General features: G+C 53.9%; 55 protein-coding genes, 1 tRNA gene and 2 riboswitches (2 of these 58 running past the window's edge). Of the genes, 31 read left to right on the forward strand and 25 right to left on the reverse strand.

Features of this window, described 5'->3' with window-relative positions:
* Together LKH74_RS07195 and LKH74_RS07200 are read right to left on the reverse strand one after the other, a co-directional pair.
* A protein-coding gene (locus LKH74_RS07195) for a hypothetical protein (RefSeq protein WP_287708096.1) crosses the window boundary here: on the reverse strand, positions 1-494 show its 5' portion. The gene continues 199 nt to the left of window position 1, outside the view; only the first 494 of its 693 coding nucleotides appear in the window; its start codon is at positions 492-494; the stop codon falls past the left edge of the window.
* Positions 491-2,857, reverse strand: coding sequence for an ATP-dependent DNA helicase (locus LKH74_RS07200; protein WP_287708097.1), 2,367 nt, complete (start codon positions 2,855-2,857; stop codon positions 491-493). The genes LKH74_RS07195 and LKH74_RS07200 overlap by 4 nt, the downstream gene beginning before the upstream one ends.
* Positions 2,858-3,009: 152 nt before the next feature.
* Here LKH74_RS07200 and LKH74_RS07205 point away from each other — a divergent pair, with 152 nt between their 5' ends.
* Positions 3,010-3,279: a PTS sugar transporter gene (locus tag LKH74_RS07205; RefSeq protein WP_135366833.1), complete on the forward strand. Its 270-nt coding sequence runs from the start codon at positions 3,010-3,012 to the stop codon at positions 3,277-3,279.
* A 293-nt stretch (positions 3,280-3,572) separates the two neighbouring features.
* Positions 3,573-3,776: a hypothetical protein gene (locus LKH74_RS07210; RefSeq protein ID WP_135366832.1), complete on the forward strand. Its 204-nt coding sequence runs from the start codon at positions 3,573-3,575 to the stop codon at positions 3,774-3,776.
* A 50-nt stretch (positions 3,777-3,826) separates the two neighbouring features.
* Here the strand turns inward: LKH74_RS07210 and LKH74_RS07215 are convergent, their stop codons facing one another.
* The gene (locus LKH74_RS07215) at positions 3,827-4,177 is read right to left on the reverse strand and encodes a hypothetical protein (RefSeq protein ID WP_135366831.1); all 351 of its coding nucleotides are present in this window, start codon (positions 4,175-4,177) and stop codon (positions 3,827-3,829) included.
* Between the two features lie 285 nt (positions 4,178-4,462).
* Between LKH74_RS07215 and LKH74_RS07220 the strand changes: the two genes are divergently transcribed.
* From LKH74_RS07220 to LKH74_RS07240, 5 genes are all read left to right on the forward strand, one after another.
* Positions 4,463-5,356 (forward strand): phosphate ABC transporter substrate-binding protein PstS family protein, encoded by an 894-nt coding sequence (locus LKH74_RS07220; RefSeq protein WP_135366830.1) that lies wholly within the window; start codon positions 4,463-4,465, stop codon positions 5,354-5,356.
* An 81-nt stretch (positions 5,357-5,437) separates the two neighbouring features.
* Positions 5,438-6,391 (forward strand): phosphate ABC transporter permease subunit PstC, encoded by a 954-nt coding sequence (pstC, locus tag LKH74_RS07225; RefSeq protein ID WP_287708098.1) that lies wholly within the window; start codon positions 5,438-5,440, stop codon positions 6,389-6,391.
* On the forward strand, positions 6,381-7,268 hold the full coding sequence (gene pstA, locus LKH74_RS07230) for a phosphate ABC transporter permease PstA (RefSeq protein WP_135366828.1): 888 nt from the start codon (positions 6,381-6,383) through the stop codon (positions 7,266-7,268). The genes pstC and pstA overlap by 11 nt, the downstream gene beginning before the upstream one ends.
* A gap of 12 nt (positions 7,269-7,280) precedes the next feature.
* Positions 7,281-8,084: a phosphate ABC transporter ATP-binding protein PstB gene (gene pstB, locus LKH74_RS07235; RefSeq protein ID WP_287708099.1), complete on the forward strand. Its 804-nt coding sequence runs from the start codon at positions 7,281-7,283 to the stop codon at positions 8,082-8,084.
* Positions 8,085-8,193: 109 nt separating this feature from the next.
* Positions 8,194-9,024: a hypothetical protein gene (locus tag LKH74_RS07240; RefSeq protein WP_287708100.1), complete on the forward strand. Its 831-nt coding sequence runs from the start codon at positions 8,194-8,196 to the stop codon at positions 9,022-9,024.
* Between the two features lie 472 nt (positions 9,025-9,496).
* On the opposite strand, the gene LKH74_RS07245 is transcribed toward LKH74_RS07240, so the two are convergent.
* From LKH74_RS07245 to LKH74_RS07260, 4 genes are read right to left on the reverse strand one after another with little or no spacing between them, the layout of a single operon-like run.
* Positions 9,497-10,567 carry an ABC transporter substrate-binding protein gene (locus LKH74_RS07245; protein ID WP_135366825.1) on the reverse strand — a complete coding sequence of 357 codons (1,071 nt, stop codon included), beginning with the start codon at positions 10,565-10,567 and terminating at the stop codon, positions 9,497-9,499.
* Complete coding sequence (locus LKH74_RS07250; protein ID WP_135366824.1) at positions 10,564-11,367, reverse strand: ABC transporter permease; 804 nt, start codon at positions 11,365-11,367, stop codon at positions 10,564-10,566. Before LKH74_RS07250 ends, LKH74_RS07245 begins: the two co-directional genes overlap by 4 nt.
* Complete coding sequence (locus LKH74_RS07255; RefSeq protein ID WP_287708101.1) at positions 11,364-12,188, reverse strand: ABC transporter permease; 825 nt, start codon at positions 12,186-12,188, stop codon at positions 11,364-11,366. The genes LKH74_RS07250 and LKH74_RS07255 overlap by 4 nt, the downstream gene beginning before the upstream one ends.
* Positions 12,166-13,275 (reverse strand): ABC transporter ATP-binding protein, encoded by a 1,110-nt coding sequence (locus LKH74_RS07260; RefSeq protein ID WP_287708102.1) that lies wholly within the window; start codon positions 13,273-13,275, stop codon positions 12,166-12,168. Before LKH74_RS07260 ends, LKH74_RS07255 begins: the two co-directional genes overlap by 23 nt.
* A 447-nt stretch (positions 13,276-13,722) precedes the next feature.
* Here LKH74_RS07260 and LKH74_RS11950 point away from each other — a divergent pair, with 447 nt between their 5' ends.
* A complete protein-coding gene (locus tag LKH74_RS11950; RefSeq protein ID WP_125575124.1) occupies positions 13,723-13,809 on the forward strand; it encodes a type I toxin-antitoxin system Fst family toxin in 87 nt (28 codons plus the stop codon).
* A 397-nt stretch (positions 13,810-14,206) separates the two neighbouring features.
* Here LKH74_RS11950 and LKH74_RS07265 read toward each other — a convergent pair.
* The 5 genes from LKH74_RS07265 to LKH74_RS07285 all read right to left on the reverse strand — a co-directional run bounded on the left by LKH74_RS07265 (position 14,207) and on the right by LKH74_RS07285 (position 18,584).
* Positions 14,207-14,279: transfer RNA gene (locus LKH74_RS07265), tRNA-Ala, on the reverse strand.
* 74 nt (positions 14,280-14,353) lie between these two features.
* Complete coding sequence (locus LKH74_RS07270) at positions 14,354-15,571, reverse strand: ABC transporter permease (protein WP_287708103.1); 1,218 nt, start codon at positions 15,569-15,571, stop codon at positions 14,354-14,356.
* A complete protein-coding gene (locus LKH74_RS07275; RefSeq protein WP_287708104.1) occupies positions 15,564-16,460 on the reverse strand; it encodes an ABC transporter ATP-binding protein in 897 nt (298 codons plus the stop codon). Before LKH74_RS07275 ends, LKH74_RS07270 begins: the two co-directional genes overlap by 8 nt.
* A gap of 327 nt (positions 16,461-16,787) precedes the next feature.
* Positions 16,788-18,158, reverse strand: coding sequence for a nucleobase:cation symporter-2 family protein (locus tag LKH74_RS07280; RefSeq protein ID WP_179951116.1), 1,371 nt, complete (start codon positions 18,156-18,158; stop codon positions 16,788-16,790).
* A 120-nt stretch (positions 18,159-18,278) separates the two neighbouring features.
* Positions 18,279-18,377, reverse strand: a riboswitch (purine riboswitch).
* Between the two features lie 51 nt (positions 18,378-18,428).
* Positions 18,429-18,584 (reverse strand): hypothetical protein, encoded by a 156-nt coding sequence (locus LKH74_RS07285; RefSeq protein WP_167850100.1) that lies wholly within the window; start codon positions 18,582-18,584, stop codon positions 18,429-18,431.
* Positions 18,585-18,714: 130 nt separating this feature from the next.
* Here LKH74_RS07285 and LKH74_RS07290 point away from each other — a divergent pair, with 130 nt between their 5' ends.
* From LKH74_RS07290 to LKH74_RS07305, 4 genes are all read left to right on the forward strand, one after another.
* Positions 18,715-19,698, forward strand: coding sequence for an asparaginase (locus LKH74_RS07290; protein WP_287708291.1), 984 nt, complete (start codon positions 18,715-18,717; stop codon positions 19,696-19,698).
* Between the two features lie 80 nt (positions 19,699-19,778).
* The gene (locus LKH74_RS07295; protein WP_287708105.1) at positions 19,779-20,942 is read left to right on the forward strand and encodes a hypothetical protein; all 1,164 of its coding nucleotides are present in this window, start codon (positions 19,779-19,781) and stop codon (positions 20,940-20,942) included.
* 281 nt (positions 20,943-21,223) lie between these two features.
* Positions 21,224-21,568, forward strand: a complete 345-nt coding sequence (locus tag LKH74_RS07300) for a hypothetical protein (RefSeq protein WP_135366817.1) — start codon at positions 21,224-21,226, stop codon at positions 21,566-21,568.
* 273 nt (positions 21,569-21,841) lie between these two features.
* Positions 21,842-22,357 (forward strand): O-acetyl-ADP-ribose deacetylase, encoded by a 516-nt coding sequence (locus LKH74_RS07305; RefSeq protein WP_135366815.1) that lies wholly within the window; start codon positions 21,842-21,844, stop codon positions 22,355-22,357.
* Between the two features lie 75 nt (positions 22,358-22,432).
* On the opposite strand, the gene LKH74_RS07310 is transcribed toward LKH74_RS07305, so the two are convergent.
* On the reverse strand, positions 22,433-22,627 hold the full coding sequence (locus LKH74_RS07310; protein ID WP_125577738.1) for an LBP_cg2779 family protein: 195 nt from the start codon (positions 22,625-22,627) through the stop codon (positions 22,433-22,435).
* 291 nt (positions 22,628-22,918) lie between these two features.
* Between LKH74_RS07310 and LKH74_RS07315 the strand changes: the two genes are divergently transcribed.
* On the forward strand, positions 22,919-23,101 hold the full coding sequence (locus LKH74_RS07315) for a hypothetical protein (protein ID WP_135366814.1): 183 nt from the start codon (positions 22,919-22,921) through the stop codon (positions 23,099-23,101).
* 660 nt (positions 23,102-23,761) lie between these two features.
* On the opposite strand, the gene LKH74_RS07320 is transcribed toward LKH74_RS07315, so the two are convergent.
* The 5 genes from LKH74_RS07320 to LKH74_RS07340 all read right to left on the reverse strand — a co-directional run bounded on the left by LKH74_RS07320 (position 23,762) and on the right by LKH74_RS07340 (position 27,939).
* Positions 23,762-24,133, reverse strand: a complete 372-nt coding sequence (locus LKH74_RS07320) for a hypothetical protein (RefSeq protein ID WP_287708106.1) — start codon at positions 24,131-24,133, stop codon at positions 23,762-23,764.
* A 39-nt stretch (positions 24,134-24,172) separates the two neighbouring features.
* Entirely contained in the window at positions 24,173-24,859 is a 687-nt protein-coding gene (gene tenA / locus LKH74_RS07325; RefSeq protein ID WP_287708107.1) for a thiaminase II, read from the reverse strand.
* A gap of 13 nt (positions 24,860-24,872) precedes the next feature.
* On the reverse strand, positions 24,873-25,526 hold the full coding sequence (locus LKH74_RS07330; protein WP_287708108.1) for an energy-coupling factor transporter transmembrane component T family protein: 654 nt from the start codon (positions 25,524-25,526) through the stop codon (positions 24,873-24,875).
* Positions 25,523-26,935 (reverse strand): ABC transporter ATP-binding protein, encoded by a 1,413-nt coding sequence (locus LKH74_RS07335; protein ID WP_287708109.1) that lies wholly within the window; start codon positions 26,933-26,935, stop codon positions 25,523-25,525. Before LKH74_RS07335 ends, LKH74_RS07330 begins: the two co-directional genes overlap by 4 nt.
* Before the next feature lie 437 nt (positions 26,936-27,372).
* Entirely contained in the window at positions 27,373-27,939 is a 567-nt protein-coding gene (locus tag LKH74_RS07340) for an ECF transporter S component (protein ID WP_135366810.1), read from the reverse strand.
* 84 nt (positions 27,940-28,023) lie between these two features.
* Positions 28,024-28,114, reverse strand: a riboswitch (TPP riboswitch).
* Between the two features lie 221 nt (positions 28,115-28,335).
* Between LKH74_RS07340 and LKH74_RS07345 the strand changes: the two genes are divergently transcribed.
* The 7 genes from LKH74_RS07345 (at position 28,336) to LKH74_RS07375 (ending at position 36,068) form a co-directional block, all read left to right on the forward strand.
* On the forward strand, positions 28,336-29,505 hold the full coding sequence (locus LKH74_RS07345) for a D-alanyl-D-alanine carboxypeptidase family protein (RefSeq protein ID WP_287708110.1): 1,170 nt from the start codon (positions 28,336-28,338) through the stop codon (positions 29,503-29,505).
* Between the two features lie 463 nt (positions 29,506-29,968).
* Positions 29,969-31,135 (forward strand): D-alanyl-D-alanine carboxypeptidase family protein, encoded by a 1,167-nt coding sequence (locus LKH74_RS07350; RefSeq protein ID WP_287708111.1) that lies wholly within the window; start codon positions 29,969-29,971, stop codon positions 31,133-31,135.
* A 261-nt stretch (positions 31,136-31,396) separates the two neighbouring features.
* Complete coding sequence (locus LKH74_RS07355; RefSeq protein ID WP_287708112.1) at positions 31,397-32,212, forward strand: HAD-IIB family hydrolase; 816 nt, start codon at positions 31,397-31,399, stop codon at positions 32,210-32,212.
* Between the two features lie 80 nt (positions 32,213-32,292).
* The gene (locus LKH74_RS07360; RefSeq protein ID WP_287708113.1) at positions 32,293-33,579 is read left to right on the forward strand and encodes a PTS transporter subunit EIIC; all 1,287 of its coding nucleotides are present in this window, start codon (positions 32,293-32,295) and stop codon (positions 33,577-33,579) included.
* Positions 33,569-34,369, forward strand: coding sequence for an alpha/beta hydrolase (locus tag LKH74_RS07365; protein WP_287708114.1), 801 nt, complete (start codon positions 33,569-33,571; stop codon positions 34,367-34,369). The genes LKH74_RS07360 and LKH74_RS07365 overlap by 11 nt, the downstream gene beginning before the upstream one ends.
* 141 nt (positions 34,370-34,510) lie before the next feature.
* Positions 34,511-35,326 (forward strand): Cof-type HAD-IIB family hydrolase, encoded by an 816-nt coding sequence (locus LKH74_RS07370; protein ID WP_135366804.1) that lies wholly within the window; start codon positions 34,511-34,513, stop codon positions 35,324-35,326.
* A 79-nt stretch (positions 35,327-35,405) separates the two neighbouring features.
* A complete protein-coding gene (locus tag LKH74_RS07375) occupies positions 35,406-36,068 on the forward strand; it encodes a hypothetical protein (RefSeq protein ID WP_287708115.1) in 663 nt (220 codons plus the stop codon).
* 142 nt (positions 36,069-36,210) lie between these two features.
* Here the strand turns inward: LKH74_RS07375 and LKH74_RS07380 are convergent, their stop codons facing one another.
* Complete coding sequence (locus LKH74_RS07380; RefSeq protein WP_135366802.1) at positions 36,211-37,170, reverse strand: nucleoside hydrolase; 960 nt, start codon at positions 37,168-37,170, stop codon at positions 36,211-36,213.
* A gap of 333 nt (positions 37,171-37,503) precedes the next feature.
* On the opposite strand from LKH74_RS07380, the gene LKH74_RS07385 reads away from it, so the two are divergent.
* Positions 37,504-38,544: a PrsW family intramembrane metalloprotease gene (locus LKH74_RS07385; protein ID WP_135366801.1), complete on the forward strand. Its 1,041-nt coding sequence runs from the start codon at positions 37,504-37,506 to the stop codon at positions 38,542-38,544.
* Here the strand turns inward: LKH74_RS07385 and LKH74_RS07390 are convergent.
* Complete coding sequence (locus LKH74_RS07390; RefSeq protein WP_287708116.1) at positions 38,529-39,287, reverse strand: alpha/beta fold hydrolase; 759 nt, start codon at positions 39,285-39,287, stop codon at positions 38,529-38,531. The genes LKH74_RS07385 and LKH74_RS07390 overlap by 16 nt on opposite strands.
* A gap of 36 nt (positions 39,288-39,323) precedes the next feature.
* Between LKH74_RS07390 and LKH74_RS07395 the strand changes: the two genes are divergently transcribed.
* Positions 39,324-40,319: an NAD(P)/FAD-dependent oxidoreductase gene (locus LKH74_RS07395; protein ID WP_287708117.1), complete on the forward strand. Its 996-nt coding sequence runs from the start codon at positions 39,324-39,326 to the stop codon at positions 40,317-40,319.
* Positions 40,320-40,801: 482 nt separating this feature from the next.
* Here LKH74_RS07395 and LKH74_RS07400 read toward each other — a convergent pair whose 3' ends face one another.
* On the reverse strand, positions 40,802-42,892 hold the full coding sequence (locus LKH74_RS07400) for an LTA synthase family protein (protein WP_287708293.1): 2,091 nt from the start codon (positions 42,890-42,892) through the stop codon (positions 40,802-40,804).
* Between the two features lie 343 nt (positions 42,893-43,235).
* Between LKH74_RS07400 and LKH74_RS07405 the strand changes: the two genes are divergently transcribed.
* Together LKH74_RS07405 and LKH74_RS07410 are read left to right on the forward strand one after the other, a co-directional pair.
* Entirely contained in the window at positions 43,236-43,901 is a 666-nt protein-coding gene (locus LKH74_RS07405; RefSeq protein WP_135366798.1) for a histidine phosphatase family protein, read from the forward strand.
* Between the two features lie 14 nt (positions 43,902-43,915).
* Entirely contained in the window at positions 43,916-44,350 is a 435-nt protein-coding gene (locus tag LKH74_RS07410; RefSeq protein WP_135366797.1) for a GNAT family N-acetyltransferase, read from the forward strand.
* A gap of 215 nt (positions 44,351-44,565) precedes the next feature.
* Here LKH74_RS07410 and LKH74_RS07415 read toward each other — a convergent pair whose 3' ends face one another.
* Positions 44,566-45,042 (reverse strand): C40 family peptidase, encoded by a 477-nt coding sequence (locus LKH74_RS07415; RefSeq protein WP_287708118.1) that lies wholly within the window; start codon positions 45,040-45,042, stop codon positions 44,566-44,568.
* Between the two features lie 208 nt (positions 45,043-45,250).
* Between LKH74_RS07415 and LKH74_RS07420 the strand changes: the two genes are divergently transcribed.
* The 3 genes from LKH74_RS07420 to LKH74_RS07430 all read left to right on the forward strand — a co-directional run bounded on the left by LKH74_RS07420 (position 45,251) and on the right by LKH74_RS07430 (position 47,824).
* The gene (locus LKH74_RS07420; protein WP_287708119.1) at positions 45,251-45,721 is read left to right on the forward strand and encodes a MerR family transcriptional regulator; all 471 of its coding nucleotides are present in this window, start codon (positions 45,251-45,253) and stop codon (positions 45,719-45,721) included.
* Between the two features lie 127 nt (positions 45,722-45,848).
* Positions 45,849-46,391 carry a PadR family transcriptional regulator gene (locus LKH74_RS07425; RefSeq protein WP_135366793.1) on the forward strand — a complete coding sequence of 181 codons (543 nt, stop codon included), beginning with the start codon at positions 45,849-45,851 and terminating at the stop codon, positions 46,389-46,391.
* On the forward strand, positions 46,388-47,824 hold the full coding sequence (locus tag LKH74_RS07430; RefSeq protein ID WP_287708121.1) for an MFS transporter: 1,437 nt from the start codon (positions 46,388-46,390) through the stop codon (positions 47,822-47,824). Before LKH74_RS07425 ends, LKH74_RS07430 begins: the two co-directional genes overlap by 4 nt.
* A 454-nt stretch (positions 47,825-48,278) precedes the next feature.
* Here the strand turns inward: LKH74_RS07430 and LKH74_RS07435 are convergent, their stop codons facing one another.
* Entirely contained in the window at positions 48,279-51,080 is a 2,802-nt protein-coding gene (locus tag LKH74_RS07435) for an MMPL family transporter (protein ID WP_135366791.1), read from the reverse strand.
* A 202-nt stretch (positions 51,081-51,282) separates the two neighbouring features.
* Here LKH74_RS07435 and LKH74_RS07440 point away from each other — a divergent pair, with 202 nt between their 5' ends.
* From LKH74_RS07440 to LKH74_RS07450, 3 genes are all read left to right on the forward strand, one after another.
* Entirely contained in the window at positions 51,283-51,510 is a 228-nt protein-coding gene (locus tag LKH74_RS07440; RefSeq protein ID WP_135366790.1) for a hypothetical protein, read from the forward strand.
* Positions 51,511-51,929: 419 nt separating this feature from the next.
* Positions 51,930-52,691: an acetoin reductase gene (locus LKH74_RS07445; RefSeq protein ID WP_135366789.1), complete on the forward strand. Its 762-nt coding sequence runs from the start codon at positions 51,930-51,932 to the stop codon at positions 52,689-52,691.
* 83 nt (positions 52,692-52,774) lie between these two features.
* On the forward strand, positions 52,775-53,752 hold the full coding sequence (locus LKH74_RS07450; protein WP_287708122.1) for a linear amide C-N hydrolase: 978 nt from the start codon (positions 52,775-52,777) through the stop codon (positions 53,750-53,752).
* A gap of 189 nt (positions 53,753-53,941) precedes the next feature.
* Here the strand turns inward: LKH74_RS07450 and LKH74_RS07455 are convergent, their stop codons facing one another.
* Positions 53,942-54,928, reverse strand: a complete 987-nt coding sequence (locus tag LKH74_RS07455) for a YdcF family protein (RefSeq protein ID WP_287708123.1) — start codon at positions 54,926-54,928, stop codon at positions 53,942-53,944.
* Between the two features lie 116 nt (positions 54,929-55,044).
* Between LKH74_RS07455 and LKH74_RS07460 the strand changes: the two genes are divergently transcribed.
* The gene (locus LKH74_RS07460) at positions 55,045-55,671 is read left to right on the forward strand and encodes a glycoside hydrolase family 73 protein (RefSeq protein WP_135366786.1); all 627 of its coding nucleotides are present in this window, start codon (positions 55,045-55,047) and stop codon (positions 55,669-55,671) included.
* A gap of 546 nt (positions 55,672-56,217) precedes the next feature.
* Here LKH74_RS07460 and LKH74_RS07465 read toward each other — a convergent pair.
* Positions 56,218-56,973 carry the 3' portion of a class A beta-lactamase-related serine hydrolase gene (locus LKH74_RS07465; protein WP_287708125.1) on the reverse strand. Its footprint extends 561 nt past the window's final position, so only the last 756 of its 1,317 coding nucleotides appear in the window; the start codon falls outside the window, past its right edge; its stop codon occupies positions 56,218-56,220.

The following is a 56,973-nucleotide window of genomic DNA, read 5'->3' on the forward strand; positions in this document are numbered from 1 at the left end:
TGTTTTAACCCGGTGGCCATCTGCTTGGCCTTGCCGACTTCGCAGGCCTGCGAGGCGATGAAGCGGGTGGTCAATTCGGATGCGGGGACCTGTAAGTCTTGGCGACGCGGCGGCCGGGCCACGGTCAAATACCCCGGTGTGTTGGGGGCTTCTGTGGCGGTGGCTAACAGGGCGGGGTCAAACGGCCGGTAGATCAGCACGCCGATCTTCGCCGGGATTTCGTCCGCGACTTCTTGATAGAGCTTGAGCGGCAAGACGAAGTAGTTGTAGTGGCCGATGAAGGACAGCTTGGCCTTGGAGTGAAAGTCACTCTTGGTGACCTTCAGCTCGTAGCAGCGCCATTCGATGGATTTGTCCGGCAATTCTTGGTAGCTGAGCGTGTCGACGATGCCCTGGTCATCGGGCATGGTGACCTCCTCGACGGCAAAGGCCCCGGCCTCGCGGCAATAAGCGTAGAGCGTGGCCTCCAGGGCCAAGGTTAATTTGGTTTTCATGGTTGCGAAACCTCCTGATGCCAAAAGTTGTGCACGGCTTGCGACAATTGTTCGGGGCGGTAGAGTCGGCGGAAATGTTGCCAGTGCCGCGGATACAGGTCGGTGTAGCGAGGACTGGCGAAACGCTGGTCCATCAGTAAAATGATGCCGACATCCTGGGATCCGCGAATCAGCCGGCCGGCAGCCTGAAAGACGTTGTTTAACCCGGGAATCTGGTAGGCGAAGGCAAAGCCGCGATGGGACTGCTCGTCGAAGTAGTCGCGCAACAGGTCCGTTTCCGGATTGATGCCGGGCAGGCCGACGCTCACGATACCCACGCCAATCAGCCGGTCCGCCTTGAGGTCGATGCCTTCGGAGAAGATGCCACCGAGAATGGCAAAGCCCACCAGTGTTTCACTGGGATCGGCGGTAAAGTTGGCGAGAAACGCCGACCGGTCGGCCTCGGTCATTTTGGCTTCCTGACTGACGGTCTTGATGTGTGGATAGGCCAGGTGAAAGGCTTGACTGACGTTGAGCAGGTAGCTGTAGGACGGCAAGAAGATCAGGTAATTGCCGGTCTTGCCATCGACCAACGTCTTGATGGCAAGTAAGATCTTGGCCAGGTTGGCGTCCCGCTGCTTGTAGGTGGTTTGAATGTAGGTCGTTACCAGGATGGCTTGGTGCTCGGGTTCAAACGGCGAGTCCAGTTGATAGGCCAGGCTGTCCTGGTCACCGCCCAACACCGTTTGGTAGTAAGCCATGGGTGACAGGGTCGCGGAAAAAAGCACGGCGCCGTGGCCCAACGCCAGGCTGTCGGCCAAAAACGCGCTGGGGTCTAAGCACAGCTCCTTGAGCGTGATGTCGCCGTCCGCGACCTCCAGGCGCATGCGGTAGGTGTCGTCGAAGTACTCGCCGATGCGCTGGTAGCTGATGGCCGTGAAGTAGTAGTCCAAAACGGCCTGGGTAAAGGGCGTCTGCGGCTGGTCGACTAACCAGTCGTGAATGGCTTCGACCAAGCGGCCGAGGTCGTGGTCGAAATTTTCTGGCGGCAACAAGAAGGTCTTGTCGGTGGCCCCGTCCGCCAGCATGGGCTGGGCCACGTCGCTGAAGGTAGCCCGCAGATCTTGCAGGCGCCGACGCAACTTGGGCGTGGCCTGAGGGGCGTCGCGGCTGGTGTCGATCAGGTGGTCCAGCGGCCGACTGGTGATGGCGGCCGAATACATATCGCGCGAGCGGCTGACCAGGTTGTGGGCCTCGTCGATCAAGAAGAAATTATCGGGGTCCTCGGTTGCAAAGAATCGTTGCAGGTGGACTTGCGGGTCGAACAGGTAGTTGTAGTCGCCAATAATGACGTCACAAAAAAGGCTGGCATCCAGTTGAAATTCAAACGGGTCCAGGGTGTGTTTGCGCGCATAGTCTTCGATGACTGGGCGGGTGAGTTGGTCGTTATGTTGAATTAAGTCCAGCAACGCCGGCTTCAAGCGGTCGTAGTATCCCAACATGTAGGGGTTCTCCTCGGGTGTCAGGTCGGCTTCTTCGGGAAACATGATCTTGTCCTTGGCTGTCAAGGTGATGCTTTTGAGCCGCAACCCCTGGCTAGCCATCAGACTGACGGCTTCTTCGGCGACCCGCCGTGTGCTTTGCTTGGCCGTTAAATAAAAAATGCGTTGAATCACGCCTTCGCCAATCGCCTTGATGCTGGGAAACAGGGTGGAGATGGTCTTCCCGGTACCGGTGGGGGCCTCGGCGAAGAGCCGTTTGCTGGTTAAAATCGTCTTGTACACGGCGACGGCCAGCTCGCGTTGCCCCGGACGATAGGCGCCGAAGGGAAAGCTAAGCGCTTGAATAGTGGGGTCACGCCGAGCGCGCAGGTCCGCCCGAAATTTCAGCCAAGTCACATATTCCGTGATGACTTGCTCAAAGAAGTCCTGGGCTTCTGCACGGGTGATGACTTGGTCGGTCTGCGTTGTGGTCTCCGTGTTGGTCTGGAAGTAGGTCAACGTCAACGTGACCTGGTCCAAGTCGGTTTCTTTGTTCATTAATAGGTAAGCATAGATCTTAACCTGGGCCCAATACAGCGTCAGTGTGTTGTCACTGAGCTGGTCAAATACCGTTTCCGACGTCTTGATTTCCTCAATGCTGGCAGCCTGTTCGGTCAGGGTCACGCCATCGGCTCGGCCGTGAAGCAGGTAGTCGTCGCCGTTTAAGTTCAGTTCCTTATCTAAGTAGTATTCCTTTTGGTAATTTTCACCGCGCTGTTTTTGCAGGCGACGGTGGATCTGAGCGCCGAGAAGCGCCGTGTTCTGGCTGCCTGAGGTGGCACTAAGGTCACCGGTACGCAGGGTGAACTCCACCAGCTCACGCACCCCTAATTTGATTGGCATCCGGCCATCGCCTCCATTTCTGGCAATATCATACCACACTTTCCGCCGAGTTTGAACGCGTGTTCGCGAAAGATATTTTTCTTGTGAAAAAGTTCTAAAAGGATTGGCAATTGTTGTGTAATCGCTTACAATAGGATGCAGAGGTGATTAAGATGAAGACAATCGGATTTCCATTATACCAAGAAACACCCACGCTCCAAGATGACGGGGCGGCCCTGCAACGGATTTGCCAGCGCTATTCTGGGACGGCCACGATTCGGGTCAACGCAAACGTTGAGCTGAATCCGCGGTTAGCCCAGGAAGTGGCGCAGCTTTCCCAGTATGGTGGCGATTTTGTTCAGGTCGTTGCGGACGGCCCGGACGAGGCTCAGTTGGCGGCCGCCATTCATCAGCAGCTGGCCAAAGATAAGTATTGTTATTAACAAGCAAAAAAGTTACGCCACAGGACCTGGACTGGTCGCCTGACCGTTCGCTAGTGCCTGGATTAGGCGGTTCTTAAAATAACTGAATGTCGATTCCGCCCTTAAGTGGTGAATCGCTAATCTCAACGCGCCTGGGGGCAACCCCCCAGGCTTTTTGGCGTCCCCTGACATAGCTGAAACGTGCGCCAACGGGCAGCTGGTCAATTTTCATTGGCAATCGTGCCACAGCTGACCGCCACTTGACGACCGGCAGCCGATTCGCTAAGCTCAAAGCAGACGAGGGAGGAATCGGTATGGACGAAGCACAAGTGGCGCGGCTCTGTGAGATTGCGCCCAAGTATGGCCTGCACCTGGAACATCAGGGTTTGATAATTACCAAAATAAACGATCAAGCCACGACGTTCGATACCGCAAGCTATATGCCTGATCAATTTATTGACCTCTTATCTAAAATCATTGCGACGAATATGAAGGCAGATCTGTGGCAATGGCAATAAAAAATTAGCGCCGTCCCCCGGGGGTCACGACGCTAATTTTATAGACATTTTTATTCCTCTTCCCAACGGTCGAATTCGTTGGGGTGGCTACTGAGGTAGCTCATGGCTTCTTGCGCCAAGGCCTTGCTAGCAGCGGTAAAGTCGTGGGGCGCATTGGCTTCATCGGCGTCGGCTTCATCGTGTAAGAACCCTTCCGCCAGGTCCAAATACTTGGTCCGGCGGCCGGCACCGTCGTCCTTGAACAAGTCATCTAATCCGTTGAGATCGGTCTTGGCCGCAGCCGCGACCTTTTCAGCTAAATTGGGTTGTTTCCCTAATTTGTTAGCGGCGTAATCCATCAAAAAGTCATTCATATCAACGATGATGGCGTGCCGTGCGACTCTTTCTTTTTTGTTTGCCACTTCTGGTCACCTCTCACCCTTAATTCTAGCCATTATCGGAATATTACGCAATTAATCGCACGTTATTAATAAATTAATCGTGTTTGACCCTTAACTATCGGCATAATTTCATTAATTTTAGGATTTTGGCAAAATTTACCGAAAATTTACACGAATGCGACGGAAAATATATATTCACCACGTAGAATCAGGGTTGTAAGTTAAGGGGAGCACCACGGAAGGTTTTTAAATCTTAGCTTACGTTGTGGTGGTTCTACTATCTTAAAAAGACATGGAGTGACAGAGATGAATAAGGGATCAAAGTTAGCAATGGGGATTGCGGCAATTAGTTTATTATTAGTTGGTTGTGGCAAGGCAACGAGTTCAACGAGCAGCAAGAGCAGTAGTAGCGAAGCCTTATCTGGTAAGGTAACGGCAGTGGGTTCCACGGCCTTACAACCTTTAGCAGCTAAGGCGGGCGCAAACTTCCAAGCCAAGAACAGCAAGGTTAACCTGACCGTTCAAGGTGGGGGTTCCGGGACTGGGTTGAGCCAAGTTCAAGCCGGCGCCGTTTCCATCGGGAACTCGGATATCTTCGCTGAAGAAAAGGCGGGGATCAAGGCTGACAAATTAACTGACCACAAGGTTGCTGTTGTCGGGATGGCACCTGTTGTGAACAAGGATGCCGGGATCAAGAACCTGAAGATGGCCCAAGTTAAGCAAATCTTTACCGGGAAGATCACCAACTGGAAAGAAGTCGGTGGGAAAGACCAAAAGATCGTGATCATCAACCGGGCACAAGGAAGTGGGACGCGAGCAACATTTGAAAATGCTGTCTTGAAGGGTGCCACTGCTGTGAAGTCGCAAGAACAAGATTCTAACGGTGCGGTTCAAAAAATCGTTGCGACGACTCCAGGTGCCATCAGCTACTTGGCCTTCTCTTACTTCACGAACAAGTTACAAGCCGTGTCCATCGACAACGTGACGCCAACGGACAACAACGTTGAAAACAACAAGTGGAAGATCTGGTCTTACGAACACATGTACACTAAGGGGACGCCTGACAAAGCAACTGCGGCCTTCTTGAAGTACATGGATTCCAAGGCGGTTCAAAACAGTTTGGTTAAAGACATGGGTTACATCAGTATCCATGATATGAAAGTTACCAAGGACGCTAAAGGGACAGTTACCCAAAACTAAGCGTCAGCAGCGATAGTCGTCGTCACAGGGGTGGAGGTGCGAACACAGCACCTTCACTTTTTTTAAAGGGGGAGTCAATTCATGGAGCAAACAAATTTCCAACTAAAACAAAAAAAGACCCAGTCCAATGACTGGTCTGCCCGGTTGCATCACGCGACTCGGGCCACGCGGGAAGACTGGCTGGGTAAAAGTATCAGCTACCTGTGCATTGGGGTCATCATCTTGGTGGTGGCGTCCATGCTGTGGTTCATCACGTCTAAAGGCATCGCCACCTTCACGCAAAACCACGTGAGCCTGGGTAAGTTTTTGACCGGGACCAACTGGGCGCCGGATCAAGGCAAGATTGGCGCGTTACCCATGATCGTCGGGTCGTTTGCGGTGACCTTTGCCGCCGCCATCGTCGCCACGCCATTTGCCGTGGGGACCGCCATCTTTATGACCGAAATCTCACCTAACAAGGGCCGGAAACTCCTACAACCCGTGATTGAATTACTGGTGGGGATTCCATCCGTCGTTTACGGGTTCATTGGGTTAGCCGTAGTCGTGCCCTTCATGCGTAGCATCGTGGGCGGCTCCGGTTTCGGGATTATTTCCGCAACGTTTGTGCTGTTCGTCATGGTCTTACCCACGATTACGTCCATGACCGTGGATAGTCTGCGGGCCGTACCGCGTCACTTCAAGGAAGCCTCATTAGCCTTAGGGGCAACGCGGTGGCAAACGGTCTCTCGGGTCATCTTACGGTCCGCTACACCCGGTATTCTGACCGCCGTCATCTTCGGAATGGCGCGGGCCTTCGGGGAAGCGTTGGCCGTTCAAATGGTCATTGGGAACGCGGCCATCATGCCCAAGAACCTGATCTCACCAGCTTCAACGCTGACGAGTCAACTAACCACGGGGATTGGGGACACCATTGATGGCACGTTACCGAACAACGCGCTGTGGTCATTGGCGTTGATTTTATTACTGATGTCATTATTCTTTAACGCACTGGTGCGGGTGATTGCAAAGAGGGGGCAACTCAAACATGAACGCTAAACGTACGGATTTTTTAGCGACGGTCATCATTGACTTAATCGTCGCTGCCGTGGTAGGAATCTTGATCTTCCTGCTGGCTTACATTCTGATCTCTGGGTTGCCTCACGTCACCTGGAACTTCTTGACCGGGACTACGGATGCCTTCAGTGGCGCCGGCGGGATCGGCGTCCAGTTGTTTAACTCGTTTTATCTGTTGGTCTTGACCATGTTGATCTCCATTCCCATTTCCTTGGGGGCCGGTATCTATTTGGCCGAATACGCCAAGGACAACTGGCGGACCAGCCTGATTCGTTCCGCCATTGAAGTCTTGAGCTCACTGCCTTCCGTGGTCGTTGGGTTGTTTGGCTTCCTGCTGTTTGTCGTGAAGTTCAAGATTGGCTTTTCCGTTATTTCCGGGGCCATTGCGCTGACGTTCTTCAACCTGCCGCTGTTAACGCGGAACATTGAAGAGTCCCTGAGCGCCGTGTCCCGGAACCAACGGGAAGCTGGCCTGTCGTTAGGGCTATCCAAATGGAAGACGGAAATCGGCATCATTTTGCCCGTGGCATTGCCAGGAATCGTGACCGGGATCGTCTTGAGTGCCGGTCGGGTCTTCGGGGAAGCGGCCGCTTTGATCTACACGGCGGGGCAAAGTGCGCCCGTCACCAACTTTGCGGATTGGAACCCGATGGATGCGGCGAGTCCGCTCAATCCATTCCGGCCCGCAGAAACGTTGGCGGTGCACATTTGGAAAGTGAACACGGAAGGGCTGGCCACCAACGCCGCCCAACTGTCCGCGGCAGCCTCAGCGGTGTTGATCATTGCCGTATTGTTATTCAACCTGGGCGCCCGGTTACTGGGGAACTTCCTCTACCGGCGTGTTACGGCCAGCAAGTAAGGGGGAACTGCAATGTTAAAACAATATTCATTTGATAAAACGGCGGTGCAGACCTTCGCTGACAATACGCCACTGGCCATGAAGACCGAGAACTTACAGGTCTTTTACGGGGCCAACCACGCCATGCACGATGCCAACTTGGAATTTCCCAAGAATCAGATTACCGCATTGATTGGGGCTTCTGGTTCTGGGAAATCGACGTACTTGCGGTCACTGAACCGGATGAACGACGGTATCGCCACGGTCACCGGTAAGATTTGGTATCACCAGGTCGACATCAACGAGCCGACCGTTAACATTTACGAGATTCGACGGCACATTGGGATGGTCTTCCAACGGCCCAACCCCTTTGCCAAGTCGATTCGCGAAAACATTATCTACGCGTTGCGGGCCAATGGCTTGAAAAACAAGGCAGAACTAGAAGAACGCGTGGAAAAGAGCTTGCGGGGTGCGGCCCTGTGGGATGAAGTCAAGGACTCACTGGATAAGAGTGCCTTGTCGCTGTCTGGTGGGCAACAACAACGGCTGTGCATTGCGCGGTCGATTGCTATGGAACCGGATGTACTGTTGTTGGATGAACCTTGTAGCGCCCTGGATCCCATTTCCACGGTCAAGGTGGAAGAGACCCTGTTGGAACTGCAGAAAAAGTATACGATTATCATCGTGACCCACAACATGCAGCAAGCTGCGCGGGTCAGCAGTCAATGTGCCTTTTTCCACTTGGGGCACGTCATGGAATACACGTCGACGGGAACCATGTTTAACAATCCGCAGATTCCGGTCACGCAAGATTATATCGCCGGGAGCTTCGGTTAATGGAGTTCGTGGGTCAGCGCGAGACGCTGATTCACGAGCTTTTTTTGGGTGCCGCAAAGACCATGCTAGTCGTATAATAAACCTATCAAGGTTTTGGGAGGAATTGACGATGAACAGGAAAGTATTTGCGGCGGGACTCGTCTTTATCGGCGCATTGAGTGGTGGCACGGTGCCAGCAGCCGCCAGCACCCAGTATTTGGGCGTCACGACGCATAAATTTTTACAAACCAAACGTAAAATCGTGACCAAGAATGCGGCGAAGACGGCGACGATTACCATCCCCAAGGGGACCGTGGTTCAGATTCAAGCTATCAGTGCCAGCAACGGCAAGACGGCGGTCGGATTGAATATTAATCAGTTGAGCTATCATATTCGCAAGACCGACCACCAAAAGGGTCTCATGACGCGGTCGATTGCGGCGACCACGAAGAATTTTAAACATGTCTCTGTGCCCAAATACTTAGCGTTCTACGCAACGCAAAAGACCTATCCCGACGGCGCATTGCGCAACTACAAGGGAGATGGCAACCTGTTCAAGGGCACCAAGTACCCCAAGAATGATACCAAGGCCAAGCTGGCCCGCGTGCACATCACACCGGATGGCTACCTGGAGTATTACAAACGCAGTGTCTTCATCAACAAGCAAGTCGACGGCAAGCCCACGACTTCCGTAAAAATCACCAAGGCCGTGCGCCCGGGCAAGAGTGGCAAGACGACGCTGTATACCAAGAGTGCCGTGCCCAAGGCCATCGGGACCAAGGTCAAGAAGAGCGGCAAGTATCGGTATCGCGTAACGATTAAGCGGCTGAATCAGTATTATGCCACCACTTTTTACCAGGCCAAGACCAAGAACGTTTTGAACTCGATTGAAATCGCCGCCGGTTACCAGGTCGGCAAACAACAATACTTCATGAGTGAATCCACGGTCTACCCGGAATAAAAAGGAAAAGCAGCGAGTCCTCAGTATCTTCTGAGAGCTTGCTGCTTTTTGCATAATGATTGAAAGTGAAATTCGCGAAACCAGTAGCCTGCGTCAGGCTAGGGTGGGGCCTACAGCGCCAACTCAGATGTGACCATCCCTGGCCAACTCCGGTGAGTTGATGCCTATCAGTAACACTGTGTTAATGAATGACCTGTCGTCAATGCAGCTACTGCCTGGGGTTAAGACGATAGTTACTAACGTGCACTCCCGTAGCCGAGAGTTCGCCAAATATGGGTTCAGCCGTGGGAGTTCCCTTAACGGCGTGGTTCTTGCCGCTTAGGGAACTGGCGTCTTTGAGACGTGTTCTTCGGCTCAAAGCGAGGCGTCGAGACCGTTTTTTGGCTCGACCCGTCTGCCCAAGCGTTCCAACCCATATCTGGTGAACGGTAGGCGGCCAGTTCCTGCTATGAAGCGGTCAATAACTGTTGCGTTAATGATGCATCTTAAATTCCAAATAACGGTCGTTGTACAGTTCGACTTTGGCCGGCGACAGGTCGCGGTAGACCTGCAGGTGGTCGATGGTCGACTGCGTGGGGTAGAACTGGCGGTCATCGCGAATGGCCTTGGGCAACAGCGCCTTGGCCTTGGCGTTAGGCGTGGCGTACCCGATGTAAGCCGCGTTTTGAGCGGCGTTGGCGGGTCGGCTCATGAAGTTCAAGAAGGCGTAAATGGCGTTGTAGTGTTGGGCCGTCTTGGGGATGACTAGGTTGTCGAACCATAAGTTACTGCCCTCACTGGGCACGACGTAGTGGAGGTGGTGGTTGTTGGCCAGCATTTCGGCCGCCTCACCAGACCAGTCAACCGCGATGGCGGCTTCGTCTTGGACCATGTACATCTTGATTTCGTCGGCCACGATAGCCTTGACGTTGGGCGCCAACTGGTTGAGCTTTTGTTCAGCGGCGCGCAATTTTTGCGGATCGGTGGTGTTCATCGACTGGTGTTGCGTGATCAGGGCCATGCCCATGATGTCGCGGGCCGAGTCGATCAACATAATCTGGTCGCGGAACTTAGGGGACCAGAGATCTTGCCAGTGCTGGACCTGACTGGCCTTGACGAATTTGTCGTTATAAATGATGCCCAGCGTGCCCCAGAAATACGGCATCGAATAGCGATTACCGCGGTCGAAGGGCTGATTCAAAAATTGTGGGTCGAAGTTGTGCCACCCGGTCAGCCGGCTTTTGTCCAGTGGCTGTAGGAGGTGGGCCCGTTTCATTTTCGCGACCATGTATTCGCTAGGGATGGCCAGGTCGTAGTGCGTACCACCCTGATTGATCTTGGTGTACATGGCCTCGTTGCTGTCGAAGGTTTCGACGTTGACGTGGTAGCCGGTTTCTCGTTGAAATTTCTTCAGGAGACCGGGGTCAATGTAGTCGCCCCAGTTGTAAAGATTCAAGACCTTGTCGCCGGTACTGCCGCTGGAGCGTTCCAATTGCGCACTGCTGTAAGCAAGCAGGCCGCAGATGGCGAGTAAGCCGATGATCAGACTGACTAAACGTTTCATGAGACCACCTCCCGCTTACGATGCTTGCGTTTGCGACTGGCCTGTTGAATCCAGTAGTAGCCGCCCACCAACAACAGGGAGAAGAGAAACATGACGCCGGACAGCGCGTTGATCTCCAGGTTGATGCCTTGCCGCGCCCGGGAATAGATTTCCACGGACAGGGTGGAGAAGCCGTTGCCAGTCACGAAGAAGGTCACGGCAAAGTCGTCCAGCGAGTACGTCAATGCCATGAAGAAGCCGGCAAAGATACCGGGCGAAATGAAGGGCACGATGACTTGCGATAGGAGTTGCCGCGTGGTGGCACCCAGGTCCTGCGCGGCGTCCAACATGGAAGCCGACATTTCCCGTAACCGGGGGAGTACCATCAAGACCACGATGGGAATTTCAAAGGCAATGTGGCTCATCAGCACCGAGCCAAAGCCCAGTGGAATTTTAAGCATCGTGAAGAAAATCAGAAAGCTGGCCCCGATGATGACGTCCGGTGAGACCATCAAGACGTTGTTTAACGTCAGCAGTGATTCACGGGTGACACGCTTGGTGGTGCGGTTGATGCTTAGGGCGCCCAGTGTGCCGATCAGAGTCGCAATCAGCGATGACAACAGGGCGACCAGCAACGTATTGGCCACGATGGCTAGCATCCGCGCGTCGCTAAAGAGCGTTTGGTAGTGCCGCCAGGTGAAGCCGTGGTAGTTGGTCATGGTCTCCCCCTGACTGAAGGAGTAGACGATTAGAAATAAGATGGGCGCGTACAAAATGATAAAGACCAAGATCAGGTAGGCCTTGGCAAATTTTTGTCTCATCGCGGCGTCCCTCCTTTCGGTCGTTGGTCGCTGGTCAGCGTCATGACGATAATCATGGCGATGATCAGGACCACACCAATCGTGGACCCCATGCCCCAGTTCATGGTGGTCAAAAAGTGTTCCTCAATCGCGGTCCCCAGCGTGATGACCTTGTTGCCGCCAATCAGGCGCGTCAACATGAAGAGGGACAGCGAGGGGATGAAGACGGCTTGGACGCCCGCCTTGACGCCCGGAAGCGTCAACGGAAAGATGACCCGCCGAAAAGTCTGCCAGTTGCTGGCGCCCAGGTCCCGACTGGCGTTGACGAAGGCCGGGTTCAGGTCATCAAGGGCGTTGAAGATCGGTAGAATCATAAATGGAATCTGGATGTAGGTGGCCACGAAGATGAAGCTGGCGTTGGTGAACAGAATTTGTTGCGGGCCAATGCCAATGAAGGTCAAAAATTGATTGGCCAATCCGGCCTGGCTGAAGATACCGATGAAGGCGTAGGCCTTTAACAAGATGTTGATCCAGGTCGGCAAGATCACCAGTAGTAACCAGAATTGCCGGTGCTTCAGCTGATGGAGAAAGTAGGCCGTGGGGTAGCTGATCAGGCCGGTGAACAGGGTGATCAAAAAGGCATACCACACGGAATTCAGCGTCATCTTGAGGTAGGTGGCGGATTGAAAATAAGTGCTGTAATTGCTGAAGGTAAACTGGTGACCCAGGTCAAAGAAGGATTGGTAAATAATCAAAGCGACCGGCGCAATGACGAATAGTGCCAGCCACAGGCCGTAGGGGATGAAGTACAACCAGGTTTTACGTTTCGTCACGGGTCTCATCCTCCGTTTCGTAAGTCTCTAGCCGCGCGTCGAATTCAGCTTCCTTCTCGCCAAAGCGCATGACGTGCAGGTCTTGCGGCCGGAAGGTGATGCCCACGGCCGTACCGTCCTCGGCGGGATTGACCGAGTGAATCAGCCAGTCGTTGCCCAGCCGGTCGGTCGCCGCAATTTCGTAGTAGTCGCCACGAAATAACTGGGTGTCGATGGTCACGGTCAGCTTGGCGTGCTCTGGGGCGGTCAGCGTCAGGTCTTCGGGCCGAATGACGATTTCCACCGGTTCGTTGACCGGGATGCCGGCGTCAGCACATTCGAATTGGTGGCCGCCAAAGGCTACTTGGAAGTCGGCGATCATTTTACCGGGTAAGATGTTGCTTTCCCCGATAAAATCGGCGACAAAATGGTTGATGGGTTCGTCGTAAATGTCGACCGGTGAGCCGCTTTGGAGGACCTCGCCTTGGTTCATGACGAAAATCTCATCGCTCATGGCGAGGGCTTCTTCCTGGTCGTGGGTGACGAACAAAAAGGTGATGCCAAGGCGTTGCTGCAGATCGCGCAACTCGTATTGCATTTGGCGGCGCAACTTAGCGTCTAACGCCGACAACGGTTCATCGAGTAACAGGACTTGCGGTTCCATCACGATGGCGCGGGCAATGGCGATCCGTTGTTGTTGGCCCCCGGACAGGGCGCTGATCTCGCGGTCGCCGTAGTCGGCGAGCTGGACCAGCTGGAGTGCCTGGGCGACCCGTTTTTCAATTTCTGGTTTCGGTGTTTTTTTCAAGGTTAAGCCAAAGGCCACGTTTTCCGCCACGGTCATGTGCGGGAAGAGGGCGTAGTCTTGGAAGACCGTGTTGACGTTGCGCTTGTTGGCGGGCACGGCATTGATCCGCTGACCGGCAAACAGCACGTCGCCCTCAGTCACGTCGGTAAAACCAGCGATAGTTCGTAAAATGGTGGTCTTACCGCAGCCTGATGGGCCGAGAAGGGTGTAAAATTTTCCAGGCTCCAGCGTGAGGTTAATGTTTTTCAAAATGGGATGGTCATCGTAACGCTTGGTGACGTGACGCAGTTCAATAATAGGTTGGGGCATCAGGCGGCCTCCTCTAAGGTAGATTTGGTTGCGGGGCGAACCAGGCAACCTTTTTGATTATAGCGGGTTTAGCAAGAAATTGAAACGAAAAAAGATGGTGGTCGGGTTAGATAATTAAGGTGGACAATTAACACAGCCAGGGCGAAAATTGCGCGTGCCGAAAAAGGCCGAGACCAGTGGCCCCGACCGCGGGATGATGCCTATAGCCTACCAACCGTTGACGAGAAAAGCCATCATCAGGCTGGGGGATGTGTCTAAAGTTAAGCGGACCGGCTAAAACCGACGTTCCAAGACGAAGGTGCGGCGATTCATGGCCACGATATTTTTCGGAGTAGCGCTAAGAAGTTTACGATAAAAAATCTCACAAAACATGGCAATTGTTACATCTATACCTGATAATTAAGGGGCTGCCTCCCCACACTAGCAACAGTGGGGAGGTGAATCCTTATGTTGCAAACTTTTTTTGCACCACTGGTTGTTGGCCTCCTAGTTGCCATCTTTACGGATTGGTTGGAACGTAGGCGGCATAGGTAGTTTTAGGCGACTTCTGACCCACCCGTTTGTTAACTTGGACGTATAAAAAAGCCCCTGACTATTGCAGTAGTCAGGGGCTTTGGTGAATCCAATGTTACAAACTTTTTTTGTACCTTAAGTATATCACAACAGCGATAAATAACAACTGACACACACCAGCTGTCATTTATACCTAAAACGAGATGCTTTGTACATAAATGTAAACCGCAATACAAAAAAACTGCTAGCCGCTAAGCTAACAGTTCCGTGTTGCCCCTGCCAAGGTGTGTGTGCGACGACGGTCAGCCATGACGGTGACCGTCTGCGATGAAGGCAGCTGCGAGTGAAGGGATTAAAAAAATGAGAACGTTATGGGCCACGCTTGGTGCCACCGTTCTCATCGTAAATCTTACTTCAATGGACCTTACCGGATTTGAACCGACGACCTCCTGCATGCGAAGCAGGCGCTCTCCCAACTGAGCTAAAGGCCCATACCACTTATGCATTCTATTATATCACGATGATTGAAAATGTTAATGCAAAAGTGGCTTTTGGCTTTAAAAATTTAGTGTTTGAATCCCTTGAACAGGTGCTGCCAGAGGCTTTGGCTGTCTGTTTGCAACATCAACCGTTGGTATTGACGGCCGATGTAAACGGCGAATAGACCGGTGGCTACGATCAAGATGACCAGCGATCCCCATTGTTCGCCCCAGCCCACGGTACCGTTGATGATCCGCATCGGCATGAAGTATGACGAGAAGAAGGGCACGTAGGACAAGATCTTGACGATCACCGCGTCCATGTTGTTTTGGAACGGGAAGGTGGCGAAGAAGCCCAGCATCCCCAACATGACGACCGGTTGTGCCGCCTTAGAGGCATCTTCGGCCTTGGCGACCAACGCCCCGCTGTAGGCAGCCAGAATCGTGTAGATGACTACACCGAACAACAGGTACAACAGGTTCAGGTTAAACAGGTTGTGGAACACACCGCTGACCAGTGTCTGATGGGCGACAATCAGGCGGTGAATCCCTGCGTAGTTCATGGCGATGGCGTATCCGGCCCAGCCCCCCAGCAGATAGATGACGATTTGGGTAACGATCATCAGGAGGATTCCCGTGATCTTACCCACGAAGTAGCTGGTGGCCGTGGTACTGGAGAAGATGATCTCCATGATCTTCGTGCCCTTTTCCGAGGCAATCTCTTGGGCCGTGATCGAAGAATAGGTGATGAGAATGATGTAGATCATGGTCACCAGTACCCAAAAGGAAATGAGTTTGGCCAGGTTAGAGGTCCCGGTCTTGGTGGCCACGTGTTGCTTCAATACCGGTGTTTGGGCCAGCGCCTTTTGTTGCTTGGGTGACAGGTTGGCCGTTTGGTAATTTTGGACCTGCTGGTATTGCGTCAGAAAGTTCTTGACCTGCGCCTGCAGGCCACTACTCATTGACTTACTGCCGTGATAATCTCCGCGTAGGCGCGCGCCGTCATTGCTGAGGGTGAGGTAGCCGGCCAAGTGGTTGGCCTTGACCGCTTTTTTGGCCGCGGCCACCGTGGTGATCTTGGTGTTGATGTTGTCTGAGTGTTGTGCAAGATAGCCTCGCCGAAGCGCCGGGGTCGCACTAATGACGGCGACTTGACTGCTACTGCGATTACTGTTGGCACTGATGTAGCTGATGCCCGCGGTCAAGGCAATCATCAAAAACGGACCGAGGATCATGAACAGGAAGCTCCAGGATTTTACCTGGCGCAGATAGGTCTCAAAGGTCACTACCCAAGTCTTAGACATGTTCCTCACCTACTTTCAGTCGGAAGATTTCGTCAAGGGTCGGCGGTTGTTGGCTGAACTCCTCGATGTAGTGGCCCTGGGTCAGGGCGTCAAAAATGGCGGGTCCCGCGGTCGCGTCGGTCAAATGTAGGACGTAACGGCGACCGTGCCGCGAAGTGATGCTGGCAACTCCGGGAAGGGTGGCGAGGCGGTCGGCCGACCAATCGGTGGTCACGAACAGCTCGGTCTTCCCAAATTGGTCGCGAACCTCATCCAGCGTGCCGTGAAGGACCACGTTGCCCTTGCGCAGCATGACTAACCGGTCACATACCGCCGTGACGTTTTCCATGTCATGGCTGGAGAAGATGATGGCCGCACCGTCTTGTTTGGCCGTCAGGATGGCCTGCTTTAACAGATCGGCGTTGACCGGGTCCAGGCCACTGAATGGCTCGTCTAGGATGATGAGCTTGGGGTGGTGGATCAAAGTGCAGATCAATTGGACCTTCTGTTGATTACCCTTGGAGAGGTCCTTGATCTTACTCTTGCGGGTCCCCTTGACGGCGAAGCGTTGGAGCCAGTCGTCGATTTGAGGCCGCGTCACCTTGGCGGATTGGCCCTTGAGCCGTGCCAGGTAGATAATTTGTTGTTCAATAGTTAATTTGGGCATCAGGCTACGCTCTTCTGGCAGGTAGCCGATTTGGTCGAAATCAGTGGCGGCCAAGGTGTGGCCTTGCCAGTGAATCTGACCGGCGTACGTGATGAAATTTAAGATGCTATGAAAGGTCGTGGATTTACCAGCCCCGTTTTGGCCGATCAAGCCGAGAATCTGGCCGTCCGGCACGTCAAAGCTAACATCGTTGAGGGCCTTGACGGGGCCAAATTCCTTACTGATGTGCTGTATGCTTAACATGGCAGTTTCGCTCCTATCGCGTTAATGGCTCTATTATACCCGTAGATGGTGGGGAAACTAAAGGCGGGTAGGCACTTTGTAAAGTAGCTGTCATCTAAAGACGAGAGAGTGAGCCAAAAGGCGATTAACCGGCGAGCATTCAGGCTCGCCGACTAATCCCGAGTTGGGATTGTTTGGTTAGCAGTTTTAAGCGGAACCCCGGGATGCCTTTTGGCGCACGTTTCAGCTGTGTAAAAGCGCCCAATTATAACATTCATTATAATGGGGCTTAGAGGCAAAAACGGCCAGCCAGGGCAAAGGGACCCGGTTGGTCGTTTGAAATATGCATTACTTTCTATTCTGTGGTTGCGCAGTGCTGTTGACTTGCGCTTGGGCCGGCGCCACTTTACGGGCGGGCCGCATGTTGAAGATGATGTTGAGTAAGACGGCCGAGAAACTCCCAATGACCACGCCGTTGTTCATCACGATCTGTAAGGATTGCGGCAGGGCCTGGAAGATTTGTGGATAGACGGTCACGCCGAGTCCCAGGCCGATGGAGATGGCGGAGACCAACAGGTTGTTGTTATCCTTGAAATCAACTTGTTGGAGCATCCGGATGCCTTGGACGCCGACCATGCCAAACATGACGATCATGGCGCCACCTAAGACGGGATCGGGAATGACCGTGGCCAACGCACCAATCTTGGGTAAGAGGCCCAAGAGCATCAGGAAGGCCGCGGAGAAATACAGCGGCTTGCGCGTTTTCACGCCAGAGAGTTGGACCACCCCGACGTTTTCGGAGAAGGTGGAATACGGGAAGGTGTTGAACAGGCCGCCTAAGATGACGGCAATGCCTTCCGCGCGGTAGCCGCGTTTCAAGTCTTGTTCGCCGATCGGCTTACCGGTGATTTCACCCAAGGCAAAGAAGACGCCGGTCGATTCGACCATGGTGGTCAAGGAGACCAGAATCATGGTCAGAATAGAGGACCATTCGAATTTGGGCGCGCCGAAGTAGAAGAATTGGGGCAGGTGGAACCAGCTGGCCTGGCCGACCGCCTTGAGCGAGACCAACCCCATGGCCGCCGCGATGAACGTTCCAATCAGGATGCCGGCTAGAATGGATAGGGACTTCAAGAAACCCTTGGCAAAGGCGTTTAAGCCCAAGATGATGGCCATAGTCAGAAAGCCAATGAACAGCAGCTTGGGATCGCCAAAGCTTTTGGCCGTGGCATCGCCGCCTCCCAGGTCCTGAAAGCCCACGGGAATCAGGGTGAAACCGATGATGGTGATCAGCGACCCCGTCACGACTGGTGGGAAGAAGTGCTTGATCTTGGAGAACCAACCGGCACTCAAGAAGACGAAGATCCCGGCACTGATGATGGCACCGTACATGACGCCCACGCCGTATTGATTACCAATGGCGCTCAGGGGTGTCACGGCTTGGACGGCACAGCCTAAGACGACCGGTAAGCCGATCCCGGTCAGCGGGGTACGCTTTAATTGTAAGAGGGTCGCGACCCCACACATGAAGATATCCGCACTGATCAAATAGGCCATTTGCATGGCGTTGAAGTGTAACGCGCCCCCAATCAAAAGGGGCACGATGACGTCACCAGAATACATGGCTAATAAATGCTGAAACCCTAAAATTGCTGCGCGCCACAGGGAAAGTGGCTGGCGAGCCGCTGACGACGTAGAAGTTGCGGATTTGGACTGCAAGACAATTTCCTCCTTGTTGTGATGTCTATTGGCCCAAGGTTGGTGAAAACAAAAAAGCTCCCTTGCAAAAAGGGGGCTACTGAAAACTCGCCGACGAACTCTTTTCATCGGCAAAAAGAGTTTCGTCCTCAATTTGCTTATAGTCCAGAATTTACGGTTCTGGGTAGAAACTCGCCAACCTTATTATGGCATTATATAGGCAATCACATATTTTTTAAATGGAATGTCACTTACTTTACCACGGGTAAATGAAAAAAACAATCCCTGATGTCATTTTCGGATTTTGTGCCAGAGATTTTTCAGAATGTCGCCGAACCAGTGGAATACCGGGCCCCAATCGGCCATGCCGCCGGATGAGCTGTACTTCTTGGGATGGACGTGAACCCCGGGAACATAGACTTTGTCGCGATCTTCGTTTTTTGACATTTATGAGTCATCCTCTCCGAATTCTAACTTAATTTTACCGCAAATACGGTACAATGTGGATAACGAGTTTGGGTGGTGACCGGCAAAGCCGACAGGTTCTACCCCTAACGCTTAACTTTGAGGAAAGAAGCTGACAGTTTTGAAGAAAATTTTAGCGATTCACACCGGCGGCACCATCTCCATGTCGCAAAATGACCAGGGTGAAGTGGTGCCCAACGCCAAGAATCCCATCGCCGAACAGGAGACCATCCTGGCGGGGCGCGTTGAATTGTTCACGGATGAGATGTTTAACCTACCATCCCCGCACATGACGCCCGTCGAAATGCTGCAGATCAAGCAACGCATTGACCAGGCCGAGCGCGACGGCATCGACGGCGTGGTCATCACCCACGGAACGGATACCTTGGAAGAAACCGCGTATTTCTTGGACCTGACCTTACCCAGCACGATTCCCGTCGTTGTGACTGGGGCCATGCGCTCGTCTAACGAGGTTGGTTCCGATGGCCTGTATAACTTTCAGTCTGCCATTGAAGTGGCCGCAGACGACGCCTCACGGGGCAATGGCGTGATGGTCGTGATGAACGACGAGATCCACACGGCACGCTACGTGACCAAGACCCACACCACCAACGTGGCCACGTTCCGGACGCCGACGTTTGGCCCCATCGGTATCGTGGCCAAGGACCACGCCGTGTATTTCCAGAAATTGATTCGCCAAGACACCTGTGATATCGACCACGTGACGGACCACGTGTACCTGTTGAAGGCTTACGCGGGGATGGACGGTAGCCTGTTTGACTTTCTGGACAACGACCAGACCGCTGGCTTAGTCATCGAGGGCCTGGGCGCCGGCAACTTACCGCCACAAACGCTGCCCGCCATTCAACGCCTGTTAGACCGACAGATTCCTATCGTGTTGGTCTCGCGGTGCTATAATGGCGTTGCCGAAGACATTTACGATTACCAAGGCGGCGGAATCGAGCTGCGGAAAATGGGCTTGATGCTGTGCCAAGGGTTAAACGGCCAAAAGGCGCGCATCAAGTTGCTGGTCGGCTTGAGCGCTGGTCTAACGGGCAAGCAACTCGCCCAATTTCTCAGTACGGCGGTTTCCTAACCAACCCTGACGGACTTGACGGGCTATTTTGGTCAATATATGGTAAGATTTTCTGATAATAGGAAAAAGGGGGTCGTCATGTGAATTCAATTGTGAATGACTTAAACCGGGCATCGGACCGGCATTTGCTGGTCAACGTGTATCAAACGAATCAAGATGTGGTTTACACCGGGTACGTGACGACAGTCGGCACATCCGGAATCATCCTCGCGACTTACGATGATTTCGGGATACCTGATGGTGCCGTCTTCTTAGCGTTAGACGTCATCGATGAAGTTGAATTTTCGAGTGAAGATTTGGAAAATATGGCCTTCCGGATCAGAACGGCTCGTGATGAGCAATTCGTCCAGGCCGGGGGTTTGACCATGACCTTTGACCAGCGGCGCGACTTACGCCGGCAGGTCTTGAGCCACGCTTGGGTCGACCACTTGGTGTTGATGGTGGTCTTGAAAAATGATGAACACTTTTACGAAGGCGTCATCACCAGTGTCGCCAGTGATGCGGTGGGAATCCAGCTGATCAATAAGTTTGATTTTAGTGATCAACCGGCCTTAACGTTGAATCCGGCCGATATTGAGGTCATCGAATTTCAGGGTCGCGAATTGACCTTACAAGGTATCGCGGCATCACGCTTGCAACAGCTGACCCACCAGGACCAGGTGGCCGTGACCGATGCCACGCAATTCCACGACACGCTGGCCCAGTTGGTGGGCAAGGACCCGTTAGTGGCGCTGATCCCTAAGCACAATCGCGACCTGTTTTACGTGGGGCGGATCAACCTACTGACGGACGACGCGGTTATCATGAGCCTACTGGATATGACCGGGCAATTCGGTGGTTACACGCTGATGCGTCTGAGCGGCCTGCACGCCATTGTCATTGAATCGGATTACCTGCAGACCATGCGGCTGTTCTCGTTGCTCAACCGAGCACGCCAGCAGCCCTTGCAGCCGGTGTTAAATGATGAGCGCCTGTTCGATGCGACGGTCGATCAATTCCAGGCCCGCCTGAGTCAAGCCGCGGCGTTTCAAACGATCATCCACATTAAACTTGCGGGGGGCGACAGTCTGAGTGGTTATCCCAGTCACGTCGCCGGCGGCCGGTTTATCTTCCATAAGGTTGAGGACGATGCCCTTGACCGCGTGGGAGCGGTGTACCAAATTGACGACGTTGACGAGATTTCCTTCGGTTATCTCGACGCCTACCTGGTCGAACGCCAGCTCCGTATCGAAGGCGAACTTTAAGCCACTAACGCTGATGGTTGCAGGTGAAATGGCGTAAACCAGATGCCTACGGCTGCCAAGAGCTCCGCCTGCTATGGGGAACGCCTGCAGCCTGAGAAGCGGTCTTCCGGCTCGCTTGAAAGCCTGGCCAAGACCGCCAGTCTCTCAAGTCGTCCCACCCAGTAACCTGACCCAAAACGTCAGCTAACTGGGTCGACACAGCTGGCTCTAATCAAATTTAGAACCAAATGACTAACTGCGGTCGGCCGAGTTCGGCCGCTTACATAAGGAGTTTGTTAAACATGAAATGGCAAAAATTACCGCGTTGGGCGCGAGACACGATTTCGGTGGTCGGCGCGATGGCGGTCTTGTTGGTGATCTACGATGCGTTCTTTGCCAAGCACGTCAATTGGGTGTTAGTCCCGATCCAAATCGTGGTGGCACTGTTAGCGGTGGGGGTGTGGAGCTACTTTAGCTACCGCAGTCAACAGAAACGCAAGCTCGCCGAACAACAGAAGGCCGAAGCGGCCAAGCAGCGGCAAGAAAAGCGGGCCGCCGAAAAGGCCGCTGGGGCCAAGATGGCGGCAGCGACCCGCGAGAAGAACCTGGCGCGCAACCAGGCCCATCAGCAACGGCGACACGACTAAGGAGGAAATTGCGGTGGCAGCTGAATTGAAATTTTGTCCGCATTGCGGTGCGGCCGTGAGCGCGACCGATACGGTTTGTCCGCAGTGTCAAACCGACCTGCGTCCTTACCGGGACTCACCTAAGCCGCCTCAATCAAGTCAAAAACTGAATTTGTCGTCGCTGTATGCCAACCCGTATCGGGAGGGCATGAAGCGGCTGAAAGCCAAGGAGGGGCAAGCGCCAGCCAAGCCAAAACGGCGGTGGCACTGGCCCTGGTCAAAGGAGTGAGCATAGTGGCTGAATTTGCAGTGATTCGGGGAGACATTACCGAAAGCAAGGTCGATGCCATCGTCAATGCCGCTAACACCACGTTATTAGGCGGTGGTGGCGTTGACGGGGCCATTCATCGCGCGGCGGGGCCGGAGCTTTTTGCGGCTTGCGTGCCGTTGAATGGCTGCTTGACCGGTGAAGCCAAGATTACCCCCGGCTTCAAACTGCCGGCTAAATGGGTGATTCACACGCCTGGTCCCGTGTGGCGCGGTGGGCAACACGGGGAGCCGGAACTACTGGCCAACTGTTACCGCAACAGCCTGAAGCTGGCCATGGACCACGGATGCCGAACGGTCGATTTTCCGTCGCTGAGCACCGGGGTCTACGGGTATCCGTTAGAGGATGCGGCGGCCGTGGCGGCGCAGACGATTGCGTCGGTGCTGGCCAAGAGTAACGACCTCCAGCGGGTGCGCATGGTCGCGTTTGACGATGCGACCGCGGCGGCTTACCGGGGCGCCTGGGCGCAAGTCGTGGATTAATGTAAAAAATAGACGCGTCAAAACGTTAGCGTACTTGCCAAACGTCTTGACGCGTCTTTTATTTAATCAGTGTTGTTAGTGGGGCTTGGTAGCGATGAAACCCTTTAAAGCACTTTGTTCCTCGCTGGTTGGGGCGAGTTCACCGGTCTTGATGGCGTGAAACTTCTCAACGGACAGTCGAGAGCCAAAGGCCATTTCTCCATCTGTCTTATCGTATTTCTTTTGGTAGGCGATGATTGCTTCGGCCAAATCGTTTAATTCTTGACTCATTAATATCCCTCCAAATGATAATCCTAATGACTGCTTAAGTTCATTATACTAAATTTTTCAGAAATCGGCGGAATAAGTCCCGATATCTGAAGTTTTTTTCGATAATGCTTGCTGAATCGGGAAAAATTGCGTAAAATTAAATGCAATATGAAAATGGGCTGGAATCGCGGTTGTTAACCATTGTCGCAGAATTGTTAGGAAACTAACGTGAGTCTGTCACAGGTTTGCAATGCCCAGCGGTTAAGCTAGTTATTAGAAAATTTTGATAACATCGACTAGTGAGGTGGCAGCGTGAATTTAAGACATATCATTGGCAGCCTCGTGGCCGCGGTAATTATTTTGGGCGTCGTGAGTGGGCTTGCCTGGTTCACGATGGGCAAACACACCACGACGCGCCAAACCACCAGCCCCGTGGGCATTTTAGATGCCCCGCACACACGCAACTTTCGCGCGAGTGTCAATAATGCGGAATGATCCGCCCCGAAGTCGGGTTCGCCCGGCTGTTTCATCTAACTCTTTGGTAATCATTGTGATTACACACTACAGTCACTTGTAGTTTATCAAGCAGGAAAACAGGTCGGCCTTCGGGCAGGCCTGTTTTTCTGTCCAAAATTAGGTGTTGAAAGTAGAATTAACGCGTTGATTGCTGTAACGACGGTGTTTTGACACCTAAATTGGTGAAACCAGACGCCTGCGTCAGCCAGGGTTCCGCCTGCTCTGGGGAACACCTCCAGCCTGAAAAGCGGTCTTCCGGTTCGCTTGAAAGCCTGGCAGAGTCCGCCAGTCTCTCAAGTCGTCCCGCGCTGTAGGCTGAGAAAGGACCTCAGCCAACACCGCCGACACAGCTGGCTCCACCCTGGCTGCCTCCGGCAAGGTAGCAATTATCAGCAACACTGTGTTAATGAAAGACCAGTCGTCAATATATTCGCTATCTGGGGTTAAGACGACTGTTACTGGCGAACGGTAGGCGGCCAGCTCGCATTGTGTGGCTGAAAACGACTATTTTTGACGCCATGAGTCACATGCTAACAGTAGTTCCAGCTGATTTCCGTCTTTCAACCTTTAGTTGGCCAAACAAAAAGCGTCTGGAAAAAATCCAAACGCTGCGTAAGGGACCCTTTGCCGCATCCGTGCTCAATTAAAATGAAACCAGTCGCTCTGGTTGCGGCGGACGTCGTTACGGATACCGAAGAAGTAGACCAGAAAGGCCGCGACGGCTACGCCTAAGACCACCGTCCACAGCCAGTTTTGCGTGTGGATGAAGGTGAAGTAGGCAAAGCCCAGGGTGCTTAAGCCAATTAGAATCAGGTTAAAGATCAGGTGCTTGCTGTGGATAAAGGCGACGGCGAGGGCCATGACGACGGCTCCACCGAACATGTTGTCACCACTGAGTTTACTACCGGGGCTACTGAGCAGGGCATAGAGCTCAATAGCGACGCCCAGTACCAAGGCGAGGTAACCGAAAAATTCTAGAAATGTTAAACGTGACGTTTTCAAGATTGCCACCTGCTTTCTTTCTTGCGGTAGCTCCATTATAACGCTGGTTTAGTGCCTTGAAAATGCAGATGCTGCGTTCGCGTCGGTGATTGACCAATCTTCTTGATCCAGCGCCATTTGCCAGAATTGCAGTTCGTACCAGCTGCTCTTCTTGAAAATAGCTAACAACGCGTCCGTATTGGCTGGCGTGGCGACATAGTTAGCGAGGGCCAGCTGGTCGTGCATGGCACCGGTGTAATCATCGGCATTGTAGGTGTCGATCCAGGATTGGTAGATGGGGACGGGCGACCCGGTGCCGGCCAGCGCCTGACCAATTTCGGCGTACAGCCAATAACACGGCAACAGACCCGCCACGGCGCCCGCGGGCCCCGCTGTCAGCAATGCCCGATAGATGTGGCTGATGTAGGCGTAACACGTGGGCGCGGCAGTCACGGCTGCGACTTCTGCCGGGGTGATGTTGAGCCGGTCAAAGAAGGTCTGGCGCACCGCAATTTCGCCGTCGCGCAGGCTGGCCGCACCGGCCCGTAACTGATTGACTACACGCGGGTCGTTGCTTTGGTCAGCCGCCAGGTCGTGGAGCTTGCCGAATTCGTGGAGATAGTGGTGGTCTTGAATCAGGTAGTAACGAAAGGTAGTGGCGGGCAGGGTGCCGGCTTGCAGTTGGGTGATAAAGGGATGGCGTTTGGACGCGTCCCACAGGGCTTTGGTTTGCGCATGTGCTTGATCAGTAAACATAACAAAACTCCTTTTAGGGTAGACCGATGAATAGCCCGACTTGAACGGCGATGAGACTGAGGGCAAAGACCCACCAGTCGCGCGACCTTAAGGCCACCGTGACGGCATGGGTCCGTGGTGCGCCCTCGACAAAGCCGTGCGAGGTCATCGCAGCGGCCAGTTGGTCGGACCAGTTCATCGCAGCCAGAATGACTTTGAAATACAGTTGCGGTGACCAGACGTGCAGTTCTTGGCCCCGCATCAAGGCCGCAGCGCGAATCGTGGCGACCTCGGCTTGAATCTTGGGCATCAGGTTGAAAGCGGCCAGAAAGCCATAGGCAAATTTTGACGGCAGCTTGGCATTTTGTTCCAACGAGCGGGTCAACGTCAAGGGGTCCGTGGTCTGGGTGAACAGCCCGCCCATGTAGACGTAGACGAACATCCGGGTGAAGATGACCAGGAGAAAATGCTGGCTGGCGGTGCCTTGTAAGGTCAATGACCAGACCAACGCACTGGCAAAGAACAATGGGACCAGCGTCAGCCACAAGAAGCGTTTGAGTGTGACGTGGTTCAGCAGCATCAAGGCCAAACTGACGATGATCAGCACCACGTTGACCGTCCAGACCTGGGTGAAGGACACCTCCAAGGCAATCAAGACGACCAAGGCTAATTTTAAACTGGGATTCATGGTGTCGCCTCCTGATAGGTGAGTTGTTGGTGATCGAGCGCCAGGTGTAAGGTGATCAGGTCGTCGAGGCCGCTGAGCTGGTGGCTGATCATGATCAGCGTCAAGTTGAGGTCGCGTTGAACGGTGGTCAGAATGCGCATGACCACTTGAATGGACGCAAAATCCAAGCCCTTCAAGGGTTCGTCTAGCAGCAACACGTTGGGCGCCATGATCAGCATGCACAGTAGCTGGAGCTTCTTTTGCTGGCCACTGCTCAAAGAGTAGATAATCTGATCGACGTGGTCGGCGAGATTCAGCTGCGTCAACAGGTCCTGAACGCGTGTTGGGGTGAAGTAGGTGTGATTGCCAAATTTTTGCGACAACGCTAACTCCTCAGCCACGGTCACGTTGAGAAATTGCGCGCTGGCCGACTGAAACATCAAGCTAACTTGGCGAGCGTAGCGCTTGCGGGGGAGCTTACGGATGTCTTGGCCGTCGTAGGTGAGCTGGCCTTGATAAGTACCCAATCGCACCAGCGCGCGAAACAGGGTGGACTTGCCGCTGCCGTTGGGACCGGTGATCAGCGTGGCTTGGTGAGCAAATAACGCCAGGTCTTGCGGCCGTAACAACTGCCGGTGTTCGTGACCCAGTGCCAGTTGGGTGCCCTGCAGGCTGACGGTGAGGTCGTCGGTGGGCAACGTCACGTGTGTCAACCGGAGCTTGTCCGGTGTGAACGCCGCAAAACGTGTCTGCGTTTCTGCCGGCGACAACAACGTCAAGTGACCCTGATCCAGCACGGCCAGGTGGTCCACCCACCGGTCGTAATTGCTGAGGTCGTGGTCGGCCAAGATAATGGTCTTGCCGCGCTGCGTACATAGCATCACCAGCTTTTCCAGTAACGCCAAGCGGGTAGGCGGGTCGATGCTGGCAAAGGGTTCGTCTAACAAAATGACGTCGCTGTCCATAGCCACGATGATGGCTAAGGCGACCTTTTGCTGCTCGCCGCCGGACAGTTGCATTAATTGCCGGTCGCGCAGGTCAGCGATACCGATGAAGTCCAGTGCCGCGGTGATCTTGGCGGGGATGGCCGCCGGGTCAACGCATTGATTTTCCAGGGCGAAGCGTAGCTCATTGACCACGGTATCCATGGTAAATTGCGTGCTGGGTTCCTGAAACAGCATGGCCACCGTGGCCGCCCGGTCGGCGGGGCTGATTTGGCTGAGCGGTTGCCCGTCAAAGGTGATCGTCCCAGCATCCGGCAGGGGAGTGAGCCCCGCTATCAGCTTAAGCAGGGTGGACTTCCCCCCACCAGACACCCCGGTCAACAGCGAAAACTTACCGCTGGGAAAGGTCACGTTGAGGTCGTCCAAGACCGGCCGGGTGCGGTTGGAATAGGAAAATGTGAGTGCATGAACGGTTACAGTGGCCACGAAAATTCCTCCAATGTGAAACAGATTTTGCAAACTTTTTTAAAATTAATGAGCGTGAAACAGAAAGTGATTAGTTGCGAGAGCTTGAGTGATTTAAAGTCGAGGCATAGTGCCTAAGAAGGCCGAGAAATAGCTAACCTGCGCCACTCACCGCAGTTGCGAACAACCAACAACGTGAAATAACAGTTAACGCTGTCGTAGCGGTAATGCACCGCAGGAGCCGAGAGTGAAGTGAAATCTAGGCTCAGCCGGGGAATTTGCCAGTGGGTTTTGCTGGCAAATTGGTGACTTTGAGACGGGTTCTTCGGCTCAAAGCAAGGACCGAGACCGTACTTTGGCTCGGTCCGTCTTCCCCCAGCACCAGTCCCCCCCTAGACTTTCACGTAACGGCAGGCGGCCAGCCAATACCAATGTTGCCAAGCCAGCGCACAGAATGGTTATTTGGCGCTGACGTTGGGTAAGACGTGGGCCCGCGCCAGCAGGTTGGTGATCAGCTTGGTCAGCACGCCGCCGAACAGGAAGATCGATAAGCACCGCACTGCAAACAGCAGTACCAGAAAGCCCAAATGATAGGCAGCGTAGCCACTCCGGAACAGGTCCCACGTGAAGGTCACGATGGCCGTGGTCAGGCAACTCAGACTCAGGCTGACCCAGTTGTAGCGTTTGTAGCCAGTCACCGCAAACCCAATTTCGGCCCCGAGACCTTGAACCGCGCCGGAAATCAGCGTGCTAGCGCCCCAGACGCCGCCCAGAAACATTTCAACAACGGCGCCGAGAAATTCTCCCAACGTCGCTGAACCGGGGATGCGGATGATAAAGCCAGCTAAAGGACCGGCCATGACCCAGATACCTAACAGAATTTCATTTGCCAAGGGTTGCAGACCAAATGGGGCCAAAGCGGCCGCCAGGAAGGTGTAGACGGGATTAATGATCCAGAAGATGACGCCCATAAAAATTGCGAGAATCGTGACCAAAATAATATCGCGGATGTGCCAACTTTTCATGAGATGATGCCTCCTATGAGAGTTTTGACGGGGGTGCCCAACGAATAAAAAAATCCCCCACTAAAAACTTAGTAGGGGTTCATTGATAGCTAAATAACGCGTTCCCTTCGCTGGTATTAACCAGAGCAGGTTCAATGGGTTTGATCTCAGCCGCGAGGCACCCCAGTCGTATTTGAATACCCTAAGCGTAACTAATTTGGCGGGTAAATGCAACCGTGACTGGAAAAATACGTGCCGAGTCGTTGATCTATTCAGGATGGAAACGTTTTTTACAGTTTAGTTACAAAGCCCCAAAAGCCCGTCCAAAACGGCCAAATGCGCTATCCGGCGATGAGGAAGAGTGCTATTCTAATTGTTAGTGAACTTAATTATTAAAGGATAGGAAGCACTTAACTTATGAAGAAAAGTCATCTCAATCACTGGGCCTTGGCGCTCGGAGCGCTCGTCACGTTGGGTGGGGCGCTAATGCCGACCTCGCCAGCCGAAGCGGCGGCCTACCACACCGTCAGCACCAAGAAAATCAAGAAGACCGCTTACCACAAGAAACACAGTCAGGGTGCCATTTACAACAAGAAACACACCAAAAAGGTCAGCAACTTAACGACCCATCCCCATACCACCTGGTACGCCACCAAGCAGGCAACCCTCAAGCACGGTAAATCGAAGGGCATTTACCTGTACGTGCAAAACAGCAAGCACAGCGTCAAGGGGTGGATTTGGCACGGTTACTTGAAGCGTGGGAAGGCCCCGTTCGTCTTGACCAAGGCCAAAGCTGCGGTCGCCATGGACGCCAAGACGGGCAAGGTCGTCTGGTCCAAGCACGCCAACACGGCGCGGCCGATTGCCTCCGTGTCAAAAATCATGACGTTGTATCTCACCTTGAAGAAAATCGACGGCAAAAAAAGCAACTGGAATCATAAGGTCAAGATTACCAGTCGTGGCCTGGTGTCGATGAGCCGAAGTGCGGATTGTGGCGGCTTTCATTTTAAATTGAATCATCGCTACACCGTCAAGCAGCTCTACTACGCGGCCTTCTTGGATTCGTCCAACAATTCGGCGATTGCGCTGGGCAAATGGGTCAGCGGTAGTAACGCCAAGTTTATCCGGAAAATGAACGCCCAAGCCAAGGCCTGGAAGTTGGGTAAGGCGCACTTCGTTTCGGCCTCGGGCCTGGAGAACAGTGACCTGAAGCGCTTCGGTTACGCCTACGGCAAGGCCAATGCCAACAAGGTCTCAGCCAAGGATGTGGCGTTGATAGCCCGGCATTTGATGACCAGCTATCCGCGCGTTTTGACTGACGGCAAGATTGGGTCCATGACCGTCAACGGCCAAGTTTGCTACAATTACAACAACCTCTTAAAGGGGCGTAAATACTACCGCGCCTCCCTGAAGGTCGATGGCTTGAAGACCGGCTACACGCCACTAGCGGGTTACTGCTTCGTGGGGACCGGCCACAAGCGCGGCAAGCACCGGGTCATCACGGTGGTGCTGCATGACATCAACGAGTTCACGGAGACACGTTCACTGATGGACCACGCCTACCGCCTGAGTCGCATGAGTAACTAGCACTTGGTCTGCTTGGTACACGCTGGCCGCCTGCCGTTGCGTGAAAACTAGGCTAATGGCCTGCGTCAGGCAGCACAGCCGACTGCCAGAGGGGCGGGTGGCAACGGATTCCCAGTCAGTCCGGGTGAACGGTTCAATTAAATGTGTAAACATAAAATGTCAGGGTGACAGTCAGCGCCCTGGCATTTTTTGTGTGCAGAAGGTCGACAGGGCCTGGCAACCGTGAGATGGGGGCTGTAATCGGGAGAATTTTCAGTGAACGGTCAGGCGGCCAGTACCAGCCACCGTTGTCAGTTCAGGTTTAAATTGATTCATGCACCAACTGATTATGGCAAGAAGTGGTGGATTACGCGAACGTTACATCCCCAACAAGTTAGTTACAAAGTCGCGAGAACCCTTGTCGCGTCAGGCTTAACCATGATAGGGTGGGTGAGAATGTTTGAACAAGAGAGGACAAGTCATCATGAGAGAACACAAAATCAAGTGGGCCGCGCTGGCCTTCCTATTCGCGTTGACGGTCGGCGCGGGTGCTAGTGTTGAGACCGCCCACGCGGCCGTTTACACCACGTTGTCGACCACTAAGTTGGCCAAGACCGCGTACCACAAGAAGAGTACGGCGGGGGCCATTTATAACAAGGCGCACAACCGCAAGCTGGCAACCATGAAGGGGTATCCCAATACTACCTGGTACGTGACGCAGAAGGCCACGTTGAAGCACGGCAATTCCAAGGGGATTTACTATTACGTGTCGAATAAGTCAGGGGCCGTTAAGGGATGGATCTGGCACGGCTATTTGACCAAGGGTAAGGCGCCGTTTGGCCTGAAGTACGCCAAGAACGCGATTGCTATGGATTACACGACGGGCAAGGCCGTTTGGTCCAAGAAGGCCAACACCGCGCGGCCCATCGCCTCCGTGTCAAAATTGATGACGCTGTATTTGGTCTTGCAAAAGGTCGGTAGCGGGTCTGGCAGCTGGAGTGACGTGGTCGATACCAGCAGCAAGGGCCTGATTGCCATGGGGCAAAGTTACTCGTGTGGGGGCTTCCTCTTCAAGAGTGGTCACAAGTACACGGTCCAAGACCTGTACTACGCGGCATTACTGGACTCCTCAAACAACGCCGCGATTGCGCTGGGGAAATGGGTCGCCGGCAGCAACGCCAAGTTTATCAAGCAAATGAACGCCCAGGCCAAGAGCTGGAACTTGGGTAAAGCTAATTTCGTTTCGGCCTCGGGGTTGGAAAACAGCGACTTGAAGGCCTTTGGCTATGCTTACGGTAGTGCCAACGCCAACATGGTTTCGGCCAAGGACGTGGCTTTGATTGCCCGGCACCTGATCCAAGACTACCCGCGGATCTTAACGGATGGTGCCATTGGGTCCAAGTCAGTTGACGGCCAAACGACCTACAACTACAACAACCTCTTGGCTGGCCGGAAGTATTATCAGGCGTCCTTGAACGTAGACGGTTTGAAGACCGGTTACACGCCACTGGCGGGTTACTGCTTCGTCGGGACGGGGCAAAAGACTGGCAAGCACCGGGTCATCACGGTGGTCCTGCATGACATCAATGAATTCACGGAAACGCGGTCGTTGATGAACAAGGCTTACAGCTACAGTAGTATGAACGCGTAAATCATGACTAGAAAACGGCAGCCGCTGATGGGTTGTCGTTTTTTTGTTGGGTAGGTGGACGATTATCTTAATTGGTGCCAACCACCTGTGAAAAGAAAATTCACCAATTTCAGCCGCCACAAACGCCCCGGAAGAAGCCAGTGAAAAACCCGCAAGCACCAGTTTTTTTCATGAATTTATTTGTAAGGGATTATCGTTGCGTTGCGCGCGCTGGCCCGGTATGATGGGATTACACGAATAACGGAAAGGAAGTTGGGGGCAGTGATTCCACGGTTGATAGCAACGGATTTAGATGGCACATTTCTCGATAGCACGGGGCGGTATGACGCGCTTAAATTTGACCAGCAGTTAGCGGCTATGAAGGCTCGGGACATCCGCTTTGTTGTGACCACGGGCGACCCGCTCGACCACGCGCAGAGCTTGTTTTGCCCGTTAAAGCAGCGCCACGAGATTACCTACGTGGTAGAGGACGGCGCCCTGATCACGTCGGCCAACGGGCAGGTGCTTAAAACGGCCGCCATAGCGCCCTCGCTGTGGCTGGCCGCGGTGACTTGGCTCAAGCGCGAGCCAATCATGGCGGATTGCTTTATTTTAGCGTGTGGCTGGAAACGGTCCTACACGCAGCTAGCCGCCGATAGCCAGCGTTTTCGCGACTCGCAAGAATTCTATCCCAGCCTGACGCACGTCGATCAGTTGGCCACGGTCGGGGATGCCATTTTAAAATTAGACCTGACCTGGCTAAAGTCTGACATCACGGCCCAGGTGGCGGCATTCAACCGGCACTTCGCCGGCAGTCTGGTCGCGACCAGCAGTGGGCTGAGCGGTATGAACGTGACGTTGCCGGGCGTCAACAAGGCCGCGGCCCTCGACTTTTTGGGGGACCGCTGGCAAATTGGCTCGGCCCAGATGGCTGCCTTTGGTGATTCGGGCAACGATTTGGCCATGCTCCAGCAGGTGGGCCAAGGCTTTGCGGTGGCCAATGCGGCGCCGGAGGTCTTAGCCGGTGCGCCCCAACGCCTGCAGCACACCAATGATCAAGGTGCGGTCTGTGAACAAATTGACCAGTGGTTGGTTTGAGTGCCCGCTTTGCTAACCAAGTTAAGGAAATGACGCGCCCCTAATCCGCGCCGTACAATGGCCAGTATGGGGGTGGTGCTATGCAAATGACGCAGGGATGGGGGTCTTGGTTGATTGACCTGGAAGTTCGGTGGCAACGCAATCGTCAGATCACGGCGATTCGCCAAACGTTGCGGCTGAGCTTCCCGTTTGTCTTGTTGGGGAGCCTCGCCCAGTTCGTTGATGAGTCCTGGCTCCAGACGAATGGCTACTACTACCAGACGCTGCACGTGGCCAAATGGCTGTTCCAACTGCGGGCCTTGCGCGAGTATCTACGGCTGATCAGTGCCGGGACACTGGGGTTGATGGCGATGTTCATGGCCTTTGGCGTGAGCTTTTATTTGGTCGCCCCTAGCACCGAGCGGACAGCCGACCGGTTATTGGCCGGGATCACGGCCGTCATCAGTTTAAAATTTTTCAACGTCAGTCGCGGGTCGGTCCTGAGCCTGCAACCCGTGAAATGGGTATCGACCAACCTGGGCTTGACCGGCATCCTCATGGGGCTGCTGGTCGGCTTATTAGTCGGCAATACCTACCGGTGGGGACTGGCCCGGCAACAGCGCGCTGCGGACAGCCTCGGTGCCATGTTTGGCATCACCAGTAGTTGGGTGCTGGGCGCCGCGTTACTGGGCCTGTTGTGGATCAGCACGCAGACGGTCAGTCCCAATGCCGCCTTCGTCGGGCTGTTGCGGGCACCACTCCAGTTGCCGCAGGTCTTGTTGGGCTTACTGGGTGTCAGTGCTCTCACCAGCGTCTATCAGTGGCTGGGAGTCTTGGGACCCTTGACCATCAGCGGTCAGAGCATGATCACCACCCAAAACCTGGCCGCCGTCTTGGACCATCGTGGCTGGCAGGTGCCGCATCCCCTCACGCTACACACCATCGTCAATGTCTATGCCCAATTCGGCGGGAGCGGCATGTTGCTGGGGTTGTTGTTCGCCATCTTCTTGACCCGCGGCGCCTGCCGGCAACAGCGCGTGGCGTGGTTGAGTCTGATTCCCACGCTGGGCAACGTGGGCGCACCACTGATGGTGGGCGTCCCCGTCGTGCTCAGTCCGCTCCTGGGGATTCCGCTGTTGTTGGCGCCACTAGCGACCATTAGTGTCAGCTGGCTTTGCGTGCGTCTGGCCTGGGTGCCGGCCGTGGCCTATCCGTTAGCGACTGGGACACCGGGGCCGTTGTTGGCCTATCTGGGCACGGGGGGCAGTTGGTCGGCGCTGTTGTTGGCGCTGGTCGATCTGGCCATCAGTACCGCCATTTATTACCCGTTCGTCAAATGGCATCGCTTGGCCCAGCTGAAAGAAGGAGGCGCGCACGATGAAGCCTAAATTTTGGGTCCTTTTGGGCCTGTTGTTGCTGGCGTGTCTGCCCGGTTTCTGGTGGCGGCCGCACCAAGAAGCGGTGGTTCGTGCCCAGTATCGCAGTGAGTTGGACCCCATCATCTTGGTGCCGGGGTCTAGTGCGACGCAGAATCGGTTCAACGCGCTAGTCAAGGAACTCAACCATGAGACGAACACGACCCACAGCCTGTTGCGGGTGGAGGTCATGACCGATGGTACCTTGAAATACAGTGGCACGCTGGCTGCGGGGGATGACCACCCATTTATCGTGGTCGGCTTTCAGGACCGTCACGACGGCTACGCCAACATCGTCAAACAGGCCAAATGGTTCACGATTGCCTTTAAGAAGCTGCAGGCCACGTACCATTTCAATCATTTCTCAGCTATGGGGCACTCGAACGGCGGGTTGGTCTTGACCCTCTTTATGGAAAATGACCTGGCTGCCACCCAGACGCACGCCGATAAACTCATGACGATTGCGGCGCCGTTCAACCTGGAGGAGGCCGACCCCGACGTGGACACGCCGATGTTTAAACTGCTCGAAGCCGGGCGCCAACGCCTGCCCAAAAATCTGATTGTCTATTCGATCGCCGGTAGCAAGACCTTTACCGGCGATGGTATCGTGCCGTTTGACAGCGTTAACCGCGGCAAGTATCTGTTCCAAGACCAGGTCAAGGGGTTCACGCAGATCACGGTGACCGGCGCCAACGCCAACCACGCTGATCTGCCCGAAAACCAGCAAATCGTCGGCCTAATGCGACAAGATATCTTGCCGTAGGGACTGGTTTAGCAGGTATCTTTCTATACGCGAGACCACACCCCCGAGAAAATTCCCGGGCGTTGTGGGGAAAACGGTTTATTTCACTAGCCGAGACGAGTAAACTAGAGTTACTAGGAAATTCATGGAGGCTAACAACGAATGATCAAGATGATTGCGCTCGATTTAGATGAGACGCTACTCAATACGGACAAAACCATTAGTGACGCCAACGCCGCGGCGCTACGGCGGTTGCACGACGCCGGGATCAAGGTGGTCTTGTGTACCGGTCGGCCCATCAATGCGATTTGGGGCTACCTCGAACAGCTGGGTTTGACGACCGCGGAGGACTACACGATTACCTTTAACGGGGCGCTCGTGATTCAAAACACGACTAAGGAAGCCCTGGCGCAAAGTGGCCTGAGTCGCAACGACTTCAAGCAGTTGCACGCCTTCGCCCACGAACACGGCTACCCCTTAGACGTGTTGGACTTTGAGCAGGTCTACCCCTTGTCAGATCTAACGCCATCGGTTTATCAACAAATGTTAAAGGCCCCGATGACCTTTACACCGACCGCTTTTGCCGACTTGCCGGACCATCTCTTCAGTAAGGCCGTCATGGCGACCGACCCGGCCACGTTAGACGCCGCGGTCGCCGCCTTGACGCCGGAAATGCACGCGCAATACCACGTGGTCCGGTCACAGCCCAAGATTTTGGAATTCTTGGCCGCCGACATGGATAAGGCGGTTGGGTTGGGCCAACTGTTGACGCATTTTGGCTGGGACTTCAGCAATCTGATGGCCTTTGGCGATGCCGAAAACGACCTGGGCATGATCAAGGCCGCCGGTGATGGCGTGGCGATGTTGAACGGGCAGCCGGCAATCAAGGCCGCTGCCAACCACATCACACCAAAAGTCAATAATGAGGCAGGAGTTGCGGCATATCTGCAACAAACCTTCGGCGAACGTCTAAGCTAAGAGAGCGGACACTTGCTATTTTGACGATGTAATGGCACTATTAAATGTGTATAGGATAAATCTTAAGGAGGATTATGGCATGAAACGTTTGATGGTTAAACTCGGATTGGTTGTACTGGCAGCAGGGACCCTGGGTGGGGTGGCTGCGCCAAGTGTGGCCAGCGCTAGCACCAAGAAGACACCGACCTTCACGAACACTGATTTGAAACGCTACTATAAGAACGCCAAGTCAAAGACAGCCTTTTACTTCAAGACCTATAAGTCCAATGGCAAGACGGGGACGCTGCTGATTTTCGGTGATTTTAATGGCAACAACGCCAACGTCAAATATGGGGTGCCAACCTCCATTAAGCTTAACAAGACTGGCAAGACGTTGACGACGAAGTACAAGCTGATCGAATTCAAGACGACTGAAAACAAGACGACCACGTCACTGACCAAGAAGGCCTACACCTTCAAGCTGACGAAGAAGTCCAGCACCACCTTCAGTACCAAGGTCACCGGGTCCAAATTAAACCGGCGCCTGGCAACCAGTGGCAAGTCGGTCACCTACTCCAAGGTCAAGAAGAGCCCAGCTTCTGCTTACGCCAAGAAGTACGTCAAGCCAGCATTGCAAAAGAAGTACACCAAGATCTTTAACAGTTCCACGGAATTGACCGCTGCACAAAAGAAGCAATACGCTACGCAATACACGAACAACGCGGTTAAGACCATGATCAATAACTTTAACTACAAGTCATAATTATAAAAAGACTGTCCCGCCGATGAAGTGGGGCAGTCTTTTACTGTAGCGCCACCAGCGCGGCCTGGAATCACTGAATGCAGGACACAATAAAACGCCGACTCACCAGTTAAGCGAGTCGGCGTTTTTACCGTGCATAAAATTACTTGTTGTTCTTGAATAAAGTCGTCAAGTAGTCCATGAAGACCTTGAGGTAACGGTCCTTGTCGACCATGACAGAAACCTTGACGTTGGTTGGTTCGTTCAAGCGGTTGTCGTCACCGATCGTCCGGCCATAAGTTTCCTTGTTGTAGTTTACGACCATGTTCAAGTCGATCGTCGTAACGAAGCTAGGGTCCAAAGCCACCCCAACAGCCAGTGGGTCATGCAATGCACAGCCACCCAGGTTGTCGTTGAATTGCTTGTAGGCTTCGATGTAGTAGTCTACGATGTCGGCAAATTTTTCACCGGCAACGGTCCCGAGGTCACGCCATTGTTGGGTTTCCTTCTTGGTCAAGAGGGTCCGCAGTGTGACATCCAAGCCGACCATCGTTGAGTGCAGTGGGCTGGTCAAAACGGCGTTGGCTGCTTCGGCATCTTGGTTGATGTTGGCTTCAGCAAATGGGGTAACGTTCCCAGGCATGGTCAAGGCACCACCCATGAAGGTCATGTTTCCGATTTCGTTGGCAATTTCTGGGGCCTTCTTCAAGGCAGCGGCCAGGTTGGTCATTGGGCCGGTTGGCACTAAGGTCAGGTCCTTGCCGTATTTGTGGGCAGCTTCGATTAAGAAATCAACACCGGATTCCTTTTCAAGTGGCCGCGTTGGTTCTGGCAGTTCCACTTCACCGATCCCGTTTTGACCGTGAATGTTTGCACTAACTTCCATCCGGTCGAAGTGATCAGAGGTTGAGGAGTGACTTTCGCCTAAGTATACGGGGATGTCAGTGTGACCCAACAATTCCAAAATCTTCAACGCGTTCTTGCCGCCTTCTTCAACGACCACGTTGCCGTAAGAACCAACGATCCCGATTAAGTCAACATCAGGTGCACCTAATGCGTAAGCGATTGCAAGAGAATCGTCAATCCCAGTATCCAAGTCCAAAATCATTTTACGTTTTGCCATGATAAGAGTGTCTCCCCTTTGAGTAAAGTTTTAGGTTAAATTCCATCTTTAACTATAATGTAACTGGTTACATTTAGCAAGCTCACGTCGTCACCAAGTTGAAGCAAATAGCCGTTCACGGTAAAATGAAGAGGCTAACTGAGCGGTCAAGTTGACCCCTCATGAGGCGCTCGGAAGGGCTTGAGTAAAGCGTTTTACGCACCCGTGTATCGCTGTTTAAATCGCTTACATCAACCGTGATTGCCGTCATCAAAAAAATTTTAAATTTTTTACACACCGGTGGCCGGCCCCCCCAGTTGGGGCGGGTCACCGGGTCAAAGAGGGGGGCCAGCTATGGCCAAATCTGTTAATAAATTAGCGAAGAAACGCTTCGAGTATCACAACCATTTACTTGATGATGCGACGAAGGAAATGAATGAGTGGACAGGAGAGAACAAGGTGGTCGAGATTCACCTGTTCCAAATGTTCTCCGAGGTCTTCAAACACCACGATCTGGACGATGCCGAGGCGTTGTTTATCGTGGGCACGCGGGAAACCACGCCATCACTGGAAGCCGTCTCGGCGGCTCCGGTCAAGCCGTGGTTATTCTCGCGGGTCTTCGCGTTGCTGGGAGCCAGCTTCGTATTGCTGGCGATGCTATTTCTGGTCTTTCGCAGTAACAACGCCGTGCCGGGGATGATCTTCATCGGTTCGTTGACCGTGCCGTTTGCGTTGCTGATCATGTTCTTTGAGATCAACGTCTTTCGCAACATCTCAGTCTATCAATTAATGACGGTCTTTTTAGTTGGTGGCATCCTATCGCTGATTGCGACCATGATTCTCTACTCGTTGATTCCGTCCGGTAACGGGACCTCGTGGGAATCAGCGTTGATCGTTGGCTTCATCGAAGAGACCGCCAAGATGCTGGTGATTGCTTACTTCATCAACCGGTTCCACCTGAATTACATCTTTAATGGGCTGTTGGTGGGGGCGGCCATCGGGGCGGGGTTTGCCGTATTTGAAACGGCCGGCTACACCGGGCAATATGGTCTGGTCACGCTGTTGATGCGCAGCTGGCAGGCTATCGGCACCCACACGATTTGGTCCGCCATCATGGGCGCGGCGATTATTTTGGCCAAGGAACGCCATCAGCCGGTGACCGGGAGTAACATGGTCGCGCCGAAATTTCTGCGGTTCTACCTGCTGGCGATTGCCCTGCACGCCATCTGGGATTGGAACGCGCCGTTTGCCTTATTGGATATTTTATACCTGCAACAGTGGGTTCTGATTGCCGTGGGCTGGGTCGCCATCTTCGTGCTGATCAACGCCGGTTTGCGCGAGGCCCGAACGCTGCAGGGCCAACGCATTTTAAAGGCCACTCAGCTAGGCGGATAGAGGTAGCGGATTAGCCGCACGTCTAGCGCCGGGTTCTCGTGGAGCAGGGAGTGTTGCGTGTCCCAGACGGGCCCGGAAATGGTCGCAAATTGGTAGCGGCCGACGTGCCCCGCGACCAGGTGGCGCAGTGGGGTGACGGTTTTTACGGGCACCTCGCTGTCGTTAGCGGTGCGGCCAATCACACCAGCCAGGTTCAAAATCTGGAGCTGTGGGTAGTGGTCGCGCAACCGCGTGCGGCCGGGGAAGTCGGCACCCACCATAGCGATGCGCCGCACGGTCACCGGCGCCGGCGCGTGGTCGGCCAGGTAGTCGTAGGCAATCGTGCCGCCCGAGGAATGCCCGACCAAATTGACCCGCGTCACGCCATAACGCCGGTGGAGCTGGGTCAAGACGGTCGTCAGCTGACGGGCCTGCCGGTGCGGGTGGGTATTATCGGCGAAAATGACCGGGACCAGCGGATTGTTGGCCGCCACCCGCCGCCGTTGGTGCCAGTTCACGTGGCCGTTCCAGGAAACCCGCGCGGTCAGGGCAAAGGTGCCCACGTGGGGCCGGTCCAAGCTGGTCACCATGCTGCGCAGCGATAACCACGCGCCGTGGGTCCCCGGCAAAAAGAGGGTGGCCGTGCGCGTTTGCGGCACCCGCACCGACCGCAACACGTCCCAGCGGTCGTTCCACCAACCTCCTAAGCTTCCCAAGACTAAAAGTGTCGTTAACAATACGGTGAGTCCGCGACGGTGTTTCACAGTGGCCACCTCCCAAACAAGATTGGAGCAGATCAAATGACAGAGACTTATGATATCACGATTATTGGTGGCGGCCCGGCCGGGATGTTCGCCGCCTTTTACGCCGGCATGAACAACGCCAAGACTCAGCTGGTCGAAAGCCTCGCTGAACTCGGCGGCCAGGTCAACGCCTTGTATCCGGAGAAAACGATTCTAGACGTCGCTGGTTTTCCGGCCGTCAGTGGCCGAGACCTGATTGCGAACCAGCAACGGCAACTGGACCAATTTCCGTTGACCATCAAGACGGGCCAAGCGGTCACCAACGTCACGGCTACTGATGACGGGTTTGCCATCACCACCGCGGCTGGGACGACGCAGAGCCGCGCCGTGATCATTGCGGTCGGCAACGGTGCCTTTACTCCCCGAAAACTCAATGTGACCAACGCCGCTGACTTTGAAGGCAGTCACCTATTTTACAGCGTCCGCGACCTGGAACATTTCCGCGGCCACGACGTCATGGTGGCCGGCGGGGGCGACGCGGCCATCGACCAGGCCTTGATGCTGGAGAAGGTGGCTAAATCGGTCACGCTGCTGCACCGCCGCGACCAATTCCGAGGCTTACCGCACATGGTCGACCTGTTGCGGGCCTCCTCGGTGACCGTGCAGACGCCGTACTTGATTCGCGACCTGCAGGCGACCAGCGATGACCGCTTAGCCGTGACCTTGAAACAAGTCGGTTCGTCAGCTGAAATGGCTCAAGTGACGGTCGATGATTTGGTCGTCAGCTACGGCTTTACGGCGGACCACCACGTGTTAGATGCCTGGGACGTTGACTTGGCGGAGGACCACCGGCTGATTGCGGTGGATTCGACCATGGCCACCAGCGTGCCCGGCATCTACGCGATTGGCGACGGCGTTAGCTATCCAGGCAAACAGCCGCTGATTGCGACGGGGTATGGTGAGGCGCCAGTAGCGGTGCGCGACATCATGACGCGCTACTTCCCGGACCGCCGCGGCCCCGTCCACAGCACCTCACTGTCTGACCAACACTAATTTGGTGGTTGGCGACTGTGGTGCAGGTTGGCCGCCTTACCGTTACGCGAAATCAGCGCCAGAACGCGGTGGCGGATAGGTCGAGCCAAAGGGCGGTCTCGACCTTCGCTTTGAGCCGAAGCCCGCGTCTCAAAGACGCCGTTCCCTAACCGGCAAGGGGCACCGCTAAGGGAATCCCACGGCTGAGCGCTGTTTCGCTCCACTCTCGGCTACGATTAGTGGTTGACCGCCACTACTTGTGTTGGTCAGCCAGTAGGACTGCTTATCCGGAGATTCGCGGATAAGCGTAGCGGTTGACTGGTACTGCCGATGAAGGCGACAGCCAACAACATTAATTCCCCAGTCTGTCCATCTCTAACAATAGAAGTTTTTCTTACAAACGCAAAGAAGCTGTTCGGCCAATCGTTAAGATTGAACGGACAGCTTCTTTATTAATTTAGAAATCGATGTTGTGTTGACGGATGCATTGTTTGTGCGCAAAGTTACTTCCCGCTAGTGTCATCCTGGTTGGTAATCTTGATCCGGTTGGAATCAGTCGTCTTGTGGCCCAGCTCAGGTGCATCCGTCTTGTAGAACGGTTGCGTAGACTTGTCGCCATTGCGGGAGAAGAGGCTGGTTGATTTCAGACCTAACTTCTTCTCGATCTTTTCTTCTTTTTGCAGCCCATCGGAATAGTTGTAATCGGACGGGTCGACGGCCTTGAAGCCCTTGGGATGGTAGAAGCGCAACAGGTTCTTTTGGTTCAGCGAATCGGAATCGCTGAGCCCCTGATTGACGTGCTTTTGCATGGCGTTGATCAGTTTTTGTTGCTGCTTGGTTGGGTGAATCTCCTCTTGGGTCTTGTTGCTGTAAACTGTACCGTCGATCGACGTGTACTCGGGGCTGACCCAATCGCGGTTACGGAACGCCACGACCGGGTTGTGGGCCTTGGAGAACAGGTCGGTCCCGAACTGGATGTACTTCTTGGTGTTCATGCCCATCAGGTGCATCAGCGTCGGCAGCACGTCGATTTCGCCGCCATAGGTGTGTTCGATCTTGCCCTTCTTGTAGCCGGGCATGTTAAACATTAGCGGTACCCGTTGGAGCTGGGCATTGTCGTAGTCGTTCCAGTCATCCGGGTTAACGCCGAGCAGTTTGGCCAGGCTCTTGTTCGAGGAATTGGAAATGCCGTAGTGGTCCCCGTAGATCATGACCAGCGAATTCTTGGCCAGCCCGGATTTCTTCAGGTAGGCGTAAAATTCCTTGATGGATTGGTCGAGGTAGTGGGCGGTCTTGAAGTAGTTGTCGACCGTCTTATCCCCGGTGTTAGGCGTCTTGAAGCTGGAATCTTCGCTGTCCAGGGTGAACGGGAAGTGGTTGGTGACGGTCAGGTATTTCACGTAAAATGGCTGCTGGAGATGCTGCAGGTATTTTACGGAATCGTTGAACAACAGCTTATCCTTGAGGCCGTAACCCAGCGACTTGTCCCCAGACGTGTCGTAGTAGCTGGCATCGAAGAAGTACTGGTAGCCCAGGTTCTTGTAGGTGCTACTACGGTTCCAGAAGCTGGCGACGTTGCCGTGGAAGACCGCGGTGCTGTAGCCGGCCTGATCAAAGATGGCGGGCGCCGCCTGGAAGGTGTTGTCATTGCCCAGTTGGGTGAACAGCGAGCCTTGCGACAGGCCGTACGTCCCGGTCTCCAGCATGGTCTCGGCATCGGACGTCTTGCCTTGGCCGACCTCATGGAAGAAGTTGTCGAAGCTGTAGGTCGATTTGCTCTTGTACAGCTTGTTCAAAAATGGCGTGACCTCTTGGCCGTTTATCTTCTTATTGATCAGGAATTGTTGGAAACTCTCCAGGTGAATGATGATGACGTTTTTGCCCTTTGCCACCCCGTAGAGCTTCTTGTTCGGCGCGGCATAATTTTTGTGGACGTATTTTAAAATACCACTGAGCTCGGATTTCTTGGCGTGCGAGCGCAATTCACTGGTGTGCTGCGACTTGATGCCGTCGTACACGGTGAAGGCGTCCAGCCCCAGGTACTTGACCACGTAGGTGCGATCAAAGGTCCGCGTCAACAGTTGCGGCCGGTCCATTTCGCCCATGGTCAGGTTGACCGTGAAGAGCAATAGGGCGCTCGACGTGACGGCCAGTCCGACGCGCTTGTTCAGTGGCCGCGGGTCGATGTAGATGCGCCGCGTGGCCATCAAGACCAGCACCACCACGAGATCCAGCCAATACAGAATGTCGTGCGGCGAGGTCAGGGCCAGCGAGCTCCCCGACAGTCCCTGGTCGACCTTAGAGTAGCCCAGCATCGTACTAACAGTCATGAAGTCCGTGAATTCCCGGAAGTAAATGACGTTGATATACAGCAACAGGGTGTTCAGGATGTCGATCAGAAATAAAAACGGGTAGAAGAAGCGGGCGCGTTTGAAGTATAGCGCCAACCCGAAGAGCAGGATGGTCGTTGCTAGGGGATTCAAGAGCAGGATCAGGAATTGAAACGGGTCGCTGAGTCCTAGCTTGAAGTCGACGAAATAGGCGACCAAGGTCTTCAGCCAAAACAAGATGACCATCAGGGTGACAAAGCCCATCCGGGTCCCAGTTCTGGCCCATATTTTTTTGAAACGTTCCACGTTCGTTCGCTCCTTCTGTGCAGATAAAGTAGTCTCATTTTACCATAGATCCAGCCATGATGGTGATCGGGGCTGGTGGGGCAGTCAGATGACGGGGCAATTGGTTTCTACTATCATATAAACACGTCCGCTGACCGGGTAAAAAACCCCGTATTTGCCTAATGGTAGCAAACTTTGGCAGTCACGACGGGGTTTTCTTAGAAGTTTAGGAAAACTTTAAGTCAGGCTGGAAAATTGTAACCGCTATCGCAGTATCTTTGGTACACTAGAGGTATATTCAGATGAAAGGTGTGACTAGATTATGACGAAACAACTCACGCTGTACGTGGTCCGTCACGGGCAAACGTATTTTAACATCTACAATAAACTTCAAGGTTGGAGTAATTCACCCCTGACCGAAGCGGGTATCGCGGATGCGGAAGGGGCTGGCAAACGGCTCGCAGACGTGCAATTTGCGGCAGCCTACTGCAGTGACACGACCCGCGCGGAACAGACGGCTAAGACCATTTTAGCTGCCAACCATTCCCAACCGGCCGCGCAATTGACCACGGCGTCTTTCTTTAGAGAAGAGTTCTACGGTTATTACGAAGGCACGGACATGGCCCAGGCCTGGTACGTTGCCGGCGCGCCACATGGGGTACCCTCATTTAAGGCGATTGAAGAAAAATACTCGATTGGCAAGGCCAAGGACTTCTTGAAGGAAGCCGACCCGTTTCGTCAAGCCGAAAACAACGATGAATACTGGGCGCGGGTAGACCAAGGCTTTGACCTGATTCGCCACAACCCGGACCTCAACGACGGCGACAACGTCTTGATGATCAGTCACGGCAATACGCTGCTGAGCCTGATGGAACGCTACGGTCAAGGCAAGTACGATCTCAGCGTGCGGCCCGCCAATGGTAGTGTGACCAAATTATTATTAACGCCTGATGATATTCAGGTATTAAGCTACAACCAAAAAGATTAAGCGAGGATGGTTTGATGGAAATTAGAATGGCTTGGGGTAAATTGAATCCGGTCTTTAAGGATGCCCTGCAGATGCGTAAGGATGTTTTTATTGAAGAGCAGGGGATTGACCCGAAAGTAGAGCTGGACGGGACCGACGAGGATAAGATGCACTACGTTGGCTATGTGGATGATGAACCCGTCACCACGGCTAGAATCGACATGCTGGCCGGCAACCGGGTGAAGATCCAGCGGGTGGCCACGGTCGCTGACCAACGCAAGCACGGCTACGCAGCGGAATTGATCAAGCAAATCATCAAGGACGCCAAGAAGTCAGACGTGGCCCACGTCGAGCTGGATGCCCAGCTAACGGCCATGGATTTCTACAAAGAACTCGGCTTTGAACCTATCGGCGAACCGTTTGAAGAAGCTGGCATTCAGCATCAGACGGTGCGGTATGCGGGAAAATAAGTTAGCTATATTGTAAAGAGGAGAGCGGAAGCGGTTGCCTTGGGGCGGACGTTTCAGCTATGTATGGAGTGAAAGGAGCCTGGAAGGTTTGTCCCAGGCTCCTTTTTGCACACAAAAAAACACGCTACCACCGGCCTCTAGCCAGTGCGTAACGTGTCATATTTTTTACGTTCAGATGAATTCATGAGGTGTTTACTGAACGGGTTACCAGTTAATTAATCAGCGTTAGACGTGTTCACCCGAGCGTAACCAACAGCGTGCCACCATGGCGCGTGAACGGCTTCGCGAACGACCCCGCGGTTTTGGGCGTCGATCATCTTGCCCTTACCGATGTACATCCCGACGTGGGAGATGGAGTAGGCACTACCACCGAAGAAGACCAAATCACCCTTCTTGATGTTCTTGTAGCTGACGTGCTTGTAAGCATTGTATTGGGCTTGTGCAGTCCGTGGTAAAGTAACGCTGGCACCTTTCTTGTAGATGTAGCTGGTAAAGCCAGAGCAGTCAAATGCAGAAGGACCAGTGGCACCGTAAACGTAACGGGCACCTAAGTGTGACTTGGCCACCTTGTAGATAGACGTGAAGTCACTTTTGGTAGCGGCCGAAGCGGTCGTGGTGTTGCTAGCATTAAAAGCGAAAAAGCCAACGAAAACTAAAGCACTTGCTGCGATTGTTTTAATAAATTTTTTCATCCTAATAAACACCCCTCATGAATTTTACAAGTTCTAGAATAGCAATGTAATATGACAAACATGTAACAAGCCAGTTGCAGAGCTGTTAAATGTCTTAAACAAATCATTACTTTTGCCCATAAATGAGTGATTGGGGGGTAAAATTTGCTATTAGCTCACATTATTGGTAACTTAGTTTACATAAGCGTTAAGGGGAGGAACTGAGTAAATGGCACAATTTTCAAATGAAGCGCGGCAATATTTCGATGTTCAACGCCTAGTCTTTCGCATCGGGGAGCTGGCGTCCATGACAGAAGTCTCAGCGCGACAGTTACGGTACTGGGAAAAGAAGGGGCTGATCTCCGCCCGTGAACGTGACGACGGCCAACAGGCGCGTGTGTACACGTTTAAGACGTTCGTGCGGGTCACGCTGATCAAATATTTCTTGGATGAAGGCTTCACGTTAGCTGGCGCCGCCAAGCAGGCAGATAAGCGCCAGGACCGGATGAAATACATTCACCACTTTGTGACGGCGGGGCTGAAGGGCTTCGCCAAGGTCGACGGGGAGATGGCCTTGAATCTGGGTGCCTTTGATGCCGAGCAAACGCTGCTAGCCATCGTGCCGGATGAGGGGCCGATTCGCTACCGGTTATTGCCCAACGCGGAGGCCCAGCGGCTGGTACAGGCGGAGCCAGAATAGTCATTTGAGTTGCTTGATATAGGCGGGTACAAACAGTCATTTCCCAATCAGAAATGGCTATTTTTTTGCCCTATTGCATGTATCGGCCAGATAGATTATACTAGGCAAGCAGAAAAGAGGGAACAGTGTGTACGAATTATTTGTGTTAGGGCAACTGATGGACCACGATATGGCGGGCTATCAGCTGCGTAAGGCCCTGGTCACCGTGGTCGGGCAGGAACAAACCGTCAGTTACGGCGTGTTGTACCCGCTGCTGGACCGGCTGAATCGGGCCGGTGACATTGTCTTGGCTAGCGGCGCGGGCTCGCGGTCCAAACGGGCGGCCACGTTGACTGCCCAGGGACGCGCGCATTTTCAACGGCTAGTCTTACGACCGGTCACCATCAATAAGCAAGCGCAACTGGCCTTTCAGATTAAATGTAATTTTTTACATCTTCTCGACGCGGCGGGGCAACAGACTGTGTTACGCGACTTCCAGGCCTTTAGTCAGGCGCAACTGGTCAATTTAGCGGCGGTCCGGGCGTATTTAACGGATCACCCCCGAATGGTCCCACTGGATGTCGTCGATGCCCTGGGCGTCAATGAGCTACAACAATTACGGGCGCAGGCACAGGCCGACTGGATCGCCGCTCGCCTGGCAGATTTGGATAAGGGAGCGAATTTGAAATGAACGTTAAAACCTTTGCGGATGATCCGCAGATTCAAAAGCACCGCTGGTGGATCCTAGTGGCCGTGTGCCTCTTCACCTTCATGTCAACGCTGGATGCCAGCATCGTCAATATTGCCCTGCCCGTCATGAGTCGTGACCTGCACATCCCCATGAACCAAGCGGAGTGGGTCGTGTCGATCTACCTGATCGTCATCTGCGCCTTGCTGCTGGTCTTCGGTAAGCTGGGGGATACGCGCGGCAAGATTCGCATCTTTAAAATGGGCTCGGTCCTGTTCATTCTGGGTTCCCTGATGTGTGGGTTCAGCGCGGGCCTGGCCTTCCTGTTGGTCGCGCGGGCACTTCAAGCCGTGGGAGCCGCCATGACCATGGCCACCAACAACGGCATCATTACCGAAGTCTTTCCGTTCAGTGAACGGGGACGGGCGCTGGGGATGATTGGGTCCTTCGTGGCCCTCGGCAGTATTGCCGGACCTGGCGTCGGCGGTCTCATCTTGGCCCACCTCCATTGGGGCTACATCTTCTGGATCAACGTGCCGGTCGGGGTGGTGGCTTGGTTCATCGGCCAACGCATCCTGCCGCGCGACATCACGGTGACCCGCGCGCCCATCGACCGGGCAGGGGCCAGCTTATTTGCCGTCATCATGGTCAGCCTGTTTGCCGCGGTCTTTATCGGCCAAGAAATCGGCTTCACGCAACCCCTCATCTTGGGACTGTTCGTCATCGGCATCGTGGCTTTGGTGGTCTTTGTCCGATTGGAGCTGCGGGTGGATGATCCGATCTTAGCGCTGCAATTATTTAAAAATAAACGCTTCAGCATCAGCATTCTTTGCGCCTTTCTTATCTTCGTGGCCAACTTCTTCTTCAACGTGATTGCGCCGTTCTATCTGGAAAATGCCCGGGGGATGGCGGCCAATTACGCCGGCTACGCACTGATGACTTTTCCCATCGTCCAAGTCGTCGTGGCGCCGATTGCTGGGACGGTGTCTGATAAGATTGGGCCGGAACTCCTGACGTTTATCGGGCTGGTCCTCATCTCCATCAGTCAAGTCGGCTACATTTTGGCCAACCTGGGCACACCGCTGTGGATCTTCATGTTCTTCATCGGGTTGGTCGGCCTGGGGAATGGTATCTTCATGTCGCCCAACAACTCGATCGTCATGAGTTCCGTGCCGGTCCAAAACCTGGGTGTCGCGGGCGGTATCAACGCCTTGGCCCGGGAGCTGGGCATGATCATCGGTATCTCCATTGCGACCACGGTCCTGTTCAGCGCCATGAGTCACTACGCCGGGCGCCGGGTCACGGCGTACCTGCCGGCGCATCCGGAGATCTTTATCGCCGGCATGCGTGTGGCTTTCATGGTCTCGTTGGCCATTTGTCTGGTGGCCACGGTCATCACGGGCTGGCGACTCTTCCGCCGTCCAGCCCGGAGCTAACCCTGGGCGTGGTGGAGCCAGCTGTCTCAGCCTACAGCGCGGGACGACTTGAGAGACTGGCGGGTTTTGCCAGGCTCTCAAGCGAACCGGAAGACTGCTTTTCAGGCTGGAGGTGTTTCCCAGAGCAGGCGAAATCCCGGCTGTCGTAGGTGCCTGGTTTCCTCAGCTTTAGGTGTCAGAACACCACTGCTCTGGTAATCTACGCGTCAATGCTACTTTCAACCCTTTTTAGACCCACGCAAAACGACTGCAGCTTCGGTGAGTAACCGGCGTGCAGTCGTTTTTAGTCTGCCGTGATCGGGGCCTGAGCGGGGCTGGGGCGCGTCCTAACTGGTGGGGGATAACTTATTTAATGGCCTGGTACATACGCTGAGGCAGTGGGGAAGGACGCTTGAAGTAGCGCAAACAAAAAAGCCACCGACCGCAGTCAGTGACTTTCAGCAAACTTATTCATTTATTTAGCGTCGTTATCGTCAGTCGATTTGGTCTCATCACTTGTGACAGACTTGATTGGCCGATCAGCGCGCTTTTGCCGTTTCTTCCGCCGTGGCATGTGGAAATCATGGGGCTTTTGGGCCGGCAGGATGACCGCTAACTTACCAAAGGCCGCAGCCATGATTGGTAAGGTCAGGTTGAAGATGATTGCCGTGAGAATGGTAATCAGGGTAACCGCCGTCAACGTCTGTGATTCGGCGACCAACAGGCCTAAGACCCCGGCGATGATGATGAACAGGGAATGGCGCATGGTTTGGCCGACCTCGTGAATCCCTGGCAATAACCAGTCGAGGAGTGGGGCGTCGTTTAACCGGTAGCTCAAGGCTAACTGGGTCAATTCAACGACGGCTAAGACGGTGACCGGAACGAAGGCTAACAGTGGCACTTGCCAGTTGAAGTCGCCGTTACCCGTCAACCACTTCATCAACAGATGGGTCAGTTGGTAACTGGCCGCAGTGGATGCCAGGAAGGTCAAGAACCAGTAGCTGGCTTGCAGCAGGGACCGACTGAAGATGATCAACAGGATCAAGGTGATGCCGAAGACCAAGGCCAAGACCCGTGGTAAGTCGTGTTGGAACTGGTTTTGAATCGTGGCGGTCGTGGCTGGTTGGCCGGCAAAGGTCAGTGGTGAGCCTTCCAGCACCGTGCCACGTAATTGGGCGTTGGCCACTTGTTTCAGTTGGGTCAGCGTCTTGGCGGTATCCTTGGCATTTGGTGCGTGCTTTAAGGTGATCGTCAAGTAAGTGGATTGGACCTTTTCGTCCGTGAAGTTGACCAAGGATTGTTGGAAATCACCGCTGGCAATTTGCGTCGGTGACAGGTACAACGACTTGGCAGCTTCAGAACTCTGTAAACCACTCAGGTACAGGTACATCTTGTTCAATGACTTTTGCATGCTGGTAACTTGCTTACGGGAATCCTTCAGGCTACTGTTGACAGCCTTGATGGTGTTGGCGTAATTGCTCAAGTTACTTTGGGCGGCCGTGGCATCCGTGTTGGACGTGGTGATGTCACTGGTCAAGGTGCTCAGAGTCGACAGTGCCGCGTTCAACTGAGAGTTGACCGACAGCAGTTGACTGATGTAGCGCTTGATTTGCTTAGACGAAGAACTGGTCGTTGCCGTGGATGACTTGGCCTGGGCCGCTTGTAACGCCCCTTGTAAGGAGCTACTGTCGGTGACCAAACTATTGGTTTGGGAGGCCAGCTTTTGCAGGCGCTTGACTTCGCTTTGCAACGTCTTTTGCCGGAGGTTGTTGCTATCCGACTTCAGGTCGTTACGCACGGTGCCCAATTGCCCCACGATACCGGTCAGTTCATTGTTCAGGTTGCCTAACTGAGTTGAGGCGTAGTACTGCGTGATCGGTTGACCACCCGGTTGGGTAACGGACGTGACGCTGGCAACGCCGGGTTGGGCCTGCAGCTTCTTGGTCAGATTATCCAACTGGAACAATTGATTTTGATTATCGAGACGCTTGTTCGCTTGCAGGTAAAGGGTGACCGGTGTGGCCTTCCCTTGACCAAAGTGAGCACTTAAGACGCGAGCACCCTGCACGGCTTGGTTATTTGGAATATCCGTTGCGTTATCATAGCTGAGTTGGTTGCGGTAGCCATAGGCAAATGGGCCGATCAGGTAAATGACGACCAGGATGGCAATCCAGGGTTGCCACAGACCGAAGCGCGCCAGACTGTGCCAAAGCTTGTGGTCCTTTAATTTTGGCCGTGTCTTCTTTGGCCAGAAGAGGCTACCACCCAACATCCCGGCAAAGACCGGAATCAGGGTAACACTGGCGATCCCTGTGATGGCAAAGCCGATGCCCAGCAGGCCGTAAGCCCGAATGGACGAGAAGTCAAATAACATCAGACTCCCGAAGGCTAGCGTTAAGCTCAGGGTGCTGATCAAGATGCGGTAGCCCAGGTTTTGAATCACCTTGGACGTGGCTTCTTGACTTTCCATGCCGTCGTCGATGTGGTTACGCAAGTCGCGGAAGAACCAGAAGCTGGTCAACAGCGTAAACAGGGTAATCCCCAGCAACAGGAAGATCGGCGTGTACTCGGAGTACGCGAAGTTCCAGTGGTAGGCCAGGTTAGTCGCCAAACTAAGCGTAGAAATATAGCTAATTAAAATGGCAAGGAACGTAATGATTGGGGCGATGATTGATGCGAATAAAATCCCCATGGCAACTAAGGCGATCAGTAAGGTCATCAAGATGACGATCAACGTGAAGGACGCGATGTGTTCGTTAGCCGCGTCGCTCACGATTTCTGGGCTAGTGACGTACGTCTTTAAGCCAATTGTCGCAATCTGGCTGGTCAATTGACCGGAAATCTGCCGGACGGTTCCCTGGTTGTGACTGACCGCTAATTGGACGATCTCAGTCGATTTATCCTTGGAGAACAGTTGCGGTTTACTGGTTGGCGTATTGGTCATTGTGGTGATCTTTTGGATCCCATAATAACTCGAGCGTTTCTGCAGATTGGAGACGGTCTTGTTGATCGCAGCCAATTGCTTGTTCGTTAATGCGCCATCTGGGTTGTTGAAAACCGCGTTGACGGTGTAGGTGCCATTCAAGTTACGTCCCCAAGTATTTTGAATCTGAGTCGCCTTGACGGGCTGACTCGTATTCGCCAATTGTGGTTGACCATCATACTGAATGATGGTATTGACATTCGGCAAAGTAACAATCGCCGCAAATACCACGATCAACCAGAATACGAGTGCGAAGATTCGGTTGTGGTGAAGCTTTCTAATCCGTTCTTGCATAAGTAATCTGAGTCCCCTCTATGTATCCAAATTCCTGCCGTGCGAGCAGGGTACAATCCATACTCAATTCTACCATAATGACCGGCGTTCGGGCTGTTTTAAGCCGGATTTAACAAACTTTAAGAAACTCTTTAGTTGCTTTCAAAACCGAAACTGTTAAAGTGATAACTACTTGTATTAGCCAAAAAGGGAGGGGAGTTCAATGTCCAAGCATCACCAAGCCTATCAGAGCCCATTTGCCAAAATGTTAACTGACCAACGTTACCCGTTTGCCAGCCAATTGGCCACCCAGGCGGGCCTAGATCCCAGTCAGGTCATGTTTGCCTACCTGAAAATCAGTGCCAGCGTGCCCAACACCTTGGGGGAGACGGCTCGGCTGAAGGAAATCGACCGGCGTTTCCAAGCCTTTTTGACCGACGCACAGGCTTAGGCCGCACCGTCGTCTGCTCTGGCGGACGAGTTGTCAGCAACCTGGGTTGAACTGGTCGCCTGACCGTTCACTAGATAGGCGTTGGAACGCGGTGTTCTGACACCTAAAATTGGTGAAACCAGGCCTGTGTCGAGTCTGGGATAAAACCTCCCAGGTTCCTTCGTTTTACCTTCACATAGCTGAAATGCTCGCCGGCTAATCGCCTTTTGTCCCACTCTTGCCTCCGGTCAAATGAAACGATCAGTTGGTTAAGTCAGCCGCCTGATCGTTTTTATTTTTCGCTGCCGAACCCCAGATAATTCGGGGTGTTATGATCCTGGGTGGCGGCGAGCGTTAGAAAAATAATTGAAGCGGTTTCACTGGTGTGGTTTAATAAGAGTGTTCCAATTGAATTCACAAATCAGAAGGAGTGTTTGCATATGACTAGAGTTGCGATTGTTACCGGTGGTGGCCAAGGAATTGGTGCCGGAATCGTGAAACAACTGGCATCCGACGGCTTACAAGTGGCTGTGGCTGACCTGAACCAAGAACATGCTGAAGCGGTTGCCGCTGAAGTGGGGAACGGTGCCAAGGGTTACTTCGTCGACGTCTCCAAGAAGCAAGCTATGTTTGACTTAGTGAAGAACGTGGTTGCGGACATGGGGCATTTGGACGTGATGGTCAACAACGCCGGGATCGCCAAGATTGACCCCGTCATCGAAACCTCCGAAGAAGACCTGGACCAAATCTTAGACGTTAACATCAAGGGCGCCTTCTTTGGTATCCAAGCCGCTGCGGAACAGTTCAAGGCCCAAGGCACCGGTGGGAAGATCATCAGTGCTTCTTCCATTGCCGGCCATGAAGGGTTTGAAATGTTGGGGGCTTACTCCGCGACGAAATTTGCTGTTCGGGGCCTGACCCAAGCCGCTGCCAAGGAATTGGCCAAGGACAAGATCACGGTCAACGCTTACTGCCCAGGCATCGTGTTGACGCCAATGTGGGATGAAATCGATAAGCGCATGGCGAAGATCTACAACGTTCCTGAAGGGGAAACCTTACAGAAGAACATTGACAGCATTGCCTTAGGTCGGGGTGAACAACCTGCTGACGTGGCCAACTTGGTCTCCTTCTTAGCTGACAAGAAGTCCGATTACATTACCGGGCAAGCCATTATTGTTGATGGTGGGATTAATTTCGCTTAAAATAGAATAACTGCATAAAGTTGTCGGTCATCGCTTCTTGCGGTGGCCGACTTTTTGCTCACTTTTAAAGGAGGCTGAGACCCGTGTGTACCAGTATTTTACAAATTGCCAAGGATGGCAGTCACATCTTGGCGCGAACCATGGATTGGCACGCGCTGTACGTGCAGCCGTTGTTTGTGCCCCGTAACTTTCAATGGCAGGGCCTATATGACAACGCCGTGCACACTAACCGCTACGCCATGATTGGCGGTGGTGGGGCGCACGATCATGAGATTGACGTTTCCGACGGTGTGAATGAAATGGGATTGAGCGTGCAAAAGCTGACGTTTGCCAATGGCTCTAATCTGGTAGATACGCCGACGCCCGGGCAAGTCCACTTGGCACCGTATGAATTTTCATTTTATCTATTGGGTCACTACGCGTCGGTTGCGGACATTGAGGCCCACATCGACGAGATCCAACTGATGACCAACCGCTTTGCCGTCAATAACATTGGCGATTCTGAGCTGCACTTCGCCGTGGTTGACCGGACGGGGCGGACCGTGGTCATTGAACCCACGCATTTTCCCATGCGCGTACGTGAGAATCCGCTGGGCGTGGTCACCAACAGTAAGGACTTCGAGCTACAGCTGAAACGGCTGGGCCAGTACGTGAACTACACCGACGATTTTCAAGCCGGTACGGTGCCGTTGAACGCACCGCGCGTCACGACCGGCCGCTTCTCTGGCAAACCGGTCCCCAGTGGCTCCTTCACGCCGGGCGGGCGCTTCGTCCGGGCGGCATATTACAAGGAACGCGCGGACCTGCCCGCCGACGAGGACGAGGCCATCATCAGTGCCTGGCACTTGTTGGACAGCGTCACGGTTCCGCGCAGCTCCCAGTATCGGCCGACGTATTCCGTCTACCGCGCCGCCACGGTATGCGAGTCGTTAACGTATTATTTCCAGCCCTACAATCGCTTGGACACGGTCCAGTTGCGCTTGACGCCGGAAATGTTAAACTGGACGAAGCCCAAATTCTACAACGTTCCCAATCAGTTGAGCGTGACGGCATTGAATTAAGCGTCTGAAGGTTGAAAGTGAAATTAACGTGCTGATTAATGACAGTGTTCTGACACCTGGAGTTGGGGAAATCAGGCGCCTGCGTCAGCCAGGGTTCCGCCTGCTCTGGGGAACACCTCCCCAGTGTTCCAACCCATATTTGGCGAACGGTAGGCGGCCAGACTCCAATGTGAAGCGGGCAACAACCCGCTAAATCAAGAACCACAAGATGTTCGTCGCAATCAGGCCGACCAAGACGCTGCGGTGCAGGCGGGGGTGTAACATAATGATGGCTAGAAACTCGCGGGCCCAAGCGGTCGGCAGGTAGCCTAGCCGCGTCGGCGCGGGGTAGCCCCCGAAGCGAATCCCCAGTTGGCTGGCCAGGTGTTCGGCACGAAAAAGGTGGTAGTTGTTGGTCACGATGACGACCCGGCCGCCCTGGTGCGGCAATTGGCCCCACAGCCGCTGACTGTAAAGTAAGTTACTGAACGTATTGGTCGCTTGGGTTTCCTGCACGATTTGGTCTTGAGGCCAGTCGTGAGCGATTAAATAATCCGCCATGGCTGCGGCTTCCGTGGTCGTTTCGTCTGGTCCCTGGCCCCCCGTAACGAGGAGGGTGACGGGGCCTTTTTGGCGTCGTGCCAAGGCTAATGCGGTGTCCAGCCGACTGCCCAAGACGCGGCCGATTTGGTCACCGTGCAACAGGCCGGCGCCCAAGATGACGATGGTGTCGGCCTTGCGGGCGCGCCAGAGATTGGCCCGCAAGAACCCGACCAGACTGGCGGCGAACAAGATGCCAATGTAGACGCTAAAGACGGGGATGAAGGTGACCCAGGGCCACAGCGTCCCGGAGAAACTGCCGTGGCTGATGTTGTAAAGCCAGCCAATCCCTAAGATCAGCCAGAGCCAAATGCCGGCCAACACGCCGTAGGTCAGGTGCTCATTTTTCCGGACGACCAGCCGGGGCACGTTGAGAATCAACAGCAAAATGAAGAGTCCCAGCGCCGCGACTAGACCAATCATGACCCAACCGACATGGGCCACGACTTGCCAGCCGGCGTGATGGGAAAAACCGGCTAGCAAGATGATGATTCCGCCGCTGATGCAGGTCACCACGGCTGAGCTCAAACCGTGAGGCTGCCAGAAGGTCAGTAAAGCGGCTAAACAAATTAGAAATAGGCTGGCACTGAACAACATGGCCATTGACTCCTTTCGTAAAGGTTAAGTTTTTTTGAGGCTTCCTCATTGCGGGTAGCACTCGGGGGAAAACTCGGTATAATTGACTCCATTATAACGGAAACGGAGGGATTCGGGTGCCTAAACGACGGCGTAACAAACGAAAAACTGGGACTAACCCCGCAACGGCGACCTGGATCTTTGTCGTGGTCCTCTTGGTCTTGGGCGGCGGCCTGTTAATGCGGGGCCAAATCAAAACGGTCATCCGCGCGACGCACGTGGACCAGACCAGCACAGGGACGGTCATGGGACAAACGACCGCAGCCCAGCGGAAATTTATCAAGAAAATGGCGGCGCCGGCCGTACGCGTTTACCAACAAAACGGTCAGGTGCTGCCCAGCATCGTGATTGCCCAGGCCATTTTGGAATCCAGCTGGGGAACCTCGGCACTGTTCCAGCAGGCCAACAACCCGTTTGGGGTCAAGGGCAGTTACCAGGGACAGTCCAAGTCGTTTCCGACCAGTGAATACGTGAACGGCAAGAAGATTCAGATTCACGCCAACTTCCGCGATTACCCGAGCCTGACGGCGGCCATCTTGGATCACGATGCGCTGTTGAAGGCCAATTACTTTAAGCAGACGGTTACGGATTATCAAACGGCGGCCAAGCTGTTGCAGGAAAACGGCTACGCGACCGATCCCGATTACGCCAAAAAACTCGACAACGTCATTGCCACTTACAATTTGAACCAGTATGACACATAACACAAACCAGTGCCTGCGGCTGCCAGGGATTCTGCCTGCTATGGGGAACGCCTGCAGCCAAGGGGCGGGCTTCCGGCTCGCTTCGAAGCCTTGCCTAGCCCGCAAGTCTCCGAAGTCGTCCCACGCTGTAGGCAGAGAAAAGACCTCTGCCTACAGCGTCGACACAGCTGGCGCCATCCCTGGCCTCCTCCGGCAGATTGTGGTTTGAGACTACTCGATTGTGATAAGGGCCAGACGATGTTCCAATAGGAAAGTCGATGGATATTATGAGTCCAGCCGCTGAAATAGCGTGTGACAACAGGCGGAACCAGTTGCCTGTTGGCGCACGTTTCGGCCATGAGGTCACTTTGAGACGCGACTTTCGGCTCAAAGCAATTCGGCGAGACCGCCCCCCAGCGTTCCACCCCATATTTGGCGAACGGTAGGCGGTCGGTTTGGAACGTGAGGCCATGACCATCAGCCATTAGTTTAAGCCAAAGTTAACCTAAAATCCCCGCCACCAACGTTCATGGACTGGATGTTGATGGCGGGGATTGTCGTTAAGGCTTAGTTTTCATTGTAGTAACGGGCCAGGTCATAGAGCGTCTTGCCCAGCTTGTCGATCGACTTCGTTGGCTTCTGATTGGCGAATAAGATAACGCCTTTCTTGTTGCCTTCGGAGCCGTAGTACAGCGTTTCGTAACCGGAGCCACTCAAAGCCCCACGAACGCGCTTGATGCCGCCGCTGTAGTGGTACAAGCCACCGGCGTAGTTGAGCTTGTAGTTATCGGCCAAGTCATAGTACTGATTCTTGGTCAAAATCTTGCCGTTGCGCAAGCCCTTTTGAATCTTGTAGTAGTCTTCCGGCGTGGAATAGTAATTGCCGGCTCCCAGCAGAGATGACATCAGCTTTTGAGAAACGTTGTTGGTCACGCTGTTGCCATTGCTGTAGGTGTAGCCACTGGCCACCACGCTGTCACTGGGCAGGTCGTCCCAGGCGTAAGTGTGCTGGAGATTCAACGGCTTGATGATGCGGTTTTGGACCAACGTGTCGTAGGATTGACCGGTCACCTTGGAAGCAATCGCCGCCAGCAAGGTGTAGTTGGCGTTGGTGTAGTTAAACGACTGCGACCCGGTGCTCTTCAGCTGATCGAGCGTGTAGTTCAGCTCGGAGGCCTGGCTAGTCAACAAGGTATCCGGCGTGGTTTCGTTCATGTCGATACCGGACCGGTGGTTGAGCAACTGCCGCAAGGTGATGTTGCCGCTGCCGGCCACGCTTGGGTAGTATTTGCTTAATTTATCCGTTAAGGACAGCTTGCCACT

It is taken from the genome of Levilactobacillus sp. (assembly GCF_022646225.1).
GTDB classification, from domain to species: Bacteria; Bacillota; Bacilli; order Lactobacillales; family Lactobacillaceae; genus Levilactobacillus; species Levilactobacillus suantsaiihabitans.

Excerpts from the sequence above, each read along its gene's own strand:
- LKH74_RS07440 (WP_135366790.1), top strand. The coding sequence starts at position 51,283 with ATGTCCAAGCATCACCAAGCCTATCAGAGCCCATTTGCCAAAATGTTA.
- LKH74_RS07310 (WP_125577738.1), bottom strand. The coding sequence starts at position 22,627 with ATGAGTCAAGAATTAAACGATTTGGCCGAAGCAATCATCGCCTACCAA.
- LKH74_RS07455 (WP_287708123.1), bottom strand. The coding sequence starts at position 54,928 with ATGTTGTTCAGTGCCAGCCTATTTCTAATTTGTTTAGCCGCTTTACTG.
- LKH74_RS07415 (WP_287708118.1), bottom strand. The coding sequence starts at position 45,042 with ATGAAAAAATTTATTAAAACAATCGCAGCAAGTGCTTTAGTTTTCGTT.
- LKH74_RS07430 (WP_287708121.1), top strand. The coding sequence starts at position 46,388 with ATGAACGTTAAAACCTTTGCGGATGATCCGCAGATTCAAAAGCACCGC.
- LKH74_RS07350 (WP_287708111.1), top strand. The coding sequence starts at position 29,969 with ATGAGAGAACACAAAATCAAGTGGGCCGCGCTGGCCTTCCTATTCGCG.
- tenA (WP_287708107.1), bottom strand. The coding sequence starts at position 24,859 with ATGTTTACTGATCAAGCACATGCGCAAACCAAAGCCCTGTGGGACGCG.
- LKH74_RS07255 (WP_287708101.1), bottom strand. The coding sequence starts at position 12,188 with ATGAGACCCGTGACGAAACGTAAAACCTGGTTGTACTTCATCCCCTAC.
- LKH74_RS07340 (WP_135366810.1), bottom strand. The coding sequence starts at position 27,939 with ATGAAAAGTTGGCACATCCGCGATATTATTTTGGTCACGATTCTCGCA.
- LKH74_RS07375 (WP_287708115.1), top strand. The coding sequence starts at position 35,406 with ATGAAACGTTTGATGGTTAAACTCGGATTGGTTGTACTGGCAGCAGGG.
- LKH74_RS07200 (WP_287708097.1), bottom strand. The coding sequence starts at position 2,857 with ATGCCAATCAAATTAGGGGTGCGTGAGCTGGTGGAGTTCACCCTGCGT.
- LKH74_RS07395 (WP_287708117.1), top strand. The coding sequence starts at position 39,324 with ATGACAGAGACTTATGATATCACGATTATTGGTGGCGGCCCGGCCGGG.
- LKH74_RS07210 (WP_135366832.1), top strand. The coding sequence starts at position 3,573 with ATGGACGAAGCACAAGTGGCGCGGCTCTGTGAGATTGCGCCCAAGTAT.
- LKH74_RS07410 (WP_135366797.1), top strand. The coding sequence starts at position 43,916 with ATGGAAATTAGAATGGCTTGGGGTAAATTGAATCCGGTCTTTAAGGAT.
- LKH74_RS07285 (WP_167850100.1), bottom strand. The coding sequence starts at position 18,584 with ATGTCAAAAAACGAAGATCGCGACAAAGTCTATGTTCCCGGGGTTCAC.
- pstC (WP_287708098.1), top strand. The coding sequence starts at position 5,438 with ATGGAGCAAACAAATTTCCAACTAAAACAAAAAAAGACCCAGTCCAAT.
- pstB (WP_287708099.1), top strand. The coding sequence starts at position 7,281 with ATGTTAAAACAATATTCATTTGATAAAACGGCGGTGCAGACCTTCGCT.
- LKH74_RS07365 (WP_287708114.1), top strand. The coding sequence starts at position 33,569 with ATGAAGCCTAAATTTTGGGTCCTTTTGGGCCTGTTGTTGCTGGCGTGT.
- LKH74_RS07405 (WP_135366798.1), top strand. The coding sequence starts at position 43,236 with ATGACGAAACAACTCACGCTGTACGTGGTCCGTCACGGGCAAACGTAT.
- LKH74_RS07435 (WP_135366791.1), bottom strand. The coding sequence starts at position 51,080 with ATGCAAGAACGGATTAGAAAGCTTCACCACAACCGAATCTTCGCACTC.
- LKH74_RS07360 (WP_287708113.1), top strand. The coding sequence starts at position 32,293 with ATGCAAATGACGCAGGGATGGGGGTCTTGGTTGATTGACCTGGAAGTT.
- LKH74_RS07420 (WP_287708119.1), top strand. The coding sequence starts at position 45,251 with ATGGCACAATTTTCAAATGAAGCGCGGCAATATTTCGATGTTCAACGC.
- LKH74_RS07300 (WP_135366817.1), top strand. The coding sequence starts at position 21,224 with ATGAAATGGCAAAAATTACCGCGTTGGGCGCGAGACACGATTTCGGTG.
- LKH74_RS11950 (WP_125575124.1), top strand. The coding sequence starts at position 13,723 with ATGTTGCAAACTTTTTTTGCACCACTGGTTGTTGGCCTCCTAGTTGCC.
- LKH74_RS07250 (WP_135366824.1), bottom strand. The coding sequence starts at position 11,367 with ATGAGACAAAAATTTGCCAAGGCCTACCTGATCTTGGTCTTTATCATT.
- pstA (WP_135366828.1), top strand. The coding sequence starts at position 6,381 with ATGAACGCTAAACGTACGGATTTTTTAGCGACGGTCATCATTGACTTA.
- LKH74_RS07345 (WP_287708110.1), top strand. The coding sequence starts at position 28,336 with ATGAAGAAAAGTCATCTCAATCACTGGGCCTTGGCGCTCGGAGCGCTC.
- LKH74_RS07380 (WP_135366802.1), bottom strand. The coding sequence starts at position 37,170 with ATGGCAAAACGTAAAATGATTTTGGACTTGGATACTGGGATTGACGAT.
- LKH74_RS07240 (WP_287708100.1), top strand. The coding sequence starts at position 8,194 with ATGAACAGGAAAGTATTTGCGGCGGGACTCGTCTTTATCGGCGCATTG.
- LKH74_RS07330 (WP_287708108.1), bottom strand. The coding sequence starts at position 25,526 with ATGAATCCCAGTTTAAAATTAGCCTTGGTCGTCTTGATTGCCTTGGAG.
- LKH74_RS07370 (WP_135366804.1), top strand. The coding sequence starts at position 34,511 with ATGATCAAGATGATTGCGCTCGATTTAGATGAGACGCTACTCAATACG.
- LKH74_RS07260 (WP_287708102.1), bottom strand. The coding sequence starts at position 13,275 with ATGCCCCAACCTATTATTGAACTGCGTCACGTCACCAAGCGTTACGAT.
- LKH74_RS07400 (WP_287708293.1), bottom strand. The coding sequence starts at position 42,892 with ATGGGCTTTGTCACCCTGATGGTCATCTTGTTTTGGCTGAAGACCTTG.
- LKH74_RS07270 (WP_287708103.1), bottom strand. The coding sequence starts at position 15,571 with ATGTCTAAGACTTGGGTAGTGACCTTTGAGACCTATCTGCGCCAGGTA.
- LKH74_RS07275 (WP_287708104.1), bottom strand. The coding sequence starts at position 16,460 with ATGTTAAGCATACAGCACATCAGTAAGGAATTTGGCCCCGTCAAGGCC.
- LKH74_RS07220 (WP_135366830.1), top strand. The coding sequence starts at position 4,463 with ATGAATAAGGGATCAAAGTTAGCAATGGGGATTGCGGCAATTAGTTTA.
- LKH74_RS07385 (WP_135366801.1), top strand. The coding sequence starts at position 37,504 with ATGGCCAAATCTGTTAATAAATTAGCGAAGAAACGCTTCGAGTATCAC.
- LKH74_RS07245 (WP_135366825.1), bottom strand. The coding sequence starts at position 10,567 with ATGAAACGTTTAGTCAGTCTGATCATCGGCTTACTCGCCATCTGCGGC.
- LKH74_RS07445 (WP_135366789.1), top strand. The coding sequence starts at position 51,930 with ATGACTAGAGTTGCGATTGTTACCGGTGGTGGCCAAGGAATTGGTGCC.
- LKH74_RS07205 (WP_135366833.1), top strand. The coding sequence starts at position 3,010 with ATGAAGACAATCGGATTTCCATTATACCAAGAAACACCCACGCTCCAA.